Here is a 55,352-nt window from a genome sequence, read left to right on the forward strand (position 1 = left end):
CGTGGCGGCGAACACCGAGCCGCGTAATCCCGCCACCGCCGCCCTGCAATACCTGCAGCCCGGTTCCCTGAACCTGACGGCGCTGCCGCCGCTGTCGCTGTACATCCACTGGCCGTGGTGCGTGCGCAAATGCCCGTATTGCGACTTCAATTCGCACGAGTCGAAGGGACCGGTGCCCGAGCAGGCCTACCTGGACGCGCTGCGCCTCGACCTCGAACAGTCGCTGCCGCTGATCTGGGGACGCAAGATCCAGACCGTGTTCATCGGCGGCGGCACGCCCAGCCTGATGTCGGCCGCCGGCCTCGACCGCCTGCTGTCCGACCTGCGCACCCTGCTGCCGCTGGAGATCAACGCCGAGATCACGATGGAAGCGAATCCCGGCACCTTCGAGGCGGAAAAATTCAAGGCCTACCGCGCCAGCGGCATCAACCGCCTGTCGATCGGCATCCAGAGCTTCAACGGCAGGCACCTGCAGGCGCTGGGCCGCATCCACGACGAGAACGAAGCGCGCAAGGCGATCGAGATCGCCCAGGCCAACTTCGACAACTTCAACCTCGACCTGATGTTCGCGCTGCCCGGGCAGACGCTCGAAGAAGCGCAGCGCGACATCGATACCGCACTGTCCTACGCGCCGCCGCACCTGTCGCTGTACCACCTGACGATGGAGCCGAACACGGTCTTCGCCAAGTACCCGCCGCAGCTGCCCGACGACGACGAGAGCGCGGACATCCAGGACATGATCCACGAGAAGATGGCGGGCGCCGGCTACGAGCACTACGAGGTCTCGGCCTACGCCCGGCCCGGCCACCGCGCGCGCCACAACCTGAACTACTGGCAGTTCGGCGACTATCTCGGCATCGGCGCCGGCGCGCATTCGAAGCTGTCCTTCCCGCACCGCGTGCTGCGCCAGGCGCGCTACAAGCAGCCGGCGTCCTTCATCGAAGCGGCGCAAAAGGGCAATGCGGTGCACGAGGAGCACGAGATCACGCGCGCCGAGATGGGCTTCGAATTCATGCTCAACACGCTGCGCCTGCTTGATGGCTTCGACCCGAACCTGTTCGGCGAGCGCACCGGCATGTCGATCACGGCCATCGAGAAGACGCTCAACGAAGCCGAGGCCAAAGGCTTGCTGTACCGCGACTTCAAGGTGATCCGCCCGACCGAGCTGGGGCAGCGCTTCCTCAACGATCTGCACGAGATGTTTTTGGCGGAATGATGAAAAAGACCCTCCTGACGGCCGCCATGCTGCTGGCGGTCTCTCTGAACGCGCTGGCGCAGGCGGACGACATCGCGGTGTACAACCGCGGCGTCGAGGCATTCCGCGCCAAGGATTACGCCGCGGCCCGCCAGCATTGGGGCAAGCTGGTCGCCCAGCCTTACGCGGAAGCCTACAACAACCTCGGTTTCCTGCTGTATTACGGCATGGGCGGCGAAGCGGACCCGGTGCGCGCGGTGGCGCTGTGGCGGGCCGCCGCGGAAATGAAGCATCGCGAATCGCAGTGGCACCTGGCCGTTGCTTACGATGAAGGGAAGGGCGCCACGGCGAATGAGGTCGAAGCCTATGCCTGGTATCGCTGCGTCGACGCCAGCTACCGGCGCACCCCGGCTGTCGATGGCGACGATGCCGCGATCCGCCGCCAGACCAGCGAAGGCCTCGCGCGCGTTTTCGGCCGCATCCCCGAGAAGCAGCGCGAAGCCGCCGAGCGGCTGGCCAGGGTCTACACCGATCTTTACCTGTCCGACGAAAAATAAACCCGGCGCGATCGCTCACAGGCAGCCGAGGATATCGGCCACCTCGGTCAGCGATTCCGCCACCACATCCCAGTCCTCTTCCGCCCGCAGGTCCGTGTCCTGGTCCGGCCCATACTCATGCGGCCGGCGCACGAACACGGTGCGCATGCCCAGTGCCCGCGCCGCCCGCAGGTCGGCGTTGTGCGCCGCTACCATCGCCGCCTGCGCCGGCGCGAAGCCGGCCGCGTCCAGCGGTTGCAGGTAGGTGGCCGGCTGCGGCTTGTAGGTCCGCGAAACCTCCGCACCCAGGATCGCATCCCAGGGCAGGCCGCCGAAGCGGGCCAGCTGCAGCATGCCGGCGATGTGCCCGTTCGAGATCGGCGCGATGGCGAAGCGGCGTTTCAGGCGCGCCAAGCCTTCGACCGCGTCGGGCCAGGGGTCCAGCCTTTCCCAGGCGCGCGTCAAGTCCGCCAGCTCTGCCTCGGGGATGTCGCCTGCTGCCACGCCGTGCGCAGCCAGCAGCTGTTCCAGGTTCTCGCGCTGCAGCACGTCCAGCCTGACCCAGGGCCGCTGGCCCGAGCGCACCTTTTCCATCGCGGGTTGATAGAGCGCGCGCCAGGCATTCGCGAAATCGAAGGGATCGAGACGCAAGCCGTGGTGCTCGAGAAAGGGCGCCGCCGCGCGCGCTACGCCGGCACGCCAGTCGACCACCGTGCCGAACACGTCGAAACCGAGGAAGCCGACATCCGCGAGTTTCCCGCCCATGCGCTCAGCCCTGTGCGCCGGCCGCCAGCGCCGTGATCGTGCGCGCCAGGCCCTGCACCACGCGCGCCGTGCTGTCGTAGTCGACCTTGTCCGGCGTGTCCTCGGCGGTGTGGTAGTAGGGGTAGCGCATGAAGGCGGTGTCCGTGATCATGATCGCCGGATAGCCGAAGCGGTTGTAGGAAGCGTGATCGGAAAAGGTCACGCCCTGCACATAGGCCGGCGCCGCCAGGCCGTGGGCCGGGAAGTCGGAGGCGGCGCGGAAGGCGGACAGGGCGTCCTGCACCAGGCGCGAGGATTCCAGCGTGCCGACAAAGGCGATGAAATTACCGGTGTCCGGGTAGCGCCCCTCCATGCCCGGCGGCAGCTGCTGGCTGTGGCGCCGCTGCGAATACCAGCCGATGGTTTCCAGCACCAGCGCGCCCTCGACCTTCTGGCCTTCGGCGTGCAGCTTGCGCGCGTGCTGCATGCTGCCCATCTCCTCTCCTCGCAGTTCTCCACTAAGCCAGGGCGGCTCCTCGTTGACGAAGAAGACGAACTTCACTTCGGTGCCCTGGCTCGGGCGCATGTTCTTCAGCAAACGCGCCAGCTCCAGCACGGCGGCGGTGCCGCTGCCGTTGTCGTTGGGGGAATCCGCGAGGATTCCCGGCGCCCCCGGCGCCGAGTCGTAATGGGCGCCGACGATGAAGATACGCGCCGGCTTCTTGCCGGCATCGACGTTCGCCACCGACACCTCGATGTTGCGCACCTTCTGCCCGCCGGCCTTGTATTCCTGGCGCCGGATCGCATAGCCCTCGTCCTGCAGCACGTCCTCGATGTAGCGCGCCGCCGCTTCCAGCTGGACGGGCGTGGCCGTGTTGTGCTCGGTGGAAGCGATGGCGGTGACGTGGCTGCGCAGGCGCAGGGCAAGCGAGGGTTGGGACACGGCGGCTCCGGGCGTCACGGTGAACAGCGCCAGCACCACGAGAATGGCGATGGCGACGAGGGCTTTCCAATGTGCGCGCAGAAAGGTTCGCATGGCATGGAAGAGACGAAAAAAGACCGGGGCCGGTCTGCGATTTCATGATACCGAAATTGCATAACCGGCCCCGGTCCGGGACCTTCCAATCGTGCGCGCGTCCGCTTGAACGCGCGCGTTCAGTCAGCGCGAGGCAGTCGCGTTGGCGTTCGCCCCTTCGCTCCAGCCGCCACCCAGCACGCGGTACAGGTTCACCTGGTTCTGCAGGCGCGCCAGGTTCGCTTCGATCGCCTGCTGCTGGGCGATGAACAGCGAACGCTGGGCATCCAGCAGGTCGAGGTAGCTGGCGGTACCGTTGCGGTAGCGCAGGTCCGACAGGTTGAAGCGGTCGGCTTCCGCCGCCGCCACCGCCTGCTGGGCACGCAGCTGCTCGCTGAAGGTGGCCTGGCCGGCCAGCGCGTCCGACACTTCGCGGAACGCAGTCTGGATCGACCGTTCGTACTGGGCCACGGCGATGTCGCGGCCGGCGCGGGCGCTCTCGACGCCGGCGCGGCGGGCGCCGAAGTCGAACAGCGGCAGGATCGCCTGCGGCGCGAAGCTCCAGCCGTAGGAGCCGGACTTGAACAGGCCGGACAGCTCCGTGCTGGCGGTGCCGCCGCTGCCGGTCAGCGTGATGCGCGGGAAGTAGTTCGCGCGCGCCGCGCCGATGTCGGCATTCGCCGCGATCAGCTGCTGCTCGGCGGCGCGGATGTCCGGACGCGAGATCAGCAGGTCGGACGGCATGCCGGCCGGCAGGTCGGGCAGCTGGGTCGATGCCAGCGTGGCGCCCGGCGGCAGGTTATCCGGAATCGGCTGGCCGATCAGCAGGGTCAGCAGGTTCAGGTCCTGGGCGCGCTGGCGCTGGGCCTGGGCCAGCGTGGTGCGCGCCTGTTCGACCAGCGAGACCGCCTGGTCGAGGTCGAGCTTGGACGTGACGCCGTTCTCGAAGCGCAGGCGCGACAGACGCAGCGATTCTTCGCGCGTCTTGAGGGTCTGCTGGGTCAGTCCCAGCAGTTCCTCGTCGGCCAGGAAGGTCAGGTAGGTGTTGGCCACCTGCGCGATCAGGCTGATCTGCGTCGACTTGCGTGCTTCCTCGGTCGCCAGGTACTGCGCCAGCGCCGCATCGCTCAGGTTCTTCACGCGGCCGAACAGGTCGAGCTCGAAGGCCGTGACCGACAGGCCGACCTGGTAGTTGCTGGTCAGCGGCAGGTCGCCAGGCGTCGAGGCGCGGTTGCCGGTGATGCCGGCGTTGATTGCCGGGAAGCGTGCCGCACGCTGGATCTGGAAGGCGGCACGGGCCTGCTCGATGTTCAGGATCGAGACGCGCAGGTCGCGGTTGTTGGCCAGCGCCAGCTGGATCAGCTGCTGCAGGCGCGCATCCGCGAAGAAGCGCTGCCAGGCGATGTTGGCCGGGGCCTCGGCGGCAACCGGGTTGCCGCTGTTGACGGTGCCGGCCACCGTCGGGAAGCCGCCGGCCACCGGCGCGGCCGGGCGCTCGTACTTCGGCGCCAGGTTCACGCAGCCGGCCAGCGACAGGGCCAGCACGAGGGGCGTCAGGACATTTTTCATATTTTTCATTTCATCTCTTCCTTCGCAATGCCGGCGCCGTCGGCGTGGTGTGCGTAGATCTCCTGCTGGCGCTTGCTGCCTTTGAAGAAGCTGCGGATCACGACGAAGAACACCGGCACAAAGATCACGCCCAGCGCGGTTGCCGTGACCATGCCGCCCATCACGCCGGTACCGATGGCGTGCTGCGAAGCCGCGCCGGCACCGCCTGCGATCACCAGCGGCAGCACGCCGAGGATGAAGGCCAGCGAGGTCATGATAATCGGACGGAAACGCAGGTGGGCCGCTTCCAGCGCCGCCTCGAACGGCGACTTGCCCTGGGCCTGCAGGTCCTTCGCGAATTCCACGATCAGGATCGCGTTCTTCGCCGCCAGGCCGATGATGGTGATCAGGCCGACCTTGAAGTAGACGTCGTTCGACATGCCGCGCATCGATGCGGCCAGCAGCGAGCCGAGCACGCCCAGCGGCACGACCAGCAGCACCGAGACCGGGATCGACCAGCTTTCATACAGCGCGGCCAGGGCCAGGAACACCGCCAGCAGCGCGAAGCCGATCAGCACGAACACGGTCGAGCCGGACAGGATTTCCTCACGCGACTGGCCGGTCCATTCGTAGGCGAAGCCAGGCGGCAGCTGGGCTGCCAGGCGCTGCATCTCTTCCAGTGCCTGGCCGCTCGAGTAGCCCGGCGCAGGTTCGCCGGTGATCTTCATCGACGGGTAGCCGTTGTAGCGGATGGTCTGCATCGGACCGGTGATCCACTCGGTGTTGGCGAAGGCCGACAGCGGCACCGGTTGGCCCTTGGTGTTGAGGGCGTTGATGCGCAGCAGGTCGTCCGGCTGCATGCGGTCCTTGGCGTCGGCCTGCACGATGACGCGCTGCAGGCGGCCGGCGTTCGGGAAGTCGTTCACGTAGGCCGAACCCAGCGAGGTCGACAGCGCCTGGTTGATCGCGCCGAAGCTCACGCCCAGGGCTTGCGCCTTATCGCGGTCGATGTTGAGTTTCAGCTGCGGCGCGTCTTCCAGACCTTCCGGACGCAGGCCGGTCAGGACCTTGCTCTGCATGGCCATGCCCAGCATCTGGTTACGTGCTTTCACCAGCGCTTCGTGGCCGTTGCCGCCGCGGTCCTGCAGGCGGAACGAGAAGCCGGTGCCGGTGCCCAGTTCGGGAATCGGTGGCGGGCTCACCACGAAGATGAAGGAGTCGCGCAGCGCACCCATGTGCATGGTGATGCGGTTGGCGAAGGATTGCGCATCCTGGCCCTGGCCCTTGCGCTCGTCCCAGGATTTCAGCGGGATGAAGGCGAGACCCATGTTCTGGCCCTGGCCCGAGAACGAGAAGCCGGTCACTGCCACGATGTTGGCGTATTCCGGTTGCTTCATGACGTAGTCTTCCAGCGCGCGCAGCACGGTGCCGGTGCGTTCGACGGTGGCACCCGGCGGCAGCTGGATGTTGGCGATCACGTAGCCCTGGTCTTCGTTCGGCAGGAAGGAGTTCGGCAGACGGGTGAACATCAGGCCGACCACGCCCAGCAGCAGCACGAACACGACCAGCGCGCGGCCGGAACGCTTCAGGACCTTGCCGACGAAGCCTTCATAGCGCTTGGCGCCCTTGGTGAAGGTGCGGTTGAACCAGCCGAAGAAGCCGCGCTTCTCCATGTGGTGACCGGCGTCGACCGGCTTGAGCAGGGTGGCGCACAGCGCCGGCGTCAGCGACAGCGCCAGGAAGGCCGAGAAGGCGATCGAGGTCACCATCACCGCCGAGAACTGGCGGTAGATGTTGCCGACCGCGCCGGCAAAGAAGGCCAGCGGCACGAACACCGACATCAGCACCACGGTCACGCCGATGATGGCGCCCGAGATCTGGCCCATCGCCTTGCGGGTGGCCTGCAGCGGCGGCAAGCCTTCCTCGGACATGATGCGCTCGACGTTCTCGACCACCACAATGGCATCGTCGACCACAATACCGATGACGAGGACCATGCCGAACATGGTCAGAACGTTGATCGAGAAGCCCATCGCCAGCAGGCAGGCGAAGGAGCCGAGCAGGGCGACCGGCACCACGATGGTCGGGATGATGGTGTAGCGGATGTTCTGCAGGAACACGTACATCACGATGAACACCAGGATCACCGCTTCGATCAGGGTCTCGACGACCTGGCTGATCGAAATCTGGATGAAGGTGGTGGAGTCGTACGGGATCGTGTACTTCATGCCGTGCGGGAAGAACTTCGACAGTTCCTTCATGCGGGCCTTGATCAGGTCGGCAGTTTCCAGCGCGTTACCGGACGGCGACAGCTGCACGCCGATACCGGCCGAAGGCTTGCCGTTCAGGCGCGCCGAGGTAGCGTAGGCCTGGCCGCCGATCTCGATCTTGGCCACGTCCTTCAGGCGCACGGTGGAGCCATCCGGGTTTGCGCGCAGCACGATGTTGCCGAACTGCTCGACGGTTGCCAGCTGGCCGGTCACGACCACGGTCGCGGTGATCTGCTGGCCGGCGTTCAGCGGCAGGTCGCCGATGGTGCCGGAAGCGACCTGGGCGTTCTGCTGGCTGATGGCGGTGTTGACGTCGGTCGGCGACAGGTTGAAGCCGACCAGCTTGGCCGGATCGATCCAGATACGCATCGCCTTCTCGGTGCCGAACAGCTGGGCCTGGCCCACACCCTTGATCCGCTGGATCTCGGGCAGCACGTTACGCGAAGCATAGTCGCCCAGCGCCACCGGGTCCCAGTTCGGGTCGTCCGACGACAGGATGGTGAACAGCAGGAAGTTGGAGCGGGCCTTGTCGACGCGCACACCCTGTTGGGTCACGGCCGGCGGCAGGCGCGGGGTCGCACGCGACAGGCGGTTCTGGACGTCGACCTGGGCCAGGTCGGGGTCGGTGCCGGTCTCGAACGAGATGGTGATCGAGCCGGTGCCGTTGGCCTGGCTGGTCGATTCCATGTAGATCATGCCTTGGGCGCCATTCATCTCGCGTTCGATCACGGAGATGACGGAGTCTTCGAGCACCTGTGCCGACGCGCCCGGATAGGCGACGTTGACGACGATCGAAGGCGGCGCCACGGTCGGGTATTGCGCGATCGGCAGGGATTTGATGGCGACGCCACCAAGCACCATGATGAACAGCGCGATCACCCAGGCAAAAATTGGGCGGTCAATAAAAAAACGTGCCATTGGAAAGTCCTGTTCCTTTTACGCTTACTGGCGGCTCTGGCCAGGAGTGGTAGCGCCGGCGGCCGGGGTACCGGTGGCCGGGGTACGCGAGCCGGTGGCTGCGTTGGCGGCTGCGGCGCCGGTAGCGTTCGGCTGCGCAGCCGGGTTGCCGGCAGCGGCGACCGGGGTCGGGGCAGCGCTGTTCGGCGCGGTCCACGGCACCGGCTGCACCGGGGTACCCGGCGGCAGCATCTGCAGCTTCTGGAAGCCGTCGACCATCACGCGCTCGCCTTCTTTCAGGCCGTCGACGACGACCCAGTTGCTGCCTTCCTGCGACGCGATCTTGACGGTGCGCGGGGTCGGCTTGTTGTCGGCGCCGATCACCATCAGGGTGTCGCCGGTCTGGCCGCCGCGGGTCACGGCCTGCTGCGGGATCAGGATGCCCGACGGCAGTTCGGCCTGGGCCAGGCGCACGCGCACGTACTGGCCCGGCAGCAGGGCGTTGTCCGGATTGGCGACCTGGGCGCGCAGGGTGACCTGGCCGCTGGTCGGGTCGACCGTCACGTCCGAGAACAGCAGGCGGCCCTTGCGGCCGAGTTCGCTGCCATCATCCAGGACGACCGAGACCGGGATCGCCGAATCGATGCCCTTGTTGCCGGCGTTCTTGCGCAGGCGCTGCAGCTCGGCGGCGGACTGGGTGATGTTCAGGTAGACGTTGTCGGTCTGCTGGATCAGCGCCAGCTGGGTGGCTTCCTGGGCCGAGACGAGTGCGCCTTCGGTCACCAGCGCACGGCCGATGCGGCCCGAGATCGGGGCGTACACGTTGGCGTAGCCGTAGTTGATCTGGGCGATGCGCAGCTGGGCCTTGGCGGCGTTGACGTCGGCTTCACCCTGCTTGGCGGCGGCGACGGCGTTGGTGTACTCCTGCTTGCTGACCGCGTTGGCCTCGACCAGCGGCTTGTAGCGCTCGACGGTGGCGGCGGCCGAGGCCTGGGTGGCCTGGGCGCGGCCGAGGGCGGCCTGGGCGCTGTTGACCTGTGCCTGGTAAGGTTCCGGATCGATCTGGAACAGGGACTGGCCCTGCTTGACCATGCTGCCCTCGGTGAACAGGCGCTTGAGGACGACGCCGTTGACGCGGGCACGCACCTCGGCCACGCGGATCGCTTCGACGCGAGCCGGCAGTTCGGTTTCGAGGGCGACCGGCTGGAACTTGGTCGTGATCACGCCGACTTGCGGCGCGGGCATCTTGCCGCCCGGCGCGCCGGCGCCGGCCTGGGCAGCGTCCTTATGGCCGCAGGCCGACAGCAGGGCCAGAGCGGTCAGGGTGCACGCGGCAATCCTGGTCAGATTCAAGGGTGAAGAGTGGGCAGAGCGCATTAAGTGCTTCCTTCTGTTGAAAAAAGGACAAAACCGTCCACGGCACTACACTGGCACCGTAAAACGATTCGTCACTGGCTTTTGAATAAACCCAGATATACTATCACGAGTGTATGTTTAATGTTTTCCGACCACCAAAAAGGGAGCTAGGCGAATCATGGCCCGCAGAACCAAAGAAGAGGCCGCTGCCACGCGTGACAGCATTCTTGATGCCGCAGAAAAATTGTTCGTCGAGCAGGGCGTGTCCAGGACGACTTTGCAGCATATCGCAAGCGCCGCCGGCGTGACGCGCGGCGCAATCTATTGGCATTTCGACGACAAGGGCGCGCTCTTCAACGCCATGATGGAACGCGCGACCCTGCCTCTGGAGGCCGAACTGCAGGTGCTGGACGCCGCCGAATCGAGCGATCCGCTGGCCGACCTGCGCGACTACATGCTGGCGGTCCTGCGCCGTACGGTCGAGGATCCGGGCGCCAGGCGCGTGTTCGAGATCGCCACCCTGAAGGTCGAATTCGTCGACGAGCTGGATGCGGTGCGCTGCCGCCGCCAGCACAGCATGAGCGACTGGATGGCGCGCGCGGAGCGCCGCATCGGGCTGGCCGCCGACCGCGGCCTGATCGGCTCGAAGGTCGACGCCCGCACGGTGGCGCTGGCGATGTGGACCATGATCGACGGCCTGATCCGCAACTGGATGTTCGATCCGAAGGGCTTCGATTTGCTCGAGCTGGGCCGCTGCGTGATCGATCCCTACATGCAGGGCTTGCGGGCAGGGCGCGCATGAAGTTCGGGTGCGCGCTGTTGTCGACGCTGCTGCTTGGACTGGCCTGGGCGCCGGGCGCGCTGGCGCAGCCGCTGCCGTTCGCCGGAAAATGGCTGCTGGACGAGGACCCGAAGGCGCCGGCCGCCTATACGGTGCTGCGCATCGAAGACGGCACGATGACCTGGACCGGCCCGGCCAGATCGACGCCCAAGTGCGTCCAGGAATTCGTGCTGCAGGAAGAAAAGCCCGGCACCATGTATGTCGACGGCCGCGGCACCCGCTTCCTGGCCGGCCTCAAGGGCAGCATTCCGACCTATCTGCTGCAGCTGCGCAGCAGCACCTGCGGCCGCGCGGGCGAGACGACCCGCATCCGCTATCCGCTGGTCTACGATACCGAGCACATCGAAGTCATCGGCTACGTCGGCGGCAAGCCGGTCAGCGCGCGGCGCTTCCACCGCAAGAAGTAGGGGCGGCGCTTGCGGTATTCTTGCAGATGCCGCAAGACCGCGGCGGCATTCGACAGGAGAAAACCATGAGCTTGTCCCAGCAGTTCCTTGAAAGGCTAGGCATCCGCTATCCGATCATCCAGGCGCCGATGGCCGGGGTGTCGACGCCGCGCATGGCGGCCGAGGTGTCGAACGCCGGCGGACTCGGTTCGCTGGGCCTGGGCGCCAGCAACGCCGCGCAGGCGCGCCAGATGATCGAAGAAACGCGCGCCCTGACCGACCGTCCGTTCAATGCCAACCTGTTCTGCCACGTGCCGGCGCAGCGCGACGCCGCCCGCGAGGCCGCCTGGCTGGCGCACCTCGCGCCGCTGTTCGGCAGCGCGGGCATCGCAGCGCCGACCGCGCTGGACGAGATCTACAAGTCCTTCAACGATGACGCCGCGATGTTCGAGATGCTGCTCGAGCTGCGCCCGGCGGTCCTGAGTTTCCATTTTGGCCTGCCGTCGGCCGAGCGCCTCGCCGCCTTCCACGCAGCGGGCATCTATACGATGGCGACCGCGACCAACCTGCGCGAAGCGGAGATCATCGAAGCGGCCGGCGTGCACGCGATCGTGGCCCAGGGCATCGAAGCCGGCGGGCACCGCGGCATGTTCGATCCGGAGCAGCCCGACGAGCGCCTGAGCACCTCGGTGCTGGTGCGGCTGCTGGCGAAGAAGACCCGGCTGCCGGTGATCGCCGCGGGCGGCATCATGGACGGCGCCGGCATCCGGGCCGCGTTCGAGCTGGGCGCGGCGGCGGCCCAGCTGGGTACGGCCTTCATCCTGTGCCCGGAATCCTCGGCCAGCGCGGCGTATCGCGCCAATCTGCAGAGCGAGCGCGCGATGGCGACCCGGCTCACAGCCAGCATCTCCGGGCGTCCGGCGCGCGGCATGCTGAACGGCCTGATCGCCCACGGCGATGCCCCCGGCAGCCCGCCGGCGGCGGCCTACCCGGTGGCCTACGACGCGGCCAAGCAGCTGCATGCGGCCGCCTCGAAGAACGGCAACCACGAGTTCGCGGCGCAATGGGCCGGGCAGGGCGCGCCGCTGGCGCGCGAGATGGCGGCGGCGGAGATGCTGCGTACGCTGGCCGAAGAAGCCGGCCTGTAAACGACAAGGGCGGCCCGAAAGCCGCCCTTGTGCGAATGTCATTCCCGGCATTGCCGGAAATGACTTCCCGCGCAGGCGGGAATCCAAGTCCATTCTTAGCGCAGTTCCTCGATCATCTTCTTGAGCTTCAGCGAATCGGCGCAGAAGGCGCGGATGCCTTCGGCCAGCTTCTCGGTGCCCATCGCGTCTTCGTTCAGCATGAAGCGGAAGGTCTTCTCGTCCATCGCGATTTTCTCGATGTTGGCCGACTCGTCAGCCACCAGCTTGCGCTCGACGGTGCCGTCGGCATCGGCCAGCTTCTGCAGCAGGTCCGGCGAGATGGTCAGCAGGTCGCAGCCGGCCAGTTCCAGGATCTGCGAGGTGTTGCGGAAGCTTGCGCCCATGACTTCGGTCTTGTAGCCGAACTTGCGGTAGTACTGGTAGATGCGCTTGACCGACTGCACGCCCGGATCGTCGGCGCCCTGGTAGTCGGTGCCGGTCGATTTCTTGTACCAGTCGTAGATGCGGCCGACGAAAGGCGAGATCAGCTGCACGCCGGCTTCGGCGCAGGCGACGGCCTGGCACAGCGAGAACAGCAGGGTCAGGTTGCAGCGGATGCCGTCCTTTTCCAGGATCTCGGCGGCACGGATGCCTTCCCAGGTCGAGGCGATCTTGATCAGCACGCGCTCGCGCGAAATGCCGGCGGCTTCGTACAGGGCGATCAGTTCGCGGCCCTTGGCGACGGTGGCTTCGGTGTCGAAGGACAGCGCAGCGTCGATCTCGGTCGAGACGCGGCCCGGCACGTATTTCAGGATCTCGACGCCGAAGGCGATCAGCAGGCGGTCGACGATTTCTTCGACGCCGGCGCCGTTCGACTCGGCGACGGCTTTTTCCAGCAGCGGACGGTATTCCGGCTTCTGCACGGCTTTCAGGATCAGCGACGGGTTGGTGGTCGCATCCTGCGGCGCGTAGGCCTTGATCGACTGGAAGTCGCCGGTGTCGGCCACCACGGTGGTGTACTGCTTGAGCTGTTCGAGTTGGTTCATGACGAGGAAAGTGATGTGAGGTACGAATTCCGTGATTGTATCAGCCGTATCAGCAGTCGGTAGCGTCCACGAAAGCCGCGACCATCGCTTCCAGCCCGGCCTTGTCCTCGTCCGAGAAACGGTTCAGAGAAGGGCTGTCGATGTCGAACACGCCGACCAGCTTGCCGTTCTTGATGACCGGCAGCACGATCTCCGAGGCCGAGGCCGAATCGCAGGCGATATGGCCCGGGAAGGCATGCACGTCCGGCACGACGATGGTCTGCTGCTGCACGGCGGTGGTGCCGCAGACGCCGCGGCCGAAGGGGATGCGGGCGCAGGCCGGCTTGCCCTGGAAGGGGCCGACCAGCAGGTCTTCGCCTTTGCCTTTCTTGCTCGGCACGGTCAGGTAGAAGCCGGCCCAGTTCAGGTCGGCGAGGGTGTCGTAGACCAGGGCCGAGAATTGCGCGGCGTTGGCGGTCAGGTCGCGCTCGCCTTCGAGGACGCTGACGACCTGGCGTACCAACAGATCGTAGTCGGGGCGGGTGCTGCGTTCGGGATTGATGTGCATGGCGATGACGGTAGGGACTGTCGAAAAGCGCTATTCTACCGCCGCCCGCCAAGTTCAGCCGACGGCCAGTGCCTTCAGGGCCGGCACGATCTCGTGCAGCGTCGCCACCTCGCAGGTCGGCAGCGCCTCCGATGCGTTCGGCATTCGTCCCGGATTGAACCAGCAGCTGTCGATGCCGAAACGGTTGGCGCCGAGGATGTCGGCATCCAGGCGGTCGCCGACGATCACCGTTTCGTGGTGCGCAAAGGCGCGCGCCATCTTCGTCGCGTAGTCGAAGAAGCGGCTGTCCGGCTTGGCGTGGCCGCAGGCCTCCGAAGTCGAGACGAAGGAGATATGGTCTTTCAGGCCCGAGCTGGCGATGCGCCGCGTCTGGATGTGCTCGACGCCGTTGGTGATGATGCCGACTTCGCCGATCGCGGACAAGGCTTCGCAGACCTGTTTGGCGCCGTCGATCAGGACCACGGTCTCGGACAGCGATTCGAGGTAGAGGTGGCTGGCGGCGGCCGCGTCGAGCTCGAGGCCGTTCTGGGCGAAGGTGCGGCGGAAGCGCTCGACTTTCAGGAAGTCTTTCGAGACGGCACCCAGTTCGAATTCGCGCCACAGGGCGATGTTGATCGCCTGGTATTGCGGGAACAGGCTGTCGATGCCCTCGCGCATGCCCAGCGCTTCGAGCGTGCGCACGAAGGAGAGCTGTTCGGAAGCCTTGAAGTCGAGCAGGGTGTCGTCGAGGTCGAAGAGGAAGAGCGTGTGTTTCATCTGCGCATCTTAGCCGATGAAGGAGTCGAACTGCATGTCGAACTCCTGCAGCGCCTTCTGGGCGTTCTGCATCTTCTTGCGGAACTCCGGCCCGCGCTGCAGCGCCAGGCCGACCGCCAGCACGTCGATCACGACCAGGTAGGCCAGGCGCGCGGAGATCGGCGTGTAGGGGTCGATCGCAAACACCAGGTCGATCGGGATCAGCAGGCTGGCCATGTCGGCCAGCGGCGTGCCGGACGGCGCCAGCACGATCACCTCGGCGCCGCCGCGGCGCGCCAGCTTGGCCGAGCGCACCAGCGAAGGGTTGTTGCCGCGCTGCGAGATCGCCACCACCACATCGCCTTCGCGCAGCAGGGCGGCCGCGATCGAATGGATCGCCGGGTCGGTGTAGGCGATGGTCGGCACGCCGGAGCGGAAGAACTTGTGCTGGGCGTCGGCGGCGACGAAGCCCGAGGTGCCCTGGCCGTAGAACTCGATCTTGTTGGCGCGCGACAGGATGTCCAGCGCCTGCTGGATCAGCTCGGGCTTGAGGTTGTTGCGCAGGTCGAGCAGGGTGTTGATCGAGCGGCTGCAGATCTTGTTGACGAGGTCGGCGGCGAGGTCGTCCTGGGCCGGCTGTTCGCTGGCGCCGGGCAGGGCCAGCGCCAGGCCTTGCGCCAGTTTCAGCTTGAACTCGTGCCAGCCGTCGTAGCCGAGGGTGCGGCAGAAGCGCACCACGGTCGGCTCCGAGACCTGGGCGGCGCGCGCCAGCGCGGTGATGTTCTGGCTGACGGTGGCGCTGGGCGAGGCCAGCACCGCGAGCGCGACCTTGCGCTCGGACTTCGACAGCGAATCGAGCTGGGTACGGATGGAATCGAGTAACACGGCTGTCGTTTCCTCAGTCTTCCGGCAGCGCTTCTTCGCGCCACTGCAGGCCGTCGCGGCCGATCAGCGCGCTGGACGCGGCCGGGCCCCAGGTGCCCGAGGAGTAGGGCACCGGCGAGGTGTCGTCCTGTTCCCAGTAATCGAGAATCGGCTCGACCCATTCCCAGGCGGCTTCCAGCTCGTCGCCGCGCATGAACAGGGTCAGCTGGCCACGCAGCACGTCCATCAGCAGGCGCTCGTAGGCTTCCATGCGCGGCGCCTTGAACTGCTCGCGGAAGTCGAGTTCGAGCTCGGCCTGCTTCAGGCGCATGCCGTCGCCCGGCGTCTTCGACATCAGGTTCAGCGACAGGCCCTCGTCCGGCTGCAGGCGGATCACCAGGCTGTTGGGCTGGAAGCTCGACGTCGGCTGGTTGAAGATCGAATGCGGGATCGGCTTGAAGCGCACGACAATTTCCGCAAGGCGATCCGCCATGCGCTTGCCGGTGCGCAGATAGAAGGGCACGCCGGCCCAGCGCCAGGTATCGATCTCGGCCTTCATCGCCACGAAGGTCTCGGTCTTGGACTGCTTGGGCGCGCCCGGCTCGTCGCGGTAACCCGGCACCGGCTGGCCATCGACGTAGCCGGAACGGTACTGGCCGCGCACGATGTTCTGCGCCAGCGTGGTCGGGGTGAAGCGCTTCAGCGAGCGCAGCACCTGCAGCTTGGAATCGCGCACGGCATCCGGCGCGATCGAGGTCGGCGGTTCCATCGCGACGATACACAGCAGCTGCAGCAAGTGGTTCTGCAGCATGTCGCGCAGGGCGCCGGAATTGTCGTAGTAGCCCAGGCGGTTGCCGACGCCGATCTTCTCGGCGATGGTGATCTGCACATCCGAAATCCACTCGCGGCGCCACAGCGGCTCGAACAGGATGTTACCGAAGCGCAGGGCCAGCAGGTTCTGCACGGTTTCCTTGCCGAGGTAGTGGTCGATCCGGTAGATCTGCGATTCGGCGAAGACCTTGCCGACGTCGGCATTGATCTGCTTGGCCGATTCGAGATCGCGGCCCAGCGGCTTTTCCAGCACCACGCGCGAGTTGGCGGTCGCCAGGCCGCTGGCGGCCAGGTTGTCGCAGATGCGGGCGAACAGCGAGGGTGGCGTTGCCAGGTAATAGACGCGGGTCAGCTGCTCATCCTTGCGCAGCGCCTCCACCAGGCCGGCGTAGCTTTGCAGGTTGACGGCATCGACGGCGACCCAGGTGATGCGCTGCAGGAATTTCTGCCACGCCTGTTCGTCGACGCTTTCCTTGATGTGCGGCTTCGAATTCGTTTCGACCATCTGCAGGAAATCTTCCTGCGACATGTCTTCCCGGCCCACGCAGATGATGCGGGCGCTGACGGGGAGGTCGTTGGCAACGTCGCGCGCGTACATCGCGGGCAAGAGTTTGCGCATCGCGAGGTCGCCGGAGCCGCCGAAGAAAACGAGGTCGAAATCGGAAAGAGCCATGGGTGTCTGAGCGTGAAAAGAGGAGGGACAGGATGAATGTAAATTTACTACACAATTATTGATTGCGCAAGTAAATTTACTACGTCAGAAGGCATGCTGAAGGTATATGGTGCCATATCCATGGGGTGCTGGGCGTAACATACACGCATCGCGCAACAGGGAACTCGCCATGCCCTTCATTCGATATTTTCCCGTGCTCGCCGTCGTGCTCTGTTTGAGCGCTGCAGCCGAACCGCTGCAAGCTGCCGCTGCGTGGATGGCGGAGGCGCAACCGTTTGCGGCTGCAGCGGTCGAGCGGCATTTTGGTTTGAAGGTGAAGAAACAATGCGCCGCCGGCCAGAGTGGCGTCGAGTGCGTGGCCGCCGGCGACAGGATCGACTTGCACTGGCGTGCCGCTGCGGACGATGGGCAGGTGCTCGAAGGCTACCTGCGCCTCCCGCTGGACGGGTGCATGGTTCGCGGCAAGGCAGAGGAAGTGCTGGGCACGCGCCTGCGCTTGGACGCCGACAGCGTTGCGGACAGGTCGCCAACGGTGACCTTATCCGCCCGCTACTGGACGCCCGGGCGCATCTGGCGCGTCAGTATGGCCTTCGACCGCGATTGTGCAAGGCTGCTGACAATCACGACGCCGGCATTCTGAAGCTCAGCCCCGATACTCCGGCATCTCCACCCCAGCCACATCCACCCGGAACGCCAGCACCTTGCCACTATGCGGCATCGCCGCCAGCTCTTCCGCCGGCCGGCCACCGCAGGCACTGGTCACATACAAGGTGCGCAGATCCGGCCCGCCGAAGCACACCGCAGTCGGACACTTCACCGGCAAATCGATTTGCTGCAGCAGCTCGCCGGTCGGCGACAGCTTCAGGATCCGCCCGCCCTCATACATCGCGATCCAGTAATTGCCTTCGCTGTCGATCGCCGCGCCGTCCGGGCGGCCGCCGTAGGTGCCGGTGGTCTTGTCGGCTTCGAAGGTGACCAGGTTGCGGCCGTTCGACGGCGTTCCAGTGGCCAAGTCGTAGTCGTAGGCGTCGATGCGGTGGCTGGTGGTGTCGGCGTGGAACATGGTCTTGCTGTCCAGGGTCCAGGCCAGGCCGTTCGAGTTGGTCATGCCGCCGGCCCAGGCCTGGCGCAGCTTGCCGGCTTCCAGCACGTGCATCTCGGCATTCGGCTGGTCGCGCGGCTCGTACAGGGTGCCGACCCAGAAGCGGCCCGCCGGGTCGACGCGGCCGTCGTTGAAGCGCTGGCGCTTGGTGTCGTAGGGCGCCGGGGCGATGTCTTCCGTTTCGCCGGTGATGGTGTTCAGGTAGACGAAGCCATTGCGGGTGGCGACCACCAGGTTGTTGTCCACGTCCACCGCCAGCGCCGACGGCTCGCTGTCCATCTTCCACGACGAATACTTGCCGCTGGCCGGGTGCAGGCGGTGCACCATCATCTCGGGGATGTCGACCCAGTACAGCGCCGATTCGACCGCGTGCCAGACCGGGCATTCGCCGGTCTTCATCGGTTCGTCGTGTACTACCACGAATTGTTCGGTTTTCATCTGTCGTCCCCCTTTACACCGCGGCCTTGGCGCGCGCGATCAGGCCATTGGTCGAGCTGTCGTGCTGGGCGGGCTGGGCTTCGCCGTTGAGCTCCGCCTCGATCTTCTTGGCCAGCACCTTGCCCAGCTCGACGCCCCACTGGTCGTAGCTGTTGACGTCCCACAGCGCGCCCTGCACGAAGACCTTGTGCTCATACAGCGCGATCAGGGCGCCCAGCGTGGCCGGGGTCAGGTATTCCATCAGAATCGTGTTGCTCGGACGGTTGCCCGGGAAGGTCTTGTGCGGCACCAGGCGCTCGATCTCGTCCGCCGGCTGGTCGGCCAGGTCCTGGCGCACTTCAATCTCGGTCTTCCCTTTCATGAAGGCTTCCGATTGCGCGAAGCAGTTGGCCAGCAGGGCGGCGTGGTGGTTGTGGAATTCGTGGGCCGGGCGCAGGGCGGCGATGAAGTCGATCGGCGTGACGTCGGTGCCCTGGTGCAGCAGCTGGAAGTAGGCGTGCTGGCCGTTGGTGCCGACGTCGCCCCAGATCACCGGGCCGGTTTCGTAGTCGCTGATGGTGTCGCCGGCGCGCGTGACGCGCTTGCCGTTGCTTTCCATGTCGAGTTGCTGCAGGTAGGCCGGGAAGCGGTTCAGGTCCTGGTGGTAGGGCGCGATCGAGACCGAGCCGCAATCCAGGAATTCGCGGTTCCAGAAGCCGACCAGGCCCAGGATCATCGGCAGGTTCTGCTCGATCGGGCTGGTCCTGAAGTGCTCGTCCATCGCGTGCGCGCCGGCCAGCAGGTCGCTGAAGTAGCCGAAGCCCACGCTCAGCGCGACCGGCAGGCCGATCGCCGACCACACCGAGTAACGGCCGCCGACCCAGTCCCAGAACGGGAACATGTTGGCCGGGTCGATGCCGAAGGTCTTGATCGCTTCGACGTTGGTCGAGACCGCGACGAAGTGCTTCGCCAGCGCCTCTTCCGGCGCGTGCTGCAGGAACCAGGCGCGCGCGGTGTTCGCGTTCATCATGGTCTCGGCCGTGGTGAAGGTCTTCGAGGCGATGATGAAGAGGGTGGTTTCCGGGTTCACGCGGCTCAGCGCGGCGTCCATGTCGTGGCCGTCGACGTTCGAGACGAAGTGCATGGTCAGGCGCGGATGGGCGAACTGGCGCAGCGCCAGGCAAACCATCTTCGGGCCGAGGTCGGAGCCGCCGATACCGATGTTGACGACGTCGGTGATTTCCTTGCCGGTGTGGCCTTTCCAGGCGCCGCTGCGCACGCTGTCGCTGAAGGTCTTGATGCGGTCGAGCACGGCGTGCACGTCGCCGGTGACGTCCTGGCCGTCCAGCGTGAACGGCTTGTTACGCGGCGCGCGCAGGGCGGTGTGCAGCACGGCGCGGTTTTCGGTCAGGTTGATCTTCTCGCCGGCGAACATGGCGTCGCGCAGGCGCTCGACGCCGCGCTCGCGCGCCAGCTGGGCCAGCAGTTCAAGCGTGCGCCCGTCCAGACGGTTTTTTGAATAGTCTAGGAACAGCCCGGCGGCTTCAACGGACAGCCGCTCGAAACGTTGCGGATCCTGTGCGAAGAGCTCGCGCATCTGCCATTCCCTGGCCTGGTTGGCATGGTTGCGGAGCGACTGGTAGCTGGTGGTGCTGGTGAGAAGAGGTTGGCGCATGGGTAGTGGTGACGAAGGCGATGGACGGTATGATGTCATTTTATGCAGATTATCGAATCATACAGGAAGCGCGCGTAAAATCACTACAAATGGTGCGCGTAATGGCGTGGGCACGGGGTGCCCACCCTACTTTATGGCGGACATTCTATGCCCGCTGTCGCTACCCGAATTCCCGAATGCTGCAAATGAAAACGAGGCGCTGGCAAGCGCTCCTTCTCAACTTGTAGTAAAATTTCAGAAATTTAATTCATAAGGAACGATCATGGTGCATCCCGTAGTAGAGAAGGTGACCCAACGCATCATCCAGCGTAGCCGCGCCTCGCGCCAGGCCTACCTGGCGCATCTGGACGCCGCGCGCGTGCAGGGCGTGCAGCGCGGATCGCTGTCGTGCACGAACCTGGCGCACGCGTTCGCGGCGTTCCCGGCCAACGACAAGCTCAAGCTGCGCGAACAGAAGCAGCCGTCGGTGGCCATCGTCTCGTCGTACAACGACATGCTGTCGGCGCACCAGCCGTTCGAATACTTCCCGAAGGTGATCAAGGATGCCGTGCGCGAGATCGGCGCCGTGGCCCAGTTCGCGGGCGGCGTGCCGGCCATGTGCGACGGCGTCACCCAGGGTCAGCCGGGCATGGAACTGTCGCTGTTCTCGCGCGACACCATCGCCATGGCGACCGCGGTCGCGATGTCGCACAACACCTTCGACTCCGCGCTCTACCTGGGCATCTGCGACAAGATCGTGCCGGGCCTGCTGATCGGCGCGCTGCACTTCGGCCACATCCCGGGCATCTTCGTGCCGGGCGGCCCGATGACCTCCGGTCTGTCGAACAAGGAAAAAGCGGCGATCCGCCAGCGCTACGCGAAAGGCCAGGCCACCCGCGAAGAGCTGCTCGAAGGCGAAGCCGCGTCCTACCACGGCGCCGGCACCTGCACCTTCTACGGTACCGCCAACAGCAACCAGATGCTGATGGAGATCATGGGCCTGCACATGCCGGGCGCCGCCTTCATCACCCCGGGCACTCCGCTGCGCGACGCATTGACCAAAGCTGCGGCCCAGCAAGCCGTCAAGATCTCCCAGCAGGGCGGCAATTACATGCCGATCGGCCAGATCGTCGACGAGAAGAGCATCGTCAACGCCATCGCCGCGCTGCACGCGACCGGCGGCTCGACCAACCACACGCTGCACCTGATCGCCATCGCGCGCGCGGCCGGCATCGTGATCGACTGGAACGACTTCGACGAGCTGTCGAAAGTCGTGCCTTCGCTGACCCGCATCTACCCGAACGGCGAAGCCGACGTGAACTACTTCCAGGCCGCCGGCGGCCCGGGCTTCGTGATCCGCGAACTGCTGGATGCCGGCCTGGCCCACGAGGACGTCAACACCATCCTCGGCCACGGCCTGCGCGCCCACTGCAAGGAACCTTTCCTGGACGGCGACAAGGTCGTCTGGAAGGACGTGCCCGAGCAGAGCGGCGACGAAACCGTGCTGCGCAAGTACACCAATCCGTTCAGCGACAACGGCGGCATGGTGCTTGTGCAGGGCAACCTGGGCCGCGCCGTGATGAAGATCTCGGCCGTCAAGAAGGAGCACCACATCGTCGAGGCCCCGGCCAAGACCTTCGATTCGCAGGACGAGTTCATGCATGCCTACAAAGCTGGCCAGCTGAACACCGACTTCGTCGCCGTGATCCGCTTCCAGGGCCCGCGTGCGAACGGCATGCCGGAACTGCACGCGCTGACCCCGGCGCTGTCGAACCTGCAGGACGCCGGCTACCACGTGGCGATGGTCACCGATGGCCGCATGTCGGGCGCGTCCGGCAAGGTGCCGGCGGCGATCCACGTGTCGCCGGAGATCCTGGCCGGCGGTCCGCTTGGCCTGGTGCGCGACGGCGATATCATCCGCGTCGATGCCACCGCCGGTACGCTGGAAGCGCTGGTGCCGGCCGATGTCTGGGCATCGCGCAAGATGGCTACCGCCGACCTCAGCAAGAGCCACATCGGCATGGGCCGCGAGCTGTTCTCGATGTTCCGCGCCAATGTGAGCGAAGCCGAGCATGGCGCCGCCACCTTCCCGCTGCCATCGCCGATCGACACCACCGTCCCGCTGCACGAAGGCACGGACAGCGGCGAGATCATGCCGGGCTCCGACGAAGACTTCCTGTTCCGTAAATCCACCGCCAAGTAAGTGAGTGCAACGATGAGTACTGATATGAGCCTGCTGGACATCATGAAATCGGCGGTCGTGATCCCCGTGATCGCGATCGACGATCCGGACCACGCGGTCCCCCTGGCCAAGGCGCTGGTCGCCGGCGGCATCCGCGTGCTCGAGGTGACCCTGCGCACCAGGCACGGCCTGGACGCGATCCGTGCGATGGCCCAGGTCGAGGGCGCCATCGTCGGCGTCGGCACCCTGACCCAGCCGGAAGAATTCGCCGCCTCGCGCGATGCCGGCGCGGTGTTCGGCGTGTCGCCGGGCCTGACCCCGGCCCTGATCGAGGCTGCGAAGAAGAGCGGCCTGCCCCTGCTGCCGGGCTGCATGACCCCGTCCGAAGTGATGGTGGCGCGCGAAGCCGGCTTCAAGCAGCTGAAACTGTTCCCGGCGGTGCCGGCGGGCGGCGTCGGCATGCTGAAAGCGATCGGCGGCCCGCTGCCGGACGTGACCTTCTGCCCGACCGGCGGCATCTCGATCGAGACCGCGCCGCAGTTCCTAGCGCTGAAGAACGTGGCCTGCGTGGGCGGCTCCTGGCTGACCCCGGCGGACGCGATGAAGGCCGGCGATTGGGATCTGATCACCGACCTGGCCAAAGCCGCGGCCAGCATCCGCCCGGCCGCGTAAGGGTTAGGCTTCAACCCGGCATGACCCGCCTGGCGCGCAAGCTGACCCCGGGCGAAATCAGGATGGCGTCGCTGCTGTTCGGCGACGCCATCGACTACACACGCGTGCGCGTCCACAACCGCCGCTACCTGCCGCTGGTGCAGCCGAAGAACTGCGCCATGACGCCGAACGGCAGCATCTATTTCCACCATTCCTGCTTTCTGCCCGATTACAGCGAGGGCAGTCCCACTGTCATCCATTGGTTCATGCATGAGATGGTGCACGTGTGGCAACATCAGCTGGGATACGCGGTACGTCTGCGCGGTGCGGTGCGTATCGGACTGTCGTACGACTACGAGCTAGTACCGGAGACAACGCTGGCGGACTACAACATGGAAGCGCAGGGCGAGCTGCTGGCCGATTACTTTGCACTCAAACACCAGAGTTCCCCGAGGACGATGCGCCAGCGACGCTACGAGGATAGCCTGTCGCTCTATGAAGAAGTGTTAGCGGATTTTCTTGCCGATTCTGCCAGCGTGGCGAATCTTCCACGTGATTACGGCCGATACCTGCTGCATTTGAAGCGTTAGCAAGAAAGGCGAATATTCGCCGCAGCATGTCAATGGTGCCCTTGTAGTGCACGCACCTGACGGCGAAGTCGGAAATTATCTGCCACTAGACCAACAAGAACGAGAGCGGTTAATGTACTAAACGCATCGTTTCCGAGATAGTGCCAGAATGCCCAAGCGATCAAGGATATTCCAGCACCTGTGACGAGCAACAATAGCGAGTCTTTCATTTGTAGTTCTCGTAGTGCTTAATGTATTTTCGCCCTGATACGCTTGCGTTATAGAGGCCGGGACGCCGGTGAAAAAGTGACCTGAGCCACGTTCTGCTCCATCCTCGCTTCGAAAGCTCATAAAAAACATCGGCCATCGAAGTGCCATCGCTCATTGTTCGGCCTGTCGCCACTGCAAGACTGCCGATGACTGCCCCAGCATAATAGGCCGCTCCTAAGGCCCCCAGCACGGCCAGTCCCTCCAACCTGGTGCCTGCCCCTGCCAACTCCCTCACCGTGACTTTTGTCCCGAACTTGTCAATGTAGGCAAGGATGGTGCTTATTGTCGAGATGGCAAGTGCCTGTGTTCCGTAAAGACTTTGTGGCGGTGCGATCAGCCCTAGGTCTTCCATGTTCTCTTTAAAATACTTGTAGAAGTCAGACATTGTTATCTCCAAGCTAGGCGATGGTTAGCAACTACCCGTTGGCGCTCGAATACCAAGTCCGTTACAGATTGGTAAGTGGGGGATTCTTGCTCGACCGAATAAGGGCAGGGTTGGGAGGGGTCATAGAGTGCAGCGAGCTGGATCAAGCCCATTGAAGGCACCCCGGAAGGCCGTAGGGGAGGTGCTAATGCATAGCTGCCGACATCAGAGATGACGATGTAGAGTCGATAAATTTGAATGCGGATTGGCTAATTTTCTGTGTTCGCTGTTGTCGGCTCGTCAGCCTGTCGGCACTGCACGAGCAGGTGCTGGCCGGTTTTTGACCGATTCCGCTTGCGTCTCCTCAATTCAGAATCCGCCTAGCCAACGTAGGCTCTTGGCGAGAGTGTTTCCTGCCGAGAAGATTATGCGATTCCCATTTCTTGCCGGCGCGCTATGCGCCTTCCTGCTGGCACCGAGCGCCGGCGCCATTGCCCGCATTGGCGCAGCCGAAGTGCGCGAAGGCCCGCGTGGCGGCCCCTGTTTCACCATTAGTCCGCGCGAGGAAAGGGAAGGGACGCCGGATTTCCACTCGGTGACGGTGTCGGATGGCCAGCACCTGCTGTGGAAGATGACGATGCCGCCCGAACGCACCTTTCCCCTGAGCTTTTCGATGTGCGTCCCCTACGGCGGACAGGTCGCCTCGCTGCCGCGCACCGAAGCGGCCAAGCTCGAACCCGGCAAGGTCTACTACCTGCGCATCGACGCCCGGCCCGGCAAGGCCCGCGGCACCGCCCAGGCCTACGAAGCGCGCTTCTGCCTGGCCAAGCAGCGCGACGGCAGCGCCGTCGTGCACCAGATATGGGACGGCGAACGGCCCGGCAAGCGCCTGTTCGGCTGCCTGCCGGCGGACTGACTATCCCTCGGTGCGCCCATCGGGACGGTCGCGCTCGTAGTGCCGGGCCAGCGGGAATGGCGGCAGCCAGTTTTCCCGACGCACGGTCCAGAGTTCGTAGGTCGGCTTGAACTGGCTGGGATGGTCCAGCGTGCCCAGGTAGACCTCGATTTCATCCCCGCTCTTCGCGAACACCGACGAGCCGCATTGCGGGCAGAAATGCCGGCCGCCCCAGGCGCGCGCTTCGCCCGTGATCGTCACCGCCTGTTCCGGAAAGATCGCCGAGGCGTGGAACACGGCGCCGTGGTGCTTGCGGCAGTCGAGGCAATGGCAGAGGCCGACGCGGTAGGGTTCGCCCCTGGCCGTGATGCGGAGCGCGCCGCAGAGGCAACCGCCGGTGTGCTGGTCCATGTTGCGGTCCTCCCGCCTCAAACCAGTTCGCGCCAGTAGACGAGAACGAAGGCCAGCAGAAGCAGGAAGCAGGCGATGTTGAACCACCTGAAAAACCGGCTTTTGCGGCTTGCGATATTCAAACCTGCTTCAGCGAGAAAATCCAGCATCATGGTCTCCTGAAAAAATCATTCACCAGCGCAGCGGGCCTCATCCTTTCACCGCCGCTTCGATGGCCCCCACGTCGATCTTGCGCATGTCCATCATCGCTTCGAAAGCGCGCCTGGCGGCCGCCGGATCCTTGCCGGCGATCGCCTCGGACAGCACGCGCGGCGTGATCTGCCACGACAGGCCCCATTTATCCTGGCACCAGCCGCAGGCGCTTTCCTGGCCGCCGTTGCCGACGATGGCCTGCCACAGGCGGTCGGTTTCTTCCTGGTCCTCGGTCGCGATCTGGAACGAGAAGGCGATGCTGTGACTGGGGCCGGGACCGCCGTTGAGGCCGAGGCAGGGAATGCCGGCCACCGTGAACTCGACCGTCAGCACGTCGCCCTGCTTGCCGGCCGGGTAGTCGCCCGGTGCATGGTGAACGGCCTTGAGCTCGCTGTCGGGGAAGGTCTCGGTATAGAACTTCGCGGCATCCAGTGCATCGCCCTTGAACCACAGGCAAACCGTGTTCTTGCTCACCATTTTTCTCCTCAGGATCGTCAAAAATGCTGAACGGGTAGGCGGATTCTTGTGTTATCGTTGTCAACTATGAATGGCACGCCAGTCTAGCAGTCTCCGCCCGGCCAGGGCACTGTAAGTTCTTGCAGGTTCGTGGAGGGTAGAGCATTGCAGCAGTTCGCGGGTGAAGGGCATCAAGAGTGGCTGCACGACTTTGCGGCAGCGAAGACCGAGGCAGCTTTGCTGGAACTTCTGGCGAAAGCGGCCAACGAACTCGGTTTCGAGTACTGCGCGCTCGGCATGCGTCTGCCGCTGCCGTTCTCGAATCCGCGGGTCGTCATGTTCAACAATTACCCGCAGGCCTGGCAGCAGCGTTACCAGGCCGAGCAGTACCTGCGGATCGATCCCACTGTCGCCGAGGGCATGACCTCGACCCGGTCCATGTTGTGGACGGAATCCCTGTTCGCGTCCAGCCGGCCGCTGTGGGAAGACGCGCGCGCCCATGGTCTGCAGTTCGGCTGGGCCCAGCCGACCCACGACCTGAAGGGCGTCGCCAGCCTGCTGACCTTTGCGCGTTCCGGCGAAGGCATTGCCCGCAACGAGTACCAGGTCAAGGTCCAGAAGATGCAGTGGCTGGCGCAGGCGGCGCACGCGGCCCTGTCGAACATCCTGGCGGCCAAACCGGATGGCGTGGCGTCGATCAAGCTGACCGAGCGCGAAGTCGAGGTGCTGCGTTGGGCCGCGGACGGCAAGACGGCCTCGGAATCGGCTGACATCCTGACGATTTCGGAGCGTACCGTGATCTTCCACATCGATAACGCGCTGCGCAAACTGGGCGCGGCCAACAAGACGGCCGGGGTGCTGAAGGCGGCGATGCTGCGCCTGATCTGAGGCCTGAATTTGCGGCTGCCGTGCGCGCATCCGTTAAAATGGCGGCATTTTTCACCTCCCACCCACATCATGACCCAGGACGAACTCAAGCAGGCCGTGGCCCGCGCCGCCATCGACTACGTGGTCGACGGCGAAATCATCGGCGTCGGCACCGGCTCGACCGCCAATTACTTCATCGACGAACTCGCCAAGATCAAGGACCGCATCAAGGGCGCCGTCGCGTCCTCGGAAGCGACTGCGGCGCGCCTGCGCGGCCACGGCATCGAGGTGCGCGACCTGAACGAGGTCGAATCGATTTCCGTCTACGTCGACGGCGCCGACGAGATCGACGCCTCGGGCGCGATGATCAAGGGCGGCGGTGCGGCCCTGACGCGCGAGAAGATCGTCGCTTCCGTATCGAAGAGTTTCGTGTGCATCGCCGACGGTTCCAAGCTGGTGCAGACGCTGGGCAAGTTCCCGCTGCCGGTCGAGGTCGTGCCGATGGCGCGTGCCGCCGTGACCCGCAAACTGGCCGCGCTCGGCGGTCAGCCGCGCCTGCGCACCAAGCCGGGCAGCGATGAAGCCTTCGTGACCGACAACGGCGGCCACATCATCGACGTGGCCGGCCTGGCGATCACCGATCCGGTGGCCCTGGAAACCGAAATCAACCAGATCGTCGGCGTGATCGCCGTCGGCCTGTTCGCCCAGCGCGGCGCCAACGTCTGCCTGCTGGGCATGGCGGAAGGCGTCAAGACTCTGACTTTCTGATCCGGAGAGCGGCATGCAGCGTCTGCCCGTCATGATCCTCCTTGCCGCCGTGCTGGGCGGCTGCGCCTCCCACAAGACGCGCCCGCCGGCACCGGCCGCGAAGCCAATCGCGTACCAGGCGGCCGGTCCGGTGGATGCCGACGGCACGCCGATCCAGAAGCTGCCCTTCCGCCTCGGCGTTTCCTCGAACACCGTCGAGAAGATGGCGAAGCAGCAGGCTTGCACGGGCGGGCAGGGCGCCGGCTTGGTCACCGAGCAGGGACCGGTCGAGGTCTACCGCATGCAGTGCGATAACGGCAAGGTGTTCATGGCGCGCTGCGAAATGCGCCAGTGCCGTCAGATGTAAGCGACCCCGCTTTTTCTTCTCATTCGCAGGCGCGCTTCGGTGCGCCTGTGTTCTTTTTGCCGCGCCCCTTCCTGATATGCGTGTTTCAATCGTGCACCCGCAGACTTGCGCAGTGCAGCATGCTATCGTCTTGACATAACTTTACGTCGTCTTACAGTTCGTTTGCATTTCGAGCTGGTAGTTGCCCATAGAATTTTCGCATCCTCTTCTGTGCAGAACGGAGCAGTATGAAAGTTTCAGGTGGACAGTCTCTCAAGCTCGACGCAATCCGCTTCGATGCGCCGGCCGTGCCGGCACCCCTGGTCGCGCCGGCCTTGCTGCGGCAAGCCGACAAGATCCTCTTCATCGCCCATCTGGCACTCGGCGACTTCACCTACCTGCAGGCCTGCTTCCAGGCTTTCGCGCGCGCTTATCCGCATCTGCAGATCCATCTCTGGGTCGACGAGCGGCGCCGCACCAGCCGTTCTGCCGACTGGGCGCACCTCAAGAAGTACGCGCTGTACGACTGGCTGGCCGAGTGTCCCTGGATCGCCAAAGTCTACGACGAGACCTACAGCCCGCAGGTCTACCGCGAATCGCTGGCGCAGGCGCGCCGCGAAGACTATCCGATCGTGGTCTCGCTCGCCGTGCTCGAGCGCCACAAGTACGCCAGCATGGCGCGCAGCATCAGCCCGCGGGGCTTCGTGGTCGGGCAAAAGAAGCGGGTGCGGCCTTACGACCTGGTCAAGCGCTTCATTTACCGCAAGCTGGACGCGTCGATCCCGGCTTATACGCCTTCCCCGCACCCGGACCAGCACATCAGCGATATCTACGCCGGCTGGTTCACCCAGCTGTTCGGCCTGGAGATCCCGCGCGCGGCGCGCTTCCCGGTGCTCAACATCGCCGACCGCTGGACAGCCTATGCGCGCGACCAGTTTGCCGACTGGGGTTTCATGGGTGTCGACGGCCAGCCGGCGCGGGTGGTGTTCCTGAATGCGTTCTCCAAATCGGTCGAGCGCAGCTGGCCGCTCGAGCGCGTCATCGGCCTGATCCGCGCGATGCGCTGCAGGCCGGCATGGCGCGACGTCGGCTTTGTCGTCAACGTGGTGCCCGAGGAATTGCAGCGCGCCCATGCGCTATTCGACGATGCCGCGCTGGAGCGCACCCACCTTTTCAGCGCGGAAGACAATTTCTTCCAGCTGCCGGCGGTGCTGAGCCTGTGCGAGCTCATCATCTCGGTGGAAACGGCCGTGATGCATTTGGCGAATGCCGTGCACGTGCCGGTGATCGCCCTGATGCGCCAGAACAATCCGGAGTGGGCGCCGATCGACCGCGCCAACAGCACCGTGATCACGGCGCCGAAACACGGCGACTGGGTCGACCGCATCGAGGTGCAGGATGTGATGCGGGTGCTGGCGGACTTTGGTCGCTTGTAACGGCCTAGGCGCTATTCGCGGGGCCGGCACCGGCCGGCGGGACGGCCGGCAGCATGCGCACCCGGCTGCGGCGGTCGACCAGTGTCCAGCTGGTCGGCTGCTCGAGCCGGTAGCTGGCCTGGACGCCGCGCAGCTTGTTCCACAGCGTTTGTGGCCGCGACAGCAGTGCTTGCGGCATGCGCTGGCCCTTCGTCAGGAATTGGTGCTGCCCGCCCGCCACCCTGGCGCCCTTGGCGCCGTCCGGGCATTGCCACCAGCCGGTGACGGGACAGATATCGCCGGCAGAGGCGGTGTCGCCGGGCTTCGGACCCGGCGGCGCTTCGGGTTTTGCCGGCGGCGCACCGGTCGGACGTATCCGAATGCTGGACGAGATCTTGTCCCAGAGCTGGAGCAGGGCGTCTTCGCCGAGGAAGCTCGTCACCGGCCGGGCGCCGGCATGCACCGGATGACCGGTCGACATTTCGAGGTGCATGAAGGGGACGTAGACATTGTCCTCGGTGCCGGTGACTTCCCAGTTGAAGCCGAAGGTGTGCACGAAATTCAGCTCGGTCCAGCGCTCCGCCACTTCGCCGCCTTCGATACCGTTGATCGTGCGCTTGCCTTTTCTAAGCTTGTCCATCAGCGGCTTTTGCCACAGCGGCATTTCTGCATCGACCGCCGTATCGCGCGCGAGACGGTCTTCCTTGTCGGGTTCGGTACCGGCGCGCGTGGTGAGTGCGAGCGCAAGGTCGGGATGGTCCGGAAAGCCGGCAAAGATCGTGACCCCTTCCGTCAGCTCGGCCGGCAAAGGATCGACGAACATGCCGGGCCCGAAGCAGAAGCCGGCGGCAGTCGGCAGCTCTTTTGCCGGGACGAGCCGCAATTTGTCGATCAGCTTGCGCAAGTCGCCGACGAGCTCGGGATCATAGCCATCGGCTTTGAAATTGAAACTTTTCCCGTTCGAATGAACATAGGCTTCCAGTTTGACGCTCCTCCATTCCACGGGCCTGCCGTTTTCCTGTCCCTTGGTAATGCTTCGGCCGAATACGAGTATTTTTCCGACAAACCCGTTGTCGTTATACTGATCGAGTCTTTCCAGGTTTTTCTGACCAAGTTCGTTTCGTTCGCCCTCGATCTCGGTTTGTCTTGCCAAAACGCGTGCGTCGAATGCTTCCCTTGTTTCTTCCTGCCCTGAAACCCACAAGCCGTCGATGAAAACCTGACCGTATGAAAAGTCCATGGTGGCCGGCAAATCGATGAGGAACCTGCCAACACAAGCTGTTTTCATCTGCTCAGTGAGCTGTCCCACTGTGTAACGGTCCATCATCGAATTTCCTATGCCGTAAAGAAGATAAATCCCATAGAGTGCCGCCAGGACACCTAAAAATGGATGCACCTTCTTTTTGGGCTTATCCATTCTTGCCTAATTCCTGGACAGCTTTGACGATGCAGTAGCAAGTCAGCAGGATGCTGTCGCGATGCTTGTAGCTTTCCTGATGACGATAGCCATGCGTGGCAAACAAGGCCTTGACCTTGCCTTTCGGTCCCGCGCCGGATTGGTCCGGCACGGTATCGTCGCCCGTCGACTCTTGCTGCTCGACAGAAAAAGTAAGAACCATCCTGCCCTCGACTTCCACCTTGCGGCTACCGTCGGGGCCATGGTTCAAACATTTAGCGCTTCGAATATTTGCGGCAGTCACCGGCACCGATGCATCCGCGCCCGAGGCTTGCGCCACCCAGCGGATCTGCCCGTAACTCGGATGATTCTTATCCGCGCCGTAGTAAGCAAAGCTAGTGGGGTGGTAATAATCCGATAGCCAGTGGTGAAACTTTTCTGCGGCCGAGATGGCCTCGTTTATTTTCTTGGCCGCCTCGCCTTCTTTTTTGTATAGCTTGGCAGGATCGGCTAAACCCGGATTGATTAACCTATACCACGAGCTCATATCCCGATATAAATCGTAGGGATTCGGTTGAGATTCATTTGGTAAATGCAGGCAATCGTTGGCCGCGGTGCGACGTCCTCCGCTTGGCTGTTTTTGCATGACGCTGACGTGCAACCAGGGTGTCGGATGCAACTGGTTGGGCAGCAATTCGAGCGCCCCGGCCGACACCGCCATCACCGGGGTCGTATCCTCGGGCCGCCTGCCCGCGATGTCGGCGAATTTGCCGGCCTTGAAGTTATCGAGTTTGCCGTTGACCGGGCTGTCGCATTCGGTGCCGCAGGCCAGGCGGCGATAGGCAAGGGGCGCCCCGAGTGCCGGCATCACGCCGTGGATGACGCCCAAGATCTTGTCGGGAATACGTTTCGCGCAGGCACGCGCGACCAGTCCGCCCATCGAATGGGTGACGAGAATAACTTTATTGCATTCATGCTTACGGGCATTCCACCATTTGATGATGTCGTCGATGCGCTTTTCCAGGCGGATTGCCGATTCGCCGCAGGACCGCAACCAGTTGTAGCCACAGGCATAAATTGGATATTGGTATTCGGCATATTTTTCCAGCTCGCTTTCGGTCAGGGGCGCCACCGAGCGCGCCCCCCAGCGCTTGAGCGTGTCGCCTTCCATTGCCTGCATGACTTCTTTCCAGCGGCTACGGATATGCCGTTTATTGAGCGCATCAAATTGGAAAGTCATTTCCAAATGGCTTTGCAGTTCGAAGAGCAAGGTGCCATAGGAACCATTGAAGATTTCTCCCCAGCCGCGTTCGCGCATGACGCTCTTTTCCAGATAGCACGATCCAATGTCGAGATCGCCGCTATCGTCGACTTCCACATAGTCCGGATGAAGAATCAGCTGACGCATTTTCGGGCTTCGCTTTTTCCAATCGGCTGCATACAGAAGGGCGGCGCTATCGCTGTTTGGCGGCCGCCACGCCGGTTCGCCGGGCCTGAGCGGATAGCCCGACGGTAAAGCCACGTCGCGCCTGACCCGCAGATTCGTTCCCATGGTTCCCGGAATAAATATGACCGGAACAACTTTGTTAGAACCTTTGTACACCAGGCCGCGCGTCTTCAAACTGGTCGGCGTCAGAACTGTGCGTACATGGAGACTGCCGTCTTCATTGATTACAGGATCTTTTAATCTTCGCAATGGATCAGTCATGTTTGCCTTTCGCGATAAACGGGCTTTGCAGGCAATACAGACGCCTGGCGCTACCGTTCAGTTCCGATGAAGGCAAAACACACTTTAGATCGTAGGCAAAGGATGACCCGTGTAATCTGCAGGGCAGTAATTCCTTGCGTCAGGTATCGGTTTTAACCGAAATATTGCGAAGAAAAACTATTCGCAGGTCTATTGAGAAAGACGTCAGAAGGCTCGGCTTTCAAAAAGGAATGCCGGCTGGCGGAGAAATAAAGAAGGGAAGAAATGGGCAGCGCAGGACACGCTGCCCGAAAGGAATGCAGTGCTTACGCGGCCGGCGGCACGTAACCGGCGGCCTGGTCGGCACCTTCGCCGAAGAAATGGCGCTCCATCTGGGTCGCCAGGTACTTGCGGGCACGGGCGTCGGCCATGTTCAGGCGGTTTTCGTTGATCAGCATGGTCTGGTGCTTCAGCCAGCCCTGCCAGGCTTCCTTCGACACGCTTTCATAGATGCGCTTGCCCAGTTCGCCCGGGTAGGGCGGGAAGTCCAGGCCTTCGGCTTCCTTGTTCAGTTTGATGCAGTGGACGGTGCGCGCCATGTTCTTGCTCCTGGTTCGAAATCTGAAAAGGACAATTATAAGGTCTTGATGAAAATCTGCGACCGGCGCTGCCAGTTATACATGTGGGCGCGGTCCTTCGGCAGGTCGTCGACGGTGGCCGGCACGAAGCCGCGCTTCTTGAACCAGTGCGCGGTGCGGGTCGTCAGCACGAACAGGCGGGTCAACCCGGCGGCGCGGGCGCGGTTCTCGATATTCTTCAGGATGCGTTCGCCGTCGCCCTGGGTCTGGGCATCGGGGCTGACGGTCAGGCAAGCCATCTCGCCCATCTTCTCGCCCGGGAAGGGGTAGAGCGCGGCGCAGCCGAAGATCACGCCGTCGTGCTCGATCACCGAGAAATGGTCGATCTCACGTTCGATCAGCTCGCGCGGGCGCTTGACCAGGGTGCCGTCGGCTTCCAGCGGCTCGATGAGCTTGATAATTCCGCCGACGTCCTCAATTGTGGCCTGTCGCAGGCTTTCCAGGTTCTCGTGGCTGATCATGGTGCCCACGCCGTCGTGGGTGAACAGTTCGAGCAGGGCCGAGCCATCCATCTGGTAGGGCACGATGTGGGAGCGGTCGACGCCGCTGTGGCAGGCCTTGATCGCATGCTGCAGGTAGAACGACGCGTCGTTCGGCAGGAAGCCCGCTTGCAGCACCGCTTCGGCCTGGTGCGACGAGAGTTCGCGGATTTCGGCACCGGCAGCGTCGACCATCATCGGCGTTTCGGTGATGAAGATGAGCTTTTCGGCATGCAGGGCGATCGCCGCCTGCGCCGCCACGTCTTCCATGGTCAGGTTGAACACCTCGCCGGTGGGCGAGAAGCCGAGCGGCGACAGCAGCACGATGTTGTCTTCGGTCTGCAGGATCGGATGGATCTTCTCGGCCGCGATCTTGCGCGTGACGCCGGTCAGTTCGAAGTCGACGCCGTCGATCACGCCGAGCGGGCGCGCGGTCACGAAGTTGCCCGAGACGACGCTGATATGGGCATTCGACATCGGCGTGTTCGGCAAACCCTGGCTGAAGGCCGCTTCGATGTCCAGGCGCAGTTCGCCGGCGGCTTCCTTCGCGCATTCCATGGCGGCGCCGTCGGTGATGCGCACGCCGTTGTGGAAGCGGCCCTCGACGTTGCGCAGGCCGAGCTGTTCGGCCACCTGGGGCCGCGAGCCGTGCACCAGCACCACGCGGATGCCGAGGCCGACCAGCAGGGACAGGTCCTGGGCCAGTACCGGCAGGGCGCCGGCGGCCACGAGTTCACCGGGGAAGGCGACGACGAAAGTCTTGCCGCCGAACGCATGAATATACGGCGCGACCGAGCGCAGCCACTGGACGAATTGGGTAGGGTTTTCCATTTGCCGCATTATAATTGGCTGCGCGACTTGCGCACCAAATACCTTGTAAAAATCAATGTCTGAACAGAGTAACAAGCCTTCGCCGAGCCCGGCGCGCGCAGCTTCCCCCGATGCCACTTCGAACCCGTCCCGCAAGGACGCGGGGCGCGCCGACACGCGTGCGCCGCTGACCAGGACGAACGAGCTGCAGGCGAAGCCGGAACGGCCGCACCGCGAGGCCGGCGAGCGCAATGCCGGCCAGCGCGGCGATGGTCGCCAGGGAGGCGGCCGGCAGGAGGCCGGGCAGGGTGGCCGCAGCGCTGCGCAGGATGCAGGCAGAGGCCGCGGCCCACGCGCCCAGGCGCCCGCAAACGCGCTGGCGAATGCGCTTGCGGAAGCACGCGTGCGCGCACCGGCTGCGGCTCCGCAGGGCGGCGAAGGCAATCGGCAAGGCAAAGCCGGCGGCGAACGTCCGCCGCGCGAAGGCGCCCGTGGCGAGCAGCCACGCGGTGAACGCAAGCCCCCAATGCGCACGCCGCTCCCCGCCATCGTCTTCCCCGAAGACCTGCCGGTATCAAGCCGCCGTCACGAGATCGCCGAGGCGCTGCAGAAGCACCAGGTCATCATCGTGTCCGGCGAAACCGGTTCCGGCAAGACCACCCAGCTGCCGAAGATCTGCCTGGAACTGGGCCGCGGCGAGAAGGGCATGATCGGCCACACGCAGCCGCGCCGTATCGCCGCATCGAGCACCGCCAAGCGCATCGCCCACGAGCTGGGCACGCCGCTGGGCGAGCACGTGGGCTACAAGGTCCGCTTCAACGACACGCTGCAGCCGGGCGCCTGGGTCAAGCTGATGACCGACGGTATCCTGCTGGCCGAGACCCAGACCGACCCGCTGCTGAAGGCCTACGACACGATCATCATCGACGAGGCCCACGAACGCAGCCTGAACATCGACTTCCTGCTCGGCTACCTGAAGCAGATCCTGCCGCGCCGTCCGGACCTGAAGGTGATCATTACCTCGGCGACCATCGACGCCGAACGCTTCGCGCGCCATTTCGGCACGCAGGACAAGCCGGTGCCGGTGATCGAAGTCTCGGGCCGCTTGTACAAGGTCGAGGTGCGCTACCGTCCGGTCGACCGCGATCCGGTGTCCGCGCCCGCAGGCAGCAGCGACGCCGGCAAGCCGGTATCGAAAGCCCAGGCCGCGCGCGACAAGCGCGACCTGATCGATGCCGTGGTCGATGGCGTCGACGAGTTGTGCCGCCTGGGACAAGGCGACGTGCTGGTGTTCCTGCCCGGCGAGCGCGAGATCCGCGACTGCGCCGAAGCCTTGCGCAAGCAGCATCCGCCGCACGTCGAGATCCTGCCGTTGTTCGCGCGCTTGTCGGTTGAGGAGCAGGACCGCGTCTTCAAGACCACCAACGCGCGCCGTATCGTGCTGGCGACCAACGTGGCCGAGACTTCGCTGACCGTGCCCGGCATCCGCTACGTGGTCGATTCCGGCCTGGCCCGCGTTAAACGCTACAGCTACCGCAACAAGGTCGAGCAGCTGCAGGTGGAAAGCATCGCGCAGTCCGCCGCCAACCAGCGCGCCGGCCGCTGCGGCCGCGTGGCCGACGGCGTCTGCATCCGCCTGTACGAGGAAGACGATTTCCTGCAGCGCCCGAAATTCACGGACCCGGAAATCCTGCGCTCTTCGCTGGCCTCCGTCATCCTGCGCATGAAGTCGCTGCACCTGACGGACGTCGAGACCTTCCCGTTCGTCGAACCGCCGCAGGGCCGCGCGATCGCCGACGGCTACCAGCTGCTGCAGGAGCTGGGCGCGGTCGACGATGCCAACGAACTGACGCCGATGGGGCGCAAGCTGGCCAAGCTGCCGCTCGACCCGCGCGTGGGCCGCATGATCCTGGCCGCGGTCGATAACCACTGCCTGACCGAGATGCTGATCATCGCCTCGGCGCTGTCGGTGCAGGACCCGCGCGACCGGCCGATGGAGTACCAGCAGCAGGCCGACGAGAAGCACAAGAAATTCGCCGACGAGAAGAGCGAGTTCCTCAGCTATATCAAGATCTGGCGCTGGTTCGAGCAGGCCATCGAGCACAAGAAGACCAACCGCCAGCTGCAGGAAAACTGCCGCGAGAACTTCCTCTCGCAGCTGCGCCTGCGCGAGTGGCGCGACGTGCATTCGCAGCTGCTCACCATCGTCAGGGAGCAGGGCTGGCGCCTCTCCGAAGCCGAGGCCACCTACGAGCAGCTGCACATGGCGCTGCTGACCGGCCTGCTGGGCAACATCGGCTACAAGATGGAAGACGACAGCGCCTACCTCGGCGCACGCGGCATCAAATTCAACATCTGGCCCGGTTCCTCGCTCGGCAAGAAGGCCGGTAAATGGGTGATGGCGGCCGAACTGGTCGAGACCACGCGCCTGTACGCGCGCACGCTGGCGCAGATCCAGCCCGAGTGGGTCGAAAAGATCGGCGCGCACCTGCTGAAGAAATCCTGGGGCGAGCCGCGCTGGGAAAAGCGCAGCGCCCAGGTGACGGCGAGCGAGCGCGCGACCCTGTACGGCATCGTCGTCTACAGCCAGCGACGCATCAACTACGCCAACATCAATCCGCAGGAAGCGCGCGAGATCCTGATCCGCGACGCGCTGGTGGCGGGCGATTACGAAACGCGTGCGCCTTTCTTCGCGCACAACCACAAACTGATCCGCGAGATCGAGAACCTCGAGCACAAGTCGCGGCGCCTCGACGTGCTGGTCGACGACCAGCTGATCGCGGCCTTCTACGACAAGGAGATCCCGGGCGACATCGTCAACGGCGCCGGTTTCGAGAAGTGGTACAAGGACGCCTCGCGCGACAATCCCAAGCTGCTGTTCCTGAACAAGGAAGAGCTGATGCGCCACGAGGCGGCCGGCGTCACCACCGAGCTGTTCCCGAAGACGATGAACGTCACCGGCATCGAGATGGGCTTGAGCTACCACTTCGAGCCGGGCAGCCCGCGCGACGGCGTCACGCTCACGGTGCCGCTGTTCGCGCTGAACCAGATCCCGCAGGAGCGCCCGGGCTGGCTGGTGCCGGGCATGCTGAAGGAGAAGGTGCAGCTGCTGCTGAAGTCCCTGCCGCAGAAGCTGCGCCGCCACTGCGTGCCGCTGCCGGACTATGCGGCCGGCTTCTTCGACCGCAATCAGGACCCGGTGCGCTTCGGCCGCGGCGACCTGATCGACGCGCTGATCGCCGACATCCACCAGCACACCAGCGCGCGCGTGCTGACCACCGACTTCAAGCTGGAGACCCTGCCGGCCCACCTGTCGATGAATTTCAAGGTGGTCGACGAGCATGGCCGCCAGCTCGACATGGGCCGCAACCTGGCCACGCTGCAGGCGGAGCTGGGCGGCCAGGCGCGCCAGAGCTTCCAGCGCATGGCGGAGAGTTCGCCGGCGGCCGTGGCCAGCGGCCAGGCGCGGGCGCAGGCGGCGTTCGGCAAGCCGGGGGCCGCGGCGCCCGCGGCGGCCGCGCCTGCCCCGGCCGCGAAAGGCAAGGGCGCCGCACCCGCGCCCGCGGCGCAGGCACCGGCCAACACCGGCGTCAGCCAGCATACCAACATCACCGCCTGGACCTTCGGCGAGCTGCCGGAACTGCTGGAGATCAACCAGGGCAAGCTGACCCTGATCGGCTTCCCGGCCCTGGTCGACAAGGGCACGCACTGCGACCTCGAAGTCTTCGACGACCCCAACGTGGCCGCGCGCACCCATCGCGCCGGCCTGCGCCGCCTGTTCGCGCTGCAGCTGAAGGACCAGCTGAAGTTCGCGGAAAAGAACGTGCCTGGCATGCAGCAGATGGGCATGCAGTTCATGTCGGTCGGTTCGCCTGAGGAGCTGCGCGAGCAGATCGTCAACAAGGCGATCGATATCGCCTGCCTGCAGGACCCGCTACCGCATGACGCAGCCTCCTTCAACAAGCGCAAGGACGAGGGCAAGGGCCGCATCGGCCTCCTGATCAACGAGATCGCGCGTCTGGTGGGGCAGGTGCTGGCCGAGTTCCACGGCATGCCGAAGCGCCTGCAGAACCTGCCGCAAGCCGTGGCCGCCGACATGCAGGCGCAATTGAAGGAACTCGTGCACAAGCGCTTCGTTGCCGACACCGAGTACAGCCAGCTGGCGCACTTCCCGCGCTACCTGAAGGCGATGAACGTGCGACTCGAAAAGCTGCGCACCAACACGGCGCGCGACACCCAGCTGATGGCGGAGTGGCAGAGCGCGGCCAGCCAGTTCCAGCGCACCATCAAGAACCAGCCGATGAAGAATCTCGATCCGCGCATGACGGACTTCCGCTGGATGCTGGAAGAGCTGCGCGTCTCGCTGTTCGCGCAGGAGCTGCGCACGCCGATGCCGGTGTCGAGCAAGCGCCTGCAGAAGGTGTGGGAGTCGATGCTACGCTGAGCACGCGCGCCGGCGCGGCTCAGGCGGATGCCGCGCCGGCCGCCGCCCGTTCCTGGATTCGCCGGACCGAGAACAGCATCGACACCGGCGCCGCCGCGTGCAGAACGATCAGCCACCACAGGCTGCCGCTGAGCGCATAGCCGACCGTGAAGGCCAGCGATACCGCGATCGACCCCGCGAACTGCCGCGGATTCTTGTAGCCATGCGCGGCGCCGTAGGCCGCGGCGGCCAGCGCCACCGCAAGCGGCAGGCCGGTCAGCGGCGGCAGCAGCAGCAGCAGGTAGCCGCGGAACAGGACTTCCCAGGTTGCCGTCATGAGGACCGTTATCAGCAGATAGGTGGCGGTCTCGAAGGGCGTGCGCGGCATCGCGAAGGGCAGCTCGCGTACCTGCGCTTCCTGCCTGGCGCGCTGCGCTGGCGTCATCCTGCGCTCCATCCGCTTGCTGGCGATGTGCAGGGCGAGCAGCACGACGCCGGCGACGGCCAGGCCGCACAGGGCGGCGAAGGAGTCCGGAAATGCCAGGCCGAGGTCGAAGGCGGTGTGTTCGCCGAGACGCATGACCAGCACCAGCACGGCCAGCAGCACCAGCACCAGGCGGGCCTGCCGCCAGTATGCCTGCAAGGGAGAGCGTGGCGGCCTGCGCGGCGCGGCATGCTGGCTGCGCCACAGCCTTTGGCAGGGGAACACGACCAGCAGGTAGAACGTGAAGAGCAGGTCGGGCAGGTACGGAAGTTGGATACTGTTGGCCATGCTCGACAATAACAGGCGCAAGGGCCGAAAAAATCCGCGCTTTGTCACACCGCAGGGGCGAATGGCCGGGCAGCGTTCGCGCTGCGCTCCTCAAGCATGCGCCGCAGCCTGCGGCAGATCGCGTCCGAAACGTGCCGGCGGCACGCCGACATGACGGGTAAACGCCGTACTGAAGGCGCTGGCGGAACCGTAGCCGACCCGTTCGGCCACTTCCGCCACGCCGCCTTCCTGCCGGCGCAGCAGATCCTTGGCCAGGGCCATGCGCCAGCCCAGCAGGTAGGCTATCGGCGCCATGCCGACCTCGCGGTTGAAGCGCTCGAAGAAGGCCGAGCGCGACATCGCCGCTTCCTTCGCCAGCGCGGCCACGGTCCAGGCCTGCGTCGGCTGCGCGTGCATCTTCTTGATCGCGGCCGCCAGTCTTTCGTCGGCCAGTCCGCGGACCAGCCCCGGCGAGGCCGTGCTGCCGGTGCCGGCGCGCAGCGCTTCGATCAGCAGGATTTCGAGCAGGTGCGCCAGCACCACGTCGCGCGCCGGCCGCTGCGCGCGCGATTCGTCCCGCAACAGGGCCACATAGGTCGCCAGCCGGTCTTCGCCGCGCACGTGGACGAGCCGCGGCAGCAGCGACACCAGCAGGCTCGCATCCGGCGCGCCGAATTCGCAATAGCCGACCAACAGCCGCACGTCCGGCGGGCCGTCGGTCCTGCCGTGGCGGATCTCGCCATGCGGCAGGCGCACCGGCTCCGCGGGCTCGTCGACGGGGCCGTGCGCCAGGCTGGACATCGTGAATCCGGCAGCGGCCGGCAGCAGCACGAAGTCGCCCGCATGCAGGGACAGTGCCGGATGTTCGTCCGGGGCGAGATGGCAGCTGCCTTCGAGGACGGCGCAGAAGAAGGGCCGCCCGTATTCCTCGCGCCGCACGCTCCATGCGCCGGCGCCGCCAACCAGCTTCGAATACGGTGCCGTCGGCTGCAGCAGGGCGACGATCTCGGCAAATGGGTCTGTCATTCCGGACTCCCGCGCATGAATAATGGATTTTCCATTATAGCCAGTACGGCGCTGGCCAGCTATCGTGATGCTTCACCCATCGCGAAAGGAGTCCCACCATGAAAACCATCCTGATTACCGGCTGCTCGTCCGGCTTTGGCCTGGAAATCGCCAGGCATTTCCTGGCACAAGGCTGGAAGGTCGTCGCCACCATGCGCACGCCGCGCGAGGATATCCTGGCGGCGTCCGAGCACCTGCGCGTGCTGGCGCTGGATGTCACGGACCGCACCAGCATCCTGCGCGCCGTGGAGGCCGCGGGGCCGGTCGATGTGCTCGTCAACAATGCGGGCATCGGCCTGATGGGCGCCTTCGAAGGCACGACGATGGACACGGTGCGCGAAGTCTTCGAGACCAATACCTTCGGCACGCTGGCCATGACGCAGGCGCTGCTGCCGCAGTTCCGCGCACGCCGCGCCGGTGCGATCGTGAACGTCTCATCGAGCACGACCCTGCTGGCGCTGCCGCTGCTGTCCGTCTACACCGCCAGCAAGGCGGCGGTGAATGCCTTTACCGAGTCGGTGGCGCTGGAGCTGGCCGAATTCGGCATACGCGTCAGCCTGGTGCTGCCCGGCCGCTCGCCGGAGACGCCGTTCAGCCGGAACGCCCAGGCGCGCATGCAGGAAGCCATTCCCGAGGCGTATGCCGGTTTCGCCGAGCGGGTCTTTGCCGGCCGCGCGGAAGGCGGCCCGGTCACCCATGCGGCCGACGTGGTGCAGGCCGTGTGGCGTGCGGCGACCGATGCGGCGTCGCCGCTGCGCCTGCCGGCCGGCGCGGATGCGGAGGCGCTGGCCAACACACAGCGCTGACGAACCGAAGTCGGCTCAGGCCCGCACCGCATGGGTGGGGACAGCCGCCTGACCGATCCCGCGCAGCGCCGCCACGTCGCGCGCCAGGCGGCCCAGGAAGCAGCCGTTGAAGACGCCGAACAGCGCGCACACGCCGGCCGCCACCAGCGCGTCATGGCGCGCATGCGGCAGGACGGCCAGCAGCACCGCGGCCGCGTACTTGGTGAAGAACACCGCCATCATCATCGCCAGCGGCACCCGGCTGCCGCGCACGATCACGCTGCCGGGCGTGGCGCCGGGCGCGGTGCGGCTGCGGCCGAACTTCCATACCAGCAGCGCCGTTCCCGCCGCTGCCGCGGCCCAGGCGGCCAGCGCGATCGCATTCGCTCCGAATTTCACCAGCACGTCCTGCAGCGACAGCGCCAGCATGACGGCGGGCACGATGAACAGGCTGCGCAGCTTCATCTCGCGCTGGCGCAGGGCGGCGGTGCCGCGCCAGACCAGCACGGCGAGGATGGCCCAGACGTAGGCGGGGGTGTGCATCACGATTTGCTGCAGCATGGCGGTCTCCGTTGCGTGGTTAAGTTGAGGCCACTGTGCCCGAAGGGAAGCGGGAAGGAGACGGCATGCGACGAATGGCGCAGTGCCGGCGCCAGATGCAGCCGGACGGCGCGAAATGCGCGCCGCTATTCGCCCGCGGGCGGCGCCGGATACACGCCGCCGGCGGTCACGCCCGCATCCAGCCTGCGTGCGCGCAGGTCGCGGTAGACGGCGGCGCGCATCAGCAGCATCGAGACCACCGGCGCGGTCATCAGGAGGAACACGGCGATGATCAGTTCATGCACCACCGGGCGCGATTGCGCGGCCGTGAAGACCACCATCGACGCCAGCAGGATCGAGCCGGTGCCGAGGGTGATCGTGATTGCCGGTCCGTGGATGCGCTGGTAGAAGGTATGCAGGCGCAGCAGGCCGAGTGCGCCGATCAGCACGATGCTGGCGCCGATGACCAGCAGCAGCGCCGCCACGCCCAGCGCCCACGGCGGCGCCTGGTCCAGTCCGTGCATGCCGAGCCAGTTCATTCGATGATCTCCCCGCGCATCAGGAACTTGGTCAGCGCAACGGTCGAGACGAAGCCGAGCAGGGCGATCAGCATCGCGGCTTCGAAATACACCTGGGAGCCGTAGCGGATGCCGAGCACCAGCGACAGCAGCATGCCGCACATCCACAAGGTGTCGAGCGCCAGCACGCGGTCGTGCGCCGAGGGGCCGGCCAGCAGGCGCAGGGTGCACAGCAGCATGGCTGCCAGCACGCACACGAGCGCATAGCCGACGGCGAGTTCAAGCAGGGTCGCCATGAGGGGGAGCCTCCGTTTCGAAGATGTCGATCAAGGGTTGTTCGTAGCGGTTCTTGATGGTGGCGATCCACCATTGCACGTCGTGCAGGTCGAACACGTGCAGCGACAGCTCGTAGCGTTCCGGCAGGATCTCGACCCAGACCGTGCCCGGAGTCATGTTGATCAGGCAGGAAAGCAGGGCCAGGCCGTGCGGATCGCGCAGCGTCAGCGGCACCCGGATGAATTGCGAATTGACGCCGGCGTAGTCGGCAAACAGGATGATCCGGCACACGCTGAAGCAGGAGCGCACCACCTCCACCGAGGCCATCGCCAGCAGGCGCACCAGGGCCAGGAACTGGGCCAGGGTGCGCAGGCGCGGGTAGCCGAGCGGCTGCAGCCTGCGGGTCAGCAGCGGCGCCGCGATGCCCAGCGCCGCGCCCAGCAACAGGTGGGCGGGCGCCACGGTCTGGTTCAGCAGCAGCCACAGCACCAGCAGGCCCAGCGAGATGAAGGGGTAGGGCAGCCAGCGCATCATGGCGCCTCCGCGGCGGCCGGCTGCGGCACGGGCGAGGGCACCACCGGCTGGCCCAGCACGCGGCCGATGTAATCCTGCGGGCGGTGGATGCCCTCGCTGGCACGGTCCAGCCAGGCGAACACCGATCCCGCCTCGACCGTCATGAAGACCGACAGCCCGAGCAGGAACAGCACCGGCAGCACTTCCGAGCGGTGCAGTTTGGGCGGCGCGGCGCCGCTGTTGGCCCAGAAGGTGCGCACCCCGAAACGCATCATCGACAGCACCGACACCAGGCCGGAGCCGATGATCAGCGCCATCAGCGTCCAGCCGGCGGCGGCGATCGTGCCCTGCGGCGGATTGAGCAGCGCATGGAACAGGCTGAACTTGGCGACGAAGCCGGACAGCGGCGGCAGGCCGGCGATCACCATCGCGCAGGCGGCGAAGGACAGCGCCAGGAAGGCCATCGCCGCCGGCACGCCGCGCCCGACCGGCTCGTCCGGCTTGTCCTCGACGGCCCAGGCTTCCAGCGTCACCGCCAGCACCGAGGCGTGCGGCGTGCGGATCCGCTCGATCAGTTCGATCAGCAGCAGGAAGGCGGCGATCGCCAGCGTCGAGCCGGCCAGGTAGTACAAGGCGCCCGCGACCAGCGTCGCCTGGCCGTAGCCGATCACGGCGAGCAGCGTGCCGGAGGAGACCACCGCGCCATAGCCGGCCAGGCGCCCGGCGTTATCGCTGGAGAGCATGCCGGCGGCGCCGAATACGATGGTCGCCATGCCGCCCCACAGCAGGGCGTCGTGGCCGAAGCCGGCCTGCGGAAACAGCAGCAGCCACAGGCGCAGGATGGCGTAGGCGCCGACCTTGGTCATCAGCACCAGCATCGCCGCCACCGGCGGCGAGGCGGCGGCATAGGTGGTCGGCAGCCAGAAGCCGAGCGGCCACATCGCGCTCTTGATCAGGAAGGCCAGCGCCAGCACGGTGGCGCCGATCTCGAACAGGCCGCGGGCGCCGGGCGCCAGGCCGGCCATGCGCGCCGCCAGGTCGGACATGTTGAGGGTGCCGGCGGCCGCATAGATCAGCGCGGCGCCGATCAGGAACAGCAGCGAGGCCGCCAGGTTGATCGCGATGTACTGCATGCTGGCGCGCAGCCGCTCGGCGTTATAGCCGTGCAGGACCAGGCCGTAGGAAGCGGCCAGCATGACTTCGAAGAACACGAACAGGTTGAACAGGTCGTGGGTCAGGAAGGCGCCGTTGATGCCCATCAGCAGGAATTGGAACAGCGAATGGAAATGCACGCCGATCCTGCCCCAGCGCAGCCGCGCGAAGTGCAGCGCGGCCAGCGCCAGCAGCGCGGTGAGCAGCAGCATCAGCGCCGCCAGGCGGTCGGCCACCAGCGCGATCCCGAACGGCGCCGCCCAGTTGGCGGCCAGGTAGACGCCGATGCCGTGCTGCCAGTAGCCGCCATCGGTGAGCGCGGCCAGCGCCAGCGCGCTCGCCAGCATGCCCAGCACCGAGGCGTAGCCGAGCGCGAACTTGAGCCGGTGCCAGCCCTCGGTCAGCGGCACCAGCACGGCGCCGCACAGCAGCGGCAGCAGCACCGGCGCCAGCAGCAGGTGGTCGAGCGGCGTCATGGCTCGGGCTCCCTGCCGTCGACGTGGTCGGTGCCGGTCAGGCCGCGCGAGCCGATCATCACCACCAGGTAGAGCGCGGTGGTGGCGAAGCCGATCACGATCGCGGTCAGCACCAGCGCCTGGGGCAGCGGATCGGCCAGCGCGGCGGGGTCGGGCGCGCTGCCGGCCGGCGTCAGCGGCGGGCGGTCGATCCACAGGCGGCCGACGATGAAGATGAACAGGTTGACCGCATACGACATCAGCATCAGCCCGCACAGCACCTGGAAGCTGCGCGGCCGCAGCACCAGCCAGATGCCGGCGCCGAACACGACCCCGATCGCGATCGCGATGACAGCTTCCATTACTGGATCTCCTTGGTGGGCGGCAGGGCCGACGGCGCCGGCGCGCGCCCGCTGCCGGCCGGCAGGCGGTGGCTGCGCAGCGACTGGTGCGCCAGCGCCACCAGGATCAGCATGGTCGCGCCGACCACCGCCAGGAACACGCCGAGGTCGAACAGGAAGGCGCTCGGCACGTGGATCTCGCCCAGCAGCGGCAGCGTCAGGTGGGCGGTATGGCTGGTCAGGAAGGGATAGCCGACCAGCCAGGCGCCCAGGCCGGTGCCGCAGGCGATGCCCAGGCCCGAGGCGATCCAGCGGTGCGGGCGCAGGCGCAGGCGGTTTTCGACCCAGTCGGTGCCGGCCACCATGTACTGCACGATCAGCGCGGTGGCGAAGATCAGGCCGGCGACGAAGCCGCCGCCGGGCAGGTTATGGCCGCGCATGAAGAAATAGGCGGCCACCAGGCCCATCACCGGCAGCAGCGCGCGCATATAGACCCCGGCGATCATCAGGTAGCCGCTGCCGGCCTGCTGCGCCGGCGTCTGGCCCACCGCCGGATCGGCGTCGCTGGCCTGCTGCAGCGGGATCGCCACGCTTTCGGGCGCCGGCCGGAAGCGCCGCAGCAGCGCATACACGGTCAGCGCGACCACGCCCAGCACGGTGATTTCGCCCATCGTGTCGAAGCCGCGGAAGTCGACCAGCAGCACATTCACCACGTTGGCGCCGCCGCCTTCCGGCAGCGCGCGCAGCACGTAGAAGTCGCTGATGCTGCGCCCCGCCGGGCGGGTCAGCACGACGTGGCTGAGGGCCGCCAACCCCAGCCCGCCGGCCAGCGCCAGCAGCAGGTCGCGCCCGCGCCGGAACTGGGTCGAGGCCGGTGCCGGCCCGGCCAGCGCGGCCGGCTGGCGGCGCAGCGGCAGCCAGCGCAGGCCGAGCAGGATCAGCACCGTGGTCACGGTTTCGACCATCAGCTGGGTCAGCGCCAGGTCCGGCGCCGACAGCCACAGGAAGCTGATGCTGGTGGCGATGCCGGTGCCGCCGACCATCACCAGGGCCGCCATGCGGTGGTATTTGGCCTTCCAGGCCGCCGCCACCGCGCAGGCGGCGCCGATCAGCCACAGCGATGCGAAGCGCGGATCGAAGTCGGCCAGCTGCAGCCGCGGCCAGTCCGGCAGCGGCCGCGCCAGCAGCAGCGGCGCCGCCACCAGCACCACGACCAGGATCCGGAATTGCGGCTGCAGCCGGCGCGTGGCGGTCCAGCGGATCAGCCAGGCCGCCCCCAGGCTGAGCCACTGCATGACGTTCTCGTAGGCTTGCGCGCCCTTCAGGCGGTGCAGCAGCGGCACGTCGGTGCGCTGGCGCAGGTTGGCGCGGCGGCGCAGGAAGACGTAGAACAGGCAGCCGCCGAGCAGCGCCACGCCGCTCATCAGCAGCGGCAGGTTGACACCGTGCCAGATTGCCAGGTCGTATTCCGGCATGCCCGGGCCCAGCACCGCGTGCGCGGCCACCGCCAGCACGTCGCCGATCGTGCGCTGCGGCAGCACACCGACCGCGATGCACAGCACCACCAGGCACTCGACCGGAAAGCGCATCCAGCGCGGCGGCTCGTGGACCGTGTGCGCGGGACGCGGCAGCCGGTCCTGGGCCAGCGGACCGAAGAACACGCCGATGAAGCGCAGCGAATAGGCGACGCTGAAAATGCCCATCAAGGTGGCCGCCACCGCCAGCGACCAGTCCTCGGTGCCGCCCACCAGCGCCGCCTCGGCAAAGAACATCTCTTTCGACAGGAAACCGTTCAGCAGCGGGACCCCGGCCATGGCGGCGCTGGCGACGACCGCCAGCGCCGCCGTATAGGGCATGGCCTTGCCGAGCCCGCGCAGGATGCGCATGTCGCGCGTGCCGGTCTCGTGGTCGACGATGCCGACCGCCATGAACAGCGAAGCCTTGAAGATCGCGTGGTTCATGGTGTGGAACACCGCGGCGATCACCGACAGCGGCGTGCCGATGCCGAGCAGCACCGTGATCAGGCCGAGGTGGCTGATGGTCGAGTAGGCCAGCAAGCCCTTCATGTCGTGCTGGAAGATCGCATAGAAGCTGCCCAGCAGCAGCGTGCAGAGGCCGGCGCCGCCGATGAGCCAGGTCCAGGCTTCGGTGCCCGACAGCGCCGGCCACAGGCGCATCAGCAGGAACACGCCGGCCTTGACCATGGTGGCCGAATGCAGGTAGGCCGAGACCGGGGTCGGCGCGGCCATCGCATGCGGCAGCCAGAAGTGGAAGGGGAATTGCGCGCTCTTGGTCAGGGCGCCGAGCGCGATCAGCACCAGCGCCGCCGGATACAGCGCATGGGCCTGGATGCGGCTGGCCGCCGCCAGCACGGCCTCGAGCTCGTAGCTGCCGGCGATGTGGCCGAGGATCAGCATGCCGGCCAGCAGGCACAGTCCGCCCGCCGTGGTCACGGTAAAGGCCATGCGCGCGCCGCGCCGGGCGTCGTTGCGCTGCTGCCAATATCCTATCAAGAGGAAGGAGGTAAAGCTGGTCAGTTCCCAGAACACCACCAGCTGGATCAGGTTGCCGGACAGGACCACGCCCAGCATCGAGCCCATGAAGGCCAGCATGCAAGCGAAGAAGCGCGCCAGCGGGTCGTCGCGCGACATGTAGTAGCGCGCATAGACCAGCACCAGCAGGCCAATGCCCAGCACGATCACGCTGAACAGCCAGGCCAGCCCGTCCATCCGCCAGACCAGGTCGAGGCCGGCCTCGGGCAGCCAGGCCGCGCGCATCCTCAAGACCTCGCCGCCGGCGATGCGCCCGAACTGGGCGATGGTGAGCAGCAGTGCCGCCAGCGTCGCGATGGCGGCAGCGGCGGCCGGCCGCGTACGCGAGCCGCCCGGCATGCACAGGGCGACGAAGGCGCCGACGAAAGGAAGCAGGACCAGGGTGGGCAGCAGCGGCATCGGTCAGGGCGCGGCTGGAACCAGCATGGTGTCGCAACTGAAGTCCTGCAGCAGGTGCTCGCGCCGGCTGCCGGCCAGCAGCCGCAGCAGCGCCGGTTCGGTGTGGAGCCCCAGCACCGCGAGGTCGACCGCATTGGTGCGGGCGAAGCCGGTCAGGAGCGGTTCGGGATCGCCCTCGGCGATCACGGTCTCGATATGCGCACGCACGGCCGGCGGCAGGCCGCAGTCGTCCAGGAAGCGCTCCATCGCGTCATGCTGCGCGGCGCCGCTCTCCAGCAGGTCGTTGGGGACATGGGCGTGGAAGGCGACGATGCGGCGGCCGGGAAAGATCGCCGCCGCCATGCGCAACGCCAGCCGCGAAGTCGGCGAGCCGTCGATGGCGACCAGGATATTGGCATAGCTGCCGCGCACGCGCCGCCGCACCACCAGCAGCGGCTGCGTCAGCCCGCGCGCCAGCCGCTCGACCGTGGAGCCGAGGATGTGGTGGCCCAGCGTTTCCTTGCGCGAGCTGCCGGTAACGACCAGATAATCCGGCAGCGCAGCCGCGGCGGCGAGGATGGTGTCGTCCACGCGGCCGGCGAGGAAGCGCTGGTTCACCTGCATGCCGCTGCTCTGGAATTCCTGTGCGATCTCGACCCTGGCGGCATGGGCTTCGCGCTCCAGTCCGCGGCTGCCGTCGAGCCAGTCGCCAACCGCGCCCGGCTCCTGCGGCGACTCGTACACGGTCAGCACCTCGAGCGCTGCGCCGAATTCCGCGGCCAGCTGCTTGGCGCGTTCGAGCGGCCGGTCGCAGCGGGGACTCAGGTCGGTTGCAAGCAACAAGCCCGGCAAGCCGGGGCGGCTGAAATCAAGATGCATGCCTGACTGGGACCCCTCAGCCGATATTGCTGCCGCGGATTCTGCTCAGGTCGGTGTCGTCGCCCTGGTTGCCGGCGCGCGGATCGGTGCTGCCGCCGGTGCCCGAGCCGAGATCGCCCGCACCCGCGCCGCCGCCGATTCCGGCTGCTACGCCGGCGCCGGTCGCCGTGCCAGCACCACCCGCATGGCCAGCGCCGAGTCCGCCCATTCCGGCGCCCATGCCGGACATCGAGCCGGCGCCGCCCGGCATGCCGCGCATCGCCACGTCAGGTCCCATGCTGGGGGCGCCGCCGCGCTGCGGGTCGGTGCCGTAGAAAGAATGGATCTGGTTCGCCCACTGGGCGTCGGCCATGTCGGGCCAGGCATCCTTGTCGAAGCCGGGGGCGTTCTGCAGGCGGTCCTTGTCGACGTCGAGCACGAAGCGGTGGTTGACGGTGTCCAGATGCAGGGCCTGCCAGGGCACGGCGAACAGCTTCTCGCCCATGCCGAGGAAGCCGCCGAAGGCCAGCACCGCATAGGCGACTTGGCCGGTGCTCATGTCGAGCATGATCTCCTTGATGTCGCCCAGGTCTTCGTTGGCGCCGTTGACGACGCTGTCGCCGAGCAGGGTGTCGGCGCCCATCAGGGCAGGGCCGGGTCCGGCGCTGCCGGTGGTGTTCTTGTACATCCCGTATTTGTCGCGGTCTGCATAGCTCATGACAGTCTCCTGGTGTTGCGGGTTATCGGATCGATCCGATCAGGGTAAAAGGCAGGGCGCTTGCGTATTTGAGGATGATCAATTGTGCCAAGGTCGAAACAGCTCAGGGATTGCCGGTCCCGCCGGCCACCCCGTACACCTGTCCGGTGGTATAGCTGGCGTCGGCAGCGGCCAGTGCCACATAGGCTGGCGCCAGCTCGGCCGGCTGGGCCGGACGCTTCATCGGCGAATCGGCACCGAACTTTTCCAGGTTGCTCTGGGTCTGGCCGCCGGTGACCTGCAGCGGCGTCCACACCGGTCCCGGCGCCACCGCGTTCACGCGGATGCCCTTGTCCGCCAGCTGCTTGGCCAGCGACTTGGTGAAGGCCACCTGGGCCGCCTTGGTCTGGGAATAGGCCAGCAGGTTGGCCGAGGGCGAGTAGGCCTGCACCGAAGCCGTGGTGATGATGCTGGCGCCCGGCGGCAGGTGCGGCACCGCCGCCTTGGTAATCCAGAACAGCGCGTACAGGTTGGTCTTGAAATGCCAGTCCAGCTCGGCCGTGGTGAGCTCGAGGATGGAGTCGATCGACTGCTGGCGCGCGGCGTTGTTGACCAAAATATCGAGCCCGCCCAGCTGGCGCACGGCCTGCTCCACCATCTTCTTGCAGAAGGCTTCGTCGCGGATGTCGCCGGGCAGCGCGACGGCATTGCGGCCGGCCTGGCGGATCAGGGCCACGACTTCGCGCGCATCCGCTTCCTCGGCCGGCAGGTAGCCGATCGCCACGTCCGCACCCTCGCGCGCGAAGGCGATCGCCACCGCGCGGCCGATGCCGGAATCGCCGCCGGTGATGAGTGCGCGCCGTCCCGCCAGGCGGCCGCTGCCGCGGTAGGTGGTTTCGCCATGGTCGGGGCGCGGCGTCATCTTGCCGGCCAGGCCGGGCCAGTCCTGCTTCTGGCGCGGGAAGGGCGGGGCGGGATAGGGCGGCGGCGTCAGGGAACGGGGCGCGGCGGCTGCTTGCGGGCTGGCGCCCTGGGATTGGGCCAGGGCCGGCGCGGCGGCGATGCCGGCGGCCACGGTGCCGACGAAGCGGCGGCGCGAAGCATGCACTTCGGCGCCGTCGTCAGGCTTGCGGTCGGGGTGGTCGTTGGTATCCATACCGCGAGTCTAGCCGCGAACCCAGCAGGGGCGCGCCAGCTAGCCCGCAGGCAACGAGACCGGCGGATCAGTCGAGATCGGATGCGTCGTGGCGCTCGGCCACCATCTCTTCCGGCTTGCCGCGCACGCGGTTGACCTTGCGCCCGCGCATCACTGCCGGGCGCGCCGCCACCTCGTCGGCCCAGCGCCGCACCTGCTGGTAATTGTGCACCGACAGGAATTCGGCGGCGTCGTACAGCTCGCCCAGCACCAGGGCGCCGTACCAGGGCCAGATCGCCATGTCGGCGATGGTGTACTCGTCGCCGGCGACGAAACGGCGCTCGGCCAGCAGGCGGTCCAGCACGTCGAGCTGGCGCTTGGTTTCCATCGCGTAGCGGTTGATCGGGTACTCCAGTTTTTCCGGCGCGTAGGCGTAGAAGTGGCCGAAGCCGCCGCCGACGAAAGGCGCGGAGCCCATCTGCCACATCAGCCAGTTGAAGGTCTCGGTCCTGGCCGGCAGGGCCGAGGGCAGGAAGGCGCCGAATTTTTCGGCCAGGTAGACCAGGATCGAACCCGATTCGAACACGCGCACCGGTTTTTCGCCGCTGCGGTCGACCAGGGCCGGGATCTTCGAGTTCGGGTTGATGTCGACGAAGCCGCTGCCGAACTGGGCGCCTTCGCCGATCTTGATCAGCCAGGCATCGTATTCGGCACCGGTGTGGCCGGCGGCCAGCAGCTCCTCGAGCATGATCGTGACCTTCTGCCCGTTCGGCGTGCCCAGCGAATACAGCTGCAGCGGATGCTTGCCGATCGGCAGTTCCAGCTCATGGGTCGCGCCGGCGACCGGGCGGTTGATGTTGGCGAAGGCGCCGCCCGACGGCGTGGCGGGCGACCAGACCCGTGGCGGAACGTAGGTCGAGAAGGGGTTCGTGCTGCCGGTCATTGTTTTCTCCTTGTTTGCATGCGATCGAGGAGATGGATGATGCCGCAAAATTGGCCGGCTTGCCGGAGAGCGCTGCGATGTGCGCCCGGTGGCCGGCGCCACTCTCGCCGGCGTAGAGCGCGCATTCGCCGAACATGTTCTTGGATGTCAGGCGACTGCCAAGTGTGGCTGTTGCCAGGATGTGTTCGATGAAACTTGGTTCCTTGCTATATGGAAGAGCTTATAGATGCGATTTTATGTGGTTTAAAGTAGCATCTATGGGTCAACGAATATTTTAGAATGTTCATAGAAGATACTTTATAAACTATAATGAATCATCTATGAGCCTATACTGACATGCCAAAAAAGCTTTCCCGTACCGAAACCTGGCCAACTCTGGTGCAGGAGCGACTGAACATCTGGGGACAGAGCATCCGCACGCAGCGTCTGCGCCAGCGTATCACGATTGACGATCTGTCCACCCGTCTGGGCATTTCTCGCACCACGTTGCTGCGGCTTGAAAAAGGCGATCCAGGTGCAGGCGCTGGCGCCTATGTGACCGCATTCCTGGTGCTTGGTATCGTCGATCAGGCCATTCCTGTCTTGCCCGTCGGGCTGTGGCAGGGTGAGAAAGGCCGGCGCGTCAGATTGCGCCAGGAGGAACGGGGAGGGGACGATGGCGATTATTTCTAGGCCTTTGTTTGTCTATCTTCAGCGGCCGGACAGCGGAGACTGGGTCACGGTGGGCCGCTACAAAATGGACACGGCTGGCGAAGGCCATTTCATGTATGCGCCTTCCTACGTCGACGCAGGCTTGACCTGGGCTATCGACCCGGTCAACTTGCCGTTCTTGCCTGGCGCCGATGTCATTGCACCGCGCTACCAGGGACTGCATGATGTGCTGCGGGATGCTTGTCCAGACGCATGGGGTCAGGCTTTGCTGCGCCGGGAACACAACCTGCCGGCAGATGCGCCGCCACTGCAATATCTGCTCAAATCCAGCAACCTCGACCGTTGGGGCGCGCTTGCTGTCGGAGCTGGTGCCAAGCCGCCGGAAGCGCAGGTGAATGCGCCCGGTCTGCCCCAATTGAATGAGGTCGTCGAAGAATTAACGGCGCTTGCTGAACGCCGCCCGCCGGTGCGTCCGAAAATCCGTGCCCGGCTGGTACAGACTGCCAGTGTGGGAGGTGCCCGGCCAAAGGCCACCGTGCGGGACGACAAGGGACAATTTTGGCTGGTCAAGCCTGAGATTGGCACAGATGCTGCCAATATTCCTTTACTCGAGCACGTCTGTCAGCATTGGGGCGCCGCAAGCGGCCTGAATTTTGCCGCGACAGTGTTTCACCCCGCGGCAGGAGGACGGAATGCAGTGCGTATCCTGCGCTTCGACCGTAGCGATCGTCGGCGTTATATGTGCGTCAGTGCCGCCTCCTTGCTGCAAGCCGAATATCCGGGCCTGCTGCAGACGGACCGCTGGAGCTATCCGCGCCTGGCCGAGGAACTTCGTTTGACAGGCGCGCCGGTGGAAGACCGCATCGAACTATTTGGACGTATGGTCTTCAATGCAGTATGTGGCAACGATGACGACCACGTGCGCAATCATGCAATCGTCTATCGCAGCGAAGAGCGGCGCTGGCGGCTGGCACCGGCCTTCGATGTGGTGCCGAATCCGGTCGAAACACCAGGGCGTCTTCACATGCAGCTGGCAACGGGACGGTTCGACATTTCCAGAGATACCGTGCTGGCCGACGCGCATCGCTTCGGATTCGATCACCGTGCAGAGGCCACCCGCTATCTCGACACCTTGTTGGAGCGCATCGCCGCCGCCTTCGATGGGGCGGCGGCTCCGCTCGACCATGAGTGGAAGCAGATGTTGTACGAACGCCTGATCCACAACCTCGCTGTTTTGCGAACGCAGTCGGATTAAGGCGCTGCCGCCTTGCGCGGCGGCAGCGGCGCCTCCTCAGGCACCAGCCCTTCGCTGCGCAGCTCTTCCCAGAACGCGGCGGGGATCTCGGTGTGCATCAGGGTGGCGTTGCGGCGCAGGTGCGCCGGGCTGCTGGCGCCGGGGATGGTGGCCGCCGCCACCGGATGCGCGAGGCCGAACTGCAGCGCGGCCGCGGCCAGGTCGACGTGGTGGCGGCTGGCCACCTGGCGCAGGCGCTCGCGTTGCGCGTGCTGCTCCGGCTTGGCAGGCTGGTAGTCGTAATGCTCGCCGCCGGCCAGGAAGCCGGAGTTGAAGGGGCCGCCCAGCACCACGTGGGCGCCGCGCTGAGCGCACAGCGGGAACAGTTCCTGGAGCGGGGTGGTTTCCATCAGCGTGTAGCGCCCCGCCAGCAGGAAGATGTCCGGGTCGGAATCGCGCAGCGCGCGCAGGCAGGGCTCGACCGTGTTCACGCCCAGGCCCCAGCCCTTGACGATCCCTTCTTCCCGCAGCTTGACCATGCCTTCGAAGGCGCCGCCCTTGCCGGCCGCGATCCGGTAGTAGTGCTCGAACTCGCTGCCGAACATGTCGGGCGAGAGGTCGTGCACGTAGACGATGTCGATGTAGCCGAGCGCCAGGCGCTGCAGGCTGTCCTCGACCGAGCGGCGCACGCCGTCCGCGGTGTAGTCGATCACGCGCTTGAAGGGCAGGGCGCCGACGAAGGGCGCTTCGATCTCGCCCGGCAGGTGCGGCGCCAGCAGGCGGCCGACCTTGGTCGACAGCGTGTACTCGTCGCGCGGACGACGGCGCAGGGCCTGGCCGAAGCGGTGCTCGGACAGGCCGGCGCCGTAGTGCGGCGCGGTGTCGAAGTAGCGGATGCCGGCTTCCCAGGCAGCATCGACGGTGCCGATGGCCGCTTCGTCGCTGGTGCTGTGGTACATGTCGCCCAGCCCGGTGCCGCCCAGGCCCAGGCGCGTGATCGGTTGGTAGCGCTGGTTCACGGTGGATCCTTTCTCGTTCGTTGGTCGAGAAGCATGCTACACCGCGCAGCCGAGCCTCGGCGCCGGGCTGTGGCGCGGCCTGGAAGTACAATAGAATCGCGTAAGGCTCAGTTTGCTGGTCATGAAACATCCAGATGTCCCCTCGATTCGTCGAAAGCGGAACGGATAATCTTGAAACCGGAGGACGGAAATTGCTTTTCAATACCTTTGCATTTTTCCTTGTCTTCCTCCCCATTTCGCTGGCGGCCTACTTCCTGATCTCGCGCAGGAATCTACGGGCATCGATCGTATTCCTCCTTCTTGCGTCGACGGTTTTCTATAGTTACTGGGATTGGCATTATCTGCCCTTGCTGGTGCTGTCGATTGTCTGCAATTTTACGGTTGGCAAAAAAATTGTCGCCAACCGCCGATTGCAGCTGGCATCCGGCGCGCGCGCCTGGCTCATCGCAGGGCTGGTATTCAATCTTTCGCTACTGCTGTTCTTTAAATACGCGAATTTCATCGTCCTGAATGTCATGCATTTCTCCGGCGTGGAGTTTGCATGGAAGAACGTTGAGCTGCCAATCGGCATCTCATTCTTTACCTTCACCCAGATCGCCTATCTGGTCGATTGTTTTCAAGGGAAGGTGGACGAGACGCGGCCGGAAAGCTACGGCTTGTTCGTGACGTATTTTCCGCATTTGATCGCGGGGCCGATCCTGCACCACAAGGAGATGATTCCGCAATTCGATGCGCCGCAAACGCATCTCTTCAGCAAGGGGCGGCTCACGGTCGGCATGGCGTTTTTCACGATCGGCCTGTTCAAGAAAGTCGTCATTGCCGATGGCGTGGCCAGATTCGTCGCGCCGGTATTCGACCTGCATCATGCGGAGCTGACCCAGCTTGAAGCCTGGGCTGGCGCTTTGTC

At 65.6% G+C, this 55,352-nt stretch carries 53 protein-coding genes (2 of these 53 only partly in view); 19 read left to right on the top strand and 34 right to left on the bottom strand.

Annotated features, from left to right (window positions below; genetic code table 11):
- Both hemW and NX782_RS09870 read left to right on the top strand, forming a co-directional pair.
- On the top strand, positions 1–1,216 hold the 3' portion of the coding sequence (hemW, locus tag NX782_RS09865) for a radical SAM family heme chaperone HemW (protein WP_258845276.1). The gene continues 29 nt to the left of window position 1, outside the view; 1,216 of the gene's 1,245 nt are visible here — the last part of the coding sequence; its start codon lies off the left edge, out of view; the stop codon is at positions 1,214–1,216.
- Positions 1,216–1,752: a tetratricopeptide repeat protein gene (locus NX782_RS09870; protein WP_258845277.1), complete on the top strand. Its 537-nt coding sequence runs from the start codon at positions 1,216–1,218 to the stop codon at positions 1,750–1,752. Before hemW ends, NX782_RS09870 begins: the two co-directional genes overlap by 1 nt.
- 15 nt (positions 1,753–1,767) lie before the next feature.
- Here the strand turns inward: NX782_RS09870 and NX782_RS09875 are convergent, their stop codons facing one another.
- From NX782_RS09875 to NX782_RS09895, 5 genes are all read right to left on the bottom strand, one after another.
- Positions 1,768–2,496, bottom strand: a complete 729-nt coding sequence (locus tag NX782_RS09875) for a haloacid dehalogenase type II (RefSeq protein WP_258845278.1) — start codon at positions 2,494–2,496, stop codon at positions 1,768–1,770.
- A gap of 4 nt (positions 2,497–2,500) precedes the next feature.
- Entirely contained in the window at positions 2,501–3,511 is a 1,011-nt protein-coding gene (locus NX782_RS09880; RefSeq protein WP_258845279.1) for a M28 family peptidase, read from the bottom strand.
- Between the two features lie 123 nt (positions 3,512–3,634).
- A complete protein-coding gene (locus NX782_RS09885; protein ID WP_370661784.1) occupies positions 3,635–5,059 on the bottom strand; it encodes an efflux transporter outer membrane subunit in 1,425 nt (474 codons plus the stop codon).
- Between the two features lie 5 nt (positions 5,060–5,064).
- A complete protein-coding gene (locus tag NX782_RS09890; RefSeq protein ID WP_258845281.1) occupies positions 5,065–8,226 on the bottom strand; it encodes an efflux RND transporter permease subunit in 3,162 nt (1,053 codons plus the stop codon).
- A gap of 24 nt (positions 8,227–8,250) precedes the next feature.
- Positions 8,251–9,582 carry an efflux RND transporter periplasmic adaptor subunit gene (locus NX782_RS09895; protein ID WP_258845282.1) on the bottom strand — a complete coding sequence of 444 codons (1,332 nt, stop codon included), beginning with the start codon at positions 9,580–9,582 and terminating at the stop codon, positions 8,251–8,253.
- 157 nt (positions 9,583–9,739) lie between these two features.
- Between NX782_RS09895 and NX782_RS09900 the strand changes: the two genes are divergently transcribed.
- The 3 genes from NX782_RS09900 to NX782_RS09910 all read left to right on the top strand — a co-directional run bounded on the left by NX782_RS09900 (position 9,740) and on the right by NX782_RS09910 (position 11,936).
- Positions 9,740–10,363, top strand: a complete 624-nt coding sequence (locus NX782_RS09900; protein ID WP_258845283.1) for a TetR family transcriptional regulator — start codon at positions 9,740–9,742, stop codon at positions 10,361–10,363.
- On the top strand, positions 10,360–10,809 hold the full coding sequence (locus tag NX782_RS09905) for a hypothetical protein (RefSeq protein ID WP_258845284.1): 450 nt from the start codon (positions 10,360–10,362) through the stop codon (positions 10,807–10,809). Before NX782_RS09900 ends, NX782_RS09905 begins: the two co-directional genes overlap by 4 nt.
- Positions 10,810–10,874: 65 nt before the next feature.
- On the top strand, positions 10,875–11,936 hold the full coding sequence (locus NX782_RS09910; RefSeq protein WP_308632896.1) for an NAD(P)H-dependent flavin oxidoreductase: 1,062 nt from the start codon (positions 10,875–10,877) through the stop codon (positions 11,934–11,936).
- 95 nt (positions 11,937–12,031) lie between these two features.
- Here NX782_RS09910 and tal read toward each other — a convergent pair whose 3' ends face one another.
- Genes tal through zwf form a run of 5 tightly spaced genes read right to left on the bottom strand, consistent with a single transcriptional unit; the run spans position 12,032 to position 16,611 of the window.
- On the bottom strand, positions 12,032–12,961 hold the full coding sequence (gene tal / locus NX782_RS09915; protein WP_258845285.1) for a transaldolase: 930 nt from the start codon (positions 12,959–12,961) through the stop codon (positions 12,032–12,034).
- A 49-nt stretch (positions 12,962–13,010) separates the two neighbouring features.
- Positions 13,011–13,508, bottom strand: coding sequence for a free L-methionine (R)-S-oxide reductase MsrC (gene msrC / locus NX782_RS09920; RefSeq protein WP_258845286.1), 498 nt, complete (start codon positions 13,506–13,508; stop codon positions 13,011–13,013).
- A 54-nt stretch (positions 13,509–13,562) separates the two neighbouring features.
- Complete coding sequence (locus NX782_RS09925; RefSeq protein ID WP_258845287.1) at positions 13,563–14,264, bottom strand: YjjG family noncanonical pyrimidine nucleotidase; 702 nt, start codon at positions 14,262–14,264, stop codon at positions 13,563–13,565.
- A gap of 9 nt (positions 14,265–14,273) precedes the next feature.
- Positions 14,274–15,128, bottom strand: a complete 855-nt coding sequence (locus NX782_RS09930) for an SIS domain-containing protein (RefSeq protein ID WP_258845288.1) — start codon at positions 15,126–15,128, stop codon at positions 14,274–14,276.
- Positions 15,129–15,141: 13 nt separating this feature from the next.
- Positions 15,142–16,611 (bottom strand): glucose-6-phosphate dehydrogenase, encoded by a 1,470-nt coding sequence (gene zwf / locus NX782_RS09935; RefSeq protein WP_258845289.1) that lies wholly within the window; start codon positions 16,609–16,611, stop codon positions 15,142–15,144.
- 169 nt (positions 16,612–16,780) lie between these two features.
- On the opposite strand from zwf, the gene NX782_RS09940 reads away from it, so the two are divergent.
- Positions 16,781–17,251, top strand: coding sequence for a hypothetical protein (locus tag NX782_RS09940; RefSeq protein WP_258845290.1), 471 nt, complete (start codon positions 16,781–16,783; stop codon positions 17,249–17,251).
- Between the two features lie 3 nt (positions 17,252–17,254).
- Here NX782_RS09940 and NX782_RS09945 read toward each other — a convergent pair whose 3' ends face one another.
- Positions 17,255–18,151, bottom strand: a complete 897-nt coding sequence (locus NX782_RS09945; RefSeq protein ID WP_258845291.1) for an SMP-30/gluconolactonase/LRE family protein — start codon at positions 18,149–18,151, stop codon at positions 17,255–17,257.
- 13 nt (positions 18,152–18,164) lie between these two features.
- On the bottom strand, positions 18,165–19,805 hold the full coding sequence (gene pgi, locus NX782_RS09950; RefSeq protein ID WP_258845292.1) for a glucose-6-phosphate isomerase: 1,641 nt from the start codon (positions 19,803–19,805) through the stop codon (positions 18,165–18,167).
- Between the two features lie 259 nt (positions 19,806–20,064).
- Between pgi and edd the strand changes: the two genes are divergently transcribed.
- Genes edd through NX782_RS09965 form a run of 3 tightly spaced genes read left to right on the top strand, consistent with a single transcriptional unit; the run spans position 20,065 to position 23,207 of the window.
- Positions 20,065–21,987, top strand: coding sequence for a phosphogluconate dehydratase (edd, locus tag NX782_RS09955; RefSeq protein ID WP_258845338.1), 1,923 nt, complete (start codon positions 20,065–20,067; stop codon positions 21,985–21,987).
- A 24-nt stretch (positions 21,988–22,011) separates the two neighbouring features.
- Complete coding sequence (eda, locus tag NX782_RS09960) at positions 22,012–22,638, top strand: bifunctional 4-hydroxy-2-oxoglutarate aldolase/2-dehydro-3-deoxy-phosphogluconate aldolase (RefSeq protein WP_258845339.1); 627 nt, start codon at positions 22,012–22,014, stop codon at positions 22,636–22,638.
- A gap of 20 nt (positions 22,639–22,658) precedes the next feature.
- A complete protein-coding gene (locus NX782_RS09965) occupies positions 22,659–23,207 on the top strand; it encodes a Rhs element Vgr protein (protein ID WP_258845293.1) in 549 nt (182 codons plus the stop codon).
- Between the two features lie 205 nt (positions 23,208–23,412).
- Here the strand turns inward: NX782_RS09965 and NX782_RS09970 are convergent, their stop codons facing one another.
- Complete coding sequence (locus tag NX782_RS09970; protein WP_258845294.1) at positions 23,413–23,841, bottom strand: hypothetical protein; 429 nt, start codon at positions 23,839–23,841, stop codon at positions 23,413–23,415.
- 406 nt (positions 23,842–24,247) lie between these two features.
- Here NX782_RS09970 and NX782_RS09975 point away from each other — a divergent pair, with 406 nt between their 5' ends.
- A complete protein-coding gene (locus NX782_RS09975; protein WP_258845295.1) occupies positions 24,248–24,736 on the top strand; it encodes a hypothetical protein in 489 nt (162 codons plus the stop codon).
- On the opposite strand, the gene NX782_RS09980 is transcribed toward NX782_RS09975, so the two are convergent.
- The 3 genes from NX782_RS09980 to NX782_RS09990 are packed head-to-tail and all read right to left on the bottom strand — an operon-like array spanning position 24,737 to position 25,795.
- Positions 24,737–25,126, bottom strand: a complete 390-nt coding sequence (locus tag NX782_RS09980) for a GFA family protein (RefSeq protein WP_258845296.1) — start codon at positions 25,124–25,126, stop codon at positions 24,737–24,739. It abuts the gene before it with no gap.
- Between the two features lie 17 nt (positions 25,127–25,143).
- Complete coding sequence (locus NX782_RS09985; protein ID WP_258845297.1) at positions 25,144–25,278, bottom strand: hypothetical protein; 135 nt, start codon at positions 25,276–25,278, stop codon at positions 25,144–25,146.
- Positions 25,279–25,315: 37 nt separating this feature from the next.
- A complete protein-coding gene (locus NX782_RS09990) occupies positions 25,316–25,795 on the bottom strand; it encodes a VOC family protein (protein WP_258845298.1) in 480 nt (159 codons plus the stop codon).
- Positions 25,796–25,939: 144 nt separating this feature from the next.
- Here NX782_RS09990 and NX782_RS09995 point away from each other — a divergent pair, with 144 nt between their 5' ends.
- The 4 genes from NX782_RS09995 to NX782_RS10015 all read left to right on the top strand — a co-directional run bounded on the left by NX782_RS09995 (position 25,940) and on the right by NX782_RS10015 (position 29,170).
- A complete protein-coding gene (locus NX782_RS09995) occupies positions 25,940–26,662 on the top strand; it encodes an autoinducer binding domain-containing protein (protein WP_308632898.1) in 723 nt (240 codons plus the stop codon).
- Between the two features lie 69 nt (positions 26,663–26,731).
- Positions 26,732–27,409: a ribose-5-phosphate isomerase RpiA gene (rpiA, locus tag NX782_RS10005; RefSeq protein WP_258845299.1), complete on the top strand. Its 678-nt coding sequence runs from the start codon at positions 26,732–26,734 to the stop codon at positions 27,407–27,409.
- 13 nt (positions 27,410–27,422) lie between these two features.
- The gene (locus tag NX782_RS10010) at positions 27,423–27,755 is read left to right on the top strand and encodes a hypothetical protein (RefSeq protein ID WP_258845300.1); all 333 of its coding nucleotides are present in this window, start codon (positions 27,423–27,425) and stop codon (positions 27,753–27,755) included.
- 227 nt (positions 27,756–27,982) lie between these two features.
- Positions 27,983–29,170 carry a glycosyltransferase family 9 protein gene (locus NX782_RS10015; protein ID WP_258845301.1) on the top strand — a complete coding sequence of 396 codons (1,188 nt, stop codon included), beginning with the start codon at positions 27,983–27,985 and terminating at the stop codon, positions 29,168–29,170.
- Positions 29,171–29,174: 4 nt separating this feature from the next.
- Here NX782_RS10015 and NX782_RS10020 read toward each other — a convergent pair whose 3' ends face one another.
- From NX782_RS10020 to argA, 4 genes are all read right to left on the bottom strand, one after another.
- Complete coding sequence (locus NX782_RS10020) at positions 29,175–30,566, bottom strand: T6SS immunity protein Tli4 family protein (RefSeq protein WP_258845302.1); 1,392 nt, start codon at positions 30,564–30,566, stop codon at positions 29,175–29,177.
- The gene (locus NX782_RS10025; protein WP_258845303.1) at positions 30,559–32,253 is read right to left on the bottom strand and encodes an alpha/beta fold hydrolase; all 1,695 of its coding nucleotides are present in this window, start codon (positions 32,251–32,253) and stop codon (positions 30,559–30,561) included. The genes NX782_RS10020 and NX782_RS10025 overlap by 8 nt, the downstream gene beginning before the upstream one ends.
- 305 nt (positions 32,254–32,558) lie before the next feature.
- Complete coding sequence (locus NX782_RS10030; RefSeq protein ID WP_258845304.1) at positions 32,559–32,831, bottom strand: oxidative damage protection protein; 273 nt, start codon at positions 32,829–32,831, stop codon at positions 32,559–32,561.
- Between the two features lie 35 nt (positions 32,832–32,866).
- Entirely contained in the window at positions 32,867–34,189 is a 1,323-nt protein-coding gene (argA, locus tag NX782_RS10035; protein ID WP_370661783.1) for an amino-acid N-acetyltransferase, read from the bottom strand.
- A 46-nt stretch (positions 34,190–34,235) separates the two neighbouring features.
- Here argA and hrpA point away from each other — a divergent pair, with 46 nt between their 5' ends.
- A complete protein-coding gene (gene hrpA, locus NX782_RS10040; RefSeq protein ID WP_258845306.1) occupies positions 34,236–38,603 on the top strand; it encodes an ATP-dependent RNA helicase HrpA in 4,368 nt (1,455 codons plus the stop codon).
- A gap of 19 nt (positions 38,604–38,622) precedes the next feature.
- Here the strand turns inward: hrpA and NX782_RS10045 are convergent, their stop codons facing one another.
- Both NX782_RS10045 and NX782_RS10050 read right to left on the bottom strand, forming a co-directional pair.
- The gene (locus NX782_RS10045) at positions 38,623–39,354 is read right to left on the bottom strand and encodes a CPBP family glutamic-type intramembrane protease (RefSeq protein WP_258845307.1); all 732 of its coding nucleotides are present in this window, start codon (positions 39,352–39,354) and stop codon (positions 38,623–38,625) included.
- A gap of 90 nt (positions 39,355–39,444) precedes the next feature.
- Positions 39,445–40,359 carry an AraC family transcriptional regulator gene (locus NX782_RS10050; RefSeq protein WP_258845308.1) on the bottom strand — a complete coding sequence of 305 codons (915 nt, stop codon included), beginning with the start codon at positions 40,357–40,359 and terminating at the stop codon, positions 39,445–39,447.
- A 98-nt stretch (positions 40,360–40,457) separates the two neighbouring features.
- Here NX782_RS10050 and NX782_RS10055 point away from each other — a divergent pair, with 98 nt between their 5' ends.
- Positions 40,458–41,204: an SDR family oxidoreductase gene (locus NX782_RS10055; protein ID WP_258845309.1), complete on the top strand. Its 747-nt coding sequence runs from the start codon at positions 40,458–40,460 to the stop codon at positions 41,202–41,204.
- A gap of 15 nt (positions 41,205–41,219) precedes the next feature.
- Here the strand turns inward: NX782_RS10055 and NX782_RS10060 are convergent, their stop codons facing one another.
- From NX782_RS10060 to yghU, 11 genes are all read right to left on the bottom strand, one after another.
- On the bottom strand, positions 41,220–41,744 hold the full coding sequence (locus NX782_RS10060; protein WP_258845310.1) for a DUF6622 family protein: 525 nt from the start codon (positions 41,742–41,744) through the stop codon (positions 41,220–41,222).
- 125 nt (positions 41,745–41,869) lie between these two features.
- The gene (gene mnhG / locus NX782_RS10065) at positions 41,870–42,262 is read right to left on the bottom strand and encodes a monovalent cation/H(+) antiporter subunit G (protein ID WP_258845311.1); all 393 of its coding nucleotides are present in this window, start codon (positions 42,260–42,262) and stop codon (positions 41,870–41,872) included.
- The gene (locus tag NX782_RS10070) at positions 42,259–42,537 is read right to left on the bottom strand and encodes a K+/H+ antiporter subunit F (protein WP_258845312.1); all 279 of its coding nucleotides are present in this window, start codon (positions 42,535–42,537) and stop codon (positions 42,259–42,261) included. Before NX782_RS10070 ends, mnhG begins: the two co-directional genes overlap by 4 nt.
- Entirely contained in the window at positions 42,521–43,051 is a 531-nt protein-coding gene (locus NX782_RS10075; RefSeq protein ID WP_258845313.1) for a Na+/H+ antiporter subunit E, read from the bottom strand. Before NX782_RS10075 ends, NX782_RS10070 begins: the two co-directional genes overlap by 17 nt.
- Entirely contained in the window at positions 43,048–44,658 is a 1,611-nt protein-coding gene (locus NX782_RS10080; protein ID WP_258845314.1) for a monovalent cation/H+ antiporter subunit D, read from the bottom strand. Before NX782_RS10080 ends, NX782_RS10075 begins: the two co-directional genes overlap by 4 nt.
- Entirely contained in the window at positions 44,655–44,999 is a 345-nt protein-coding gene (locus NX782_RS10085; RefSeq protein WP_258845315.1) for a Na+/H+ antiporter subunit C, read from the bottom strand. Before NX782_RS10085 ends, NX782_RS10080 begins: the two co-directional genes overlap by 4 nt.
- The gene (locus tag NX782_RS10090; protein ID WP_258845316.1) at positions 44,999–47,929 is read right to left on the bottom strand and encodes a monovalent cation/H+ antiporter subunit A; all 2,931 of its coding nucleotides are present in this window, start codon (positions 47,927–47,929) and stop codon (positions 44,999–45,001) included. Before NX782_RS10090 ends, NX782_RS10085 begins: the two co-directional genes overlap by 1 nt.
- Positions 47,930–47,932: 3 nt before the next feature.
- A complete protein-coding gene (locus NX782_RS10095; protein ID WP_258845317.1) occupies positions 47,933–48,787 on the bottom strand; it encodes a universal stress protein in 855 nt (284 codons plus the stop codon).
- Positions 48,788–48,803: 16 nt separating this feature from the next.
- A complete protein-coding gene (locus NX782_RS10100; RefSeq protein WP_258845318.1) occupies positions 48,804–49,484 on the bottom strand; it encodes a PRC-barrel domain-containing protein in 681 nt (226 codons plus the stop codon).
- 103 nt (positions 49,485–49,587) lie between these two features.
- The gene (locus NX782_RS10105; RefSeq protein ID WP_258845319.1) at positions 49,588–50,619 is read right to left on the bottom strand and encodes an SDR family oxidoreductase; all 1,032 of its coding nucleotides are present in this window, start codon (positions 50,617–50,619) and stop codon (positions 49,588–49,590) included.
- A gap of 67 nt (positions 50,620–50,686) precedes the next feature.
- Entirely contained in the window at positions 50,687–51,541 is an 855-nt protein-coding gene (yghU, locus tag NX782_RS10110) for a glutathione-dependent disulfide-bond oxidoreductase (RefSeq protein ID WP_258845320.1), read from the bottom strand.
- A gap of 336 nt (positions 51,542–51,877) precedes the next feature.
- Between yghU and NX782_RS10115 the strand changes: the two genes are divergently transcribed.
- Together NX782_RS10115 and NX782_RS10120 are read left to right on the top strand one after the other, a co-directional pair.
- Positions 51,878–52,213, top strand: a complete 336-nt coding sequence (locus NX782_RS10115) for a helix-turn-helix domain-containing protein (RefSeq protein ID WP_258845321.1) — start codon at positions 51,878–51,880, stop codon at positions 52,211–52,213.
- Positions 52,197–53,447, top strand: coding sequence for a type II toxin-antitoxin system HipA family toxin (locus NX782_RS10120; protein ID WP_258845322.1), 1,251 nt, complete (start codon positions 52,197–52,199; stop codon positions 53,445–53,447). Before NX782_RS10115 ends, NX782_RS10120 begins: the two co-directional genes overlap by 17 nt.
- Here NX782_RS10120 and NX782_RS10125 read toward each other — a convergent pair.
- Complete coding sequence (locus NX782_RS10125; protein ID WP_258845323.1) at positions 53,444–54,445, bottom strand: aldo/keto reductase; 1,002 nt, start codon at positions 54,443–54,445, stop codon at positions 53,444–53,446. The two genes, NX782_RS10120 and NX782_RS10125, sit on opposite strands and share 4 nt — an antisense overlap.
- A 134-nt stretch (positions 54,446–54,579) precedes the next feature.
- Between NX782_RS10125 and NX782_RS10130 the strand changes: the two genes are divergently transcribed.
- Positions 54,580–55,352, top strand: partial view of an MBOAT family O-acyltransferase gene (locus tag NX782_RS10130; protein ID WP_258845324.1) — the 5' portion only. Its footprint extends 757 nt past the window's final position; the window shows 773 of its 1,530 coding nt (coding positions 1–773); it begins with the start codon at positions 54,580–54,582; its stop codon lies beyond the right edge, outside the window.

Source organism: Massilia norwichensis, assembly GCF_024753245.1.
GTDB classification, from domain to species: Bacteria; Pseudomonadota; Gammaproteobacteria; order Burkholderiales; family Burkholderiaceae_D; genus Telluria; species Telluria norwichensis.

What these genes read in the sequence shown, in the direction of transcription:
- NX782_RS09945 (WP_258845291.1), bottom strand. Translation starts at nt 18,151, where the DNA reads ATGAAAACCGAACAATTCGTGGTAGTACACGACGAACCGATGAAGACC.
- hrpA (WP_258845306.1), top strand. Translation starts at nt 34,236, where the DNA reads ATGTCTGAACAGAGTAACAAGCCTTCGCCGAGCCCGGCGCGCGCAGCT.
- mnhG (WP_258845311.1), bottom strand. Translation starts at nt 42,262, where the DNA reads ATGAACTGGCTCGGCATGCACGGACTGGACCAGGCGCCGCCGTGGGCG.
- NX782_RS09980 (WP_258845296.1), bottom strand. Translation starts at nt 25,126, where the DNA reads ATGGACCAGCACACCGGCGGTTGCCTCTGCGGCGCGCTCCGCATCACG.
- NX782_RS09870 (WP_258845277.1), top strand. Translation starts at nt 1,216, where the DNA reads ATGAAAAAGACCCTCCTGACGGCCGCCATGCTGCTGGCGGTCTCTCTG.
- NX782_RS10015 (WP_258845301.1), top strand. Translation starts at nt 27,983, where the DNA reads ATGAAAGTTTCAGGTGGACAGTCTCTCAAGCTCGACGCAATCCGCTTC.
- NX782_RS10090 (WP_258845316.1), bottom strand. Translation starts at nt 47,929, where the DNA reads ATGCCGCTGCTGCCCACCCTGGTCCTGCTTCCTTTCGTCGGCGCCTTC.
- NX782_RS10080 (WP_258845314.1), bottom strand. Translation starts at nt 44,658, where the DNA reads ATGACGCCGCTCGACCACCTGCTGCTGGCGCCGGTGCTGCTGCCGCTG.
- NX782_RS09895 (WP_258845282.1), bottom strand. Translation starts at nt 9,582, where the DNA reads ATGCGCTCTGCCCACTCTTCACCCTTGAATCTGACCAGGATTGCCGCG.
- yghU (WP_258845320.1), bottom strand. Translation starts at nt 51,541, where the DNA reads ATGACCGGCAGCACGAACCCCTTCTCGACCTACGTTCCGCCACGGGTC.
- NX782_RS10100 (WP_258845318.1), bottom strand. Translation starts at nt 49,484, where the DNA reads ATGAGCTATGCAGACCGCGACAAATACGGGATGTACAAGAACACCACC.
- tal (WP_258845285.1), bottom strand. Translation starts at nt 12,961, where the DNA reads ATGAACCAACTCGAACAGCTCAAGCAGTACACCACCGTGGTGGCCGAC.
- pgi (WP_258845292.1), bottom strand. Translation starts at nt 19,805, where the DNA reads ATGCGCCAACCTCTTCTCACCAGCACCACCAGCTACCAGTCGCTCCGC.
- NX782_RS09940 (WP_258845290.1), top strand. Translation starts at nt 16,781, where the DNA reads ATGCCCTTCATTCGATATTTTCCCGTGCTCGCCGTCGTGCTCTGTTTG.
- NX782_RS09975 (WP_258845295.1), top strand. Translation starts at nt 24,248, where the DNA reads ATGCGATTCCCATTTCTTGCCGGCGCGCTATGCGCCTTCCTGCTGGCA.
- zwf (WP_258845289.1), bottom strand. Translation starts at nt 16,611, where the DNA reads ATGGCTCTTTCCGATTTCGACCTCGTTTTCTTCGGCGGCTCCGGCGAC.
- NX782_RS10075 (WP_258845313.1), bottom strand. Translation starts at nt 43,051, where the DNA reads ATGATGCGCTGGCTGCCCTACCCCTTCATCTCGCTGGGCCTGCTGGTG.
- NX782_RS09905 (WP_258845284.1), top strand. Translation starts at nt 10,360, where the DNA reads ATGAAGTTCGGGTGCGCGCTGTTGTCGACGCTGCTGCTTGGACTGGCC.
- NX782_RS09900 (WP_258845283.1), top strand. Translation starts at nt 9,740, where the DNA reads ATGGCCCGCAGAACCAAAGAAGAGGCCGCTGCCACGCGTGACAGCATT.
- NX782_RS10120 (WP_258845322.1), top strand. Translation starts at nt 52,197, where the DNA reads ATGGCGATTATTTCTAGGCCTTTGTTTGTCTATCTTCAGCGGCCGGAC.
- NX782_RS09990 (WP_258845298.1), bottom strand. Translation starts at nt 25,795, where the DNA reads ATGGTGAGCAAGAACACGGTTTGCCTGTGGTTCAAGGGCGATGCACTG.
- msrC (WP_258845286.1), bottom strand. Translation starts at nt 13,508, where the DNA reads ATGCACATCAATCCCGAACGCAGCACCCGCCCCGACTACGATCTGTTG.
- NX782_RS10010 (WP_258845300.1), top strand. Translation starts at nt 27,423, where the DNA reads ATGCAGCGTCTGCCCGTCATGATCCTCCTTGCCGCCGTGCTGGGCGGC.
- NX782_RS09925 (WP_258845287.1), bottom strand. Translation starts at nt 14,264, where the DNA reads ATGAAACACACGCTCTTCCTCTTCGACCTCGACGACACCCTGCTCGAC.
- NX782_RS10030 (WP_258845304.1), bottom strand. Translation starts at nt 32,831, where the DNA reads ATGGCGCGCACCGTCCACTGCATCAAACTGAACAAGGAAGCCGAAGGC.
- NX782_RS09885 (WP_370661784.1), bottom strand. Translation starts at nt 5,059, where the DNA reads ATGAAAAATGTCCTGACGCCCCTCGTGCTGGCCCTGTCGCTGGCCGGC.
- NX782_RS10115 (WP_258845321.1), top strand. Translation starts at nt 51,878, where the DNA reads ATGCCAAAAAAGCTTTCCCGTACCGAAACCTGGCCAACTCTGGTGCAG.
- NX782_RS10105 (WP_258845319.1), bottom strand. Translation starts at nt 50,619, where the DNA reads ATGGATACCAACGACCACCCCGACCGCAAGCCTGACGACGGCGCCGAA.
- NX782_RS09965 (WP_258845293.1), top strand. Translation starts at nt 22,659, where the DNA reads ATGACCCGCCTGGCGCGCAAGCTGACCCCGGGCGAAATCAGGATGGCG.
- NX782_RS10050 (WP_258845308.1), bottom strand. Translation starts at nt 40,359, where the DNA reads ATGACAGACCCATTTGCCGAGATCGTCGCCCTGCTGCAGCCGACGGCA.
- NX782_RS10085 (WP_258845315.1), bottom strand. Translation starts at nt 44,999, where the DNA reads ATGGAAGCTGTCATCGCGATCGCGATCGGGGTCGTGTTCGGCGCCGGC.
- NX782_RS09985 (WP_258845297.1), bottom strand. Translation starts at nt 25,278, where the DNA reads ATGATGCTGGATTTTCTCGCTGAAGCAGGTTTGAATATCGCAAGCCGC.
- NX782_RS10025 (WP_258845303.1), bottom strand. Translation starts at nt 32,253, where the DNA reads ATGACTGATCCATTGCGAAGATTAAAAGATCCTGTAATCAATGAAGAC.
- NX782_RS10055 (WP_258845309.1), top strand. Translation starts at nt 40,458, where the DNA reads ATGAAAACCATCCTGATTACCGGCTGCTCGTCCGGCTTTGGCCTGGAA.
- NX782_RS09875 (WP_258845278.1), bottom strand. Translation starts at nt 2,496, where the DNA reads ATGGGCGGGAAACTCGCGGATGTCGGCTTCCTCGGTTTCGACGTGTTC.
- rpiA (WP_258845299.1), top strand. Translation starts at nt 26,732, where the DNA reads ATGACCCAGGACGAACTCAAGCAGGCCGTGGCCCGCGCCGCCATCGAC.
- argA (WP_370661783.1), bottom strand. Translation starts at nt 34,189, where the DNA reads ATGCGGCAAATGGAAAACCCTACCCAATTCGTCCAGTGGCTGCGCTCG.
- NX782_RS10095 (WP_258845317.1), bottom strand. Translation starts at nt 48,787, where the DNA reads ATGCATCTTGATTTCAGCCGCCCCGGCTTGCCGGGCTTGTTGCTTGCA.
- NX782_RS09880 (WP_258845279.1), bottom strand. Translation starts at nt 3,511, where the DNA reads ATGCGAACCTTTCTGCGCGCACATTGGAAAGCCCTCGTCGCCATCGCC.
- NX782_RS10060 (WP_258845310.1), bottom strand. Translation starts at nt 41,744, where the DNA reads ATGCTGCAGCAAATCGTGATGCACACCCCCGCCTACGTCTGGGCCATC.
- NX782_RS10020 (WP_258845302.1), bottom strand. Translation starts at nt 30,566, where the DNA reads ATGGATAAGCCCAAAAAGAAGGTGCATCCATTTTTAGGTGTCCTGGCG.
- NX782_RS09970 (WP_258845294.1), bottom strand. Translation starts at nt 23,841, where the DNA reads ATGTCTGACTTCTACAAGTATTTTAAAGAGAACATGGAAGACCTAGGG.
- NX782_RS09910 (WP_308632896.1), top strand. Translation starts at nt 10,875, where the DNA reads ATGAGCTTGTCCCAGCAGTTCCTTGAAAGGCTAGGCATCCGCTATCCG.
- NX782_RS10045 (WP_258845307.1), bottom strand. Translation starts at nt 39,354, where the DNA reads ATGGCCAACAGTATCCAACTTCCGTACCTGCCCGACCTGCTCTTCACG.
- eda (WP_258845339.1), top strand. Translation starts at nt 22,012, where the DNA reads ATGAGCCTGCTGGACATCATGAAATCGGCGGTCGTGATCCCCGTGATC.
- NX782_RS09890 (WP_258845281.1), bottom strand. Translation starts at nt 8,226, where the DNA reads ATGGCACGTTTTTTTATTGACCGCCCAATTTTTGCCTGGGTGATCGCG.
- NX782_RS10070 (WP_258845312.1), bottom strand. Translation starts at nt 42,537, where the DNA reads ATGGCGACCCTGCTTGAACTCGCCGTCGGCTATGCGCTCGTGTGCGTG.